This window comes from Pantoea sp. SGAir0180 (genome assembly GCF_043546245.1).
On the sequence record NZ_CP028071.1, the window covers coordinates 2472778 to 2530448 of the forward strand.

Consider the following 57671-nt stretch of genomic DNA (forward strand, 5'->3'; position numbering starts at 1 on the left):
CTGTTTTTCGCATTGAAGCCGGTGCCGCCATTAATAATGACCACCTGGACATCTTCACTGGCGATCCAGCGCGACACAATCGCGCGAATACGGTAAACATTGTCGGGAACAATGGCGTGATCGATCACGCTGTGGCCCGCCTCGGCTGCCGCTTCACGCAGATAATCGCCGGAGGTATCGCTGCTGGCATCACGGCTGTCAGAGACCGTCAGCATAGCGAGCTGTAACGGTTGAAACGTGCTGGCTGATTTGCCCATGTCTGCTCCTGCAGTTAACCGCCAATATAAGAAAGATTTTGTGTAATACCGGTATTTCCCTGTAACAGGAAATGCGTCTGCTTCTTCTGGCCCAGGCTGCTGGCAATGCGTGCCTGAAGTTCATCTTGCTGGTCGTCAGAGGCCAGCAGATCGCGTAAAGGAATCCCGCCATCGCCAAACAGGCAGAGATGCAAATTTCCCTGTGCGGAAACCCGCAGACGGTTGCAGCTGGCGCAGAAATCTTTGGAATACGGCATGATCAGCCCGATTTCACCGACGTAATCCGGATGATAAAACACCTGGGCCGGGCCATCACTGCGGCCGCTGATACGACGCTGCCAGCCCTGAGCAATCAGCTGATCGCGGATAACTTCGCCCGAGACATGCTGCTGGCGAAACAGCGCACCGCCCTCGCCGGTTTCCATAAGTTCGATAAAACGCAGCTGGATGGGACGCGTACGGATCCAGTCAAGAAAGGTCGCCAGATGGTGGCTGTTGACATCGCGCATCAGCACGCTGTTGACTTTGACCTGGCTAAAACCCGCCTCAAAAGCCGCGTCAATCCCGGCCATCACCTGGTGGAACTTGTCCTGACCGGTAATCGCATGAAACTGACGTGCATCAAGGCTGTCCACGCTGACGTTCAACGCGGTCAGTCCCGCGTCGCGCCACTGCTTAACATCGCGCGCCAGTCGATAGCCGTTGGTGGTGACCGCAATCTGGCGAATCGCAGCATTTTCGTTAACCGCGGCGATAATGTCGGTGAAATCACGACGTAAAGAGGGCTCACCGCCGGTCAGACGCACTTTTTCAGTGCCCGCCGCCGCAAAGGCGCGCGTGACACGGCGAATTTCATCCAGTGAGAGAAAGCTTTTATTGCGGATACCGTTTGGCTGATAACCCTCCGGCAGGCAATAGGTACAACGGAAATTACAGACATCCGTGACCGAGAGGCGCAAGTAATAAAACTTACGCGCAAATGCATCAGTAAATTGTGACACCAGAGAACACCTTTCCAGTTCGGGAGATGCAGTCATTTCTTCCTGCACCCTGGCAGCGCGTAGGCTACGGCCTGAATCCCCTATCCGCAGACGTAGGCATTCAGGCTTGAGTGTACGTTAACCGGCTGATTAACGCGGTATACAGATGGTAGCGCGATTAGGGTAAATGCGCCATCCACGGCTTTTACTCTGTGTGCGCAGTAACGTTAACTTTCACCGTATTTCGCGCCCGGGATACGGTAAACTGCCGGTCATAAACTGACACACATCATCCTCGTCTGCACCCTGCGCGTTTCACGCCTCTGCAGACGCGAAAAAGGAGAAATATGAATCGAACACTGGCGGACCTGGATCGCGTCGTGGCACTGGGCGGCGGACATGGATTAGGTCGCGTGATGTCGGCCTTGTCACCACTGGGTTCGCGCCTGACCGGCATCGTTACCACCACTGATAACGGTGGCTCCACCGGTCGCATCCGTCGGGCTGAAGGCGGTATCGCCTGGGGCGATTTGCGCAACTGCATTAACCAGTTGATTACCGAGCCCAGCGTCGCGTCCGCGATGTTCGAATACCGCTTTACCGGCAATGGCGAACTGGCCGGGCACAATCTGGGCAATTTAATACTGAAAGCGCTGGATCATCTGAGCGTGCGTCCGCTGGAAGTGGTCAATATCATCCGAAATCTGCTAAAAGTTGACGCGTTTTTAATCCCGATGTCTGAACATCCGGTGGATTTGATGGCAACAGATGACGAAGGCAATGCCGTTTATGGTGAAACCGCCATTGATGAGATGCGCGCACCACCACAGGCGTTAATGCTGCATCCTGTGGTGCAACCGACGCGCGAAGCGCTCGATGCCGTTGCAGAAGCCGATTTGATTCTGATTGGGCCAGGCAGCTTCTACACCAGCCTGATGCCCATTCTGTTAATGAAAGAGATGGCGCAGGCGCTGCGCCGCACGCCCGCGAACATGGTGTTTATCGGCAACCTGGGCCGTGAACTCAGTCCGGCGGCGGCGGCGCTGACCGTGGCGGATAAGCTGCGAATAATGGAAGAGGCGATTGGTAAACGGGTCATCGACGCCGTGGTTGTCGGACCGGCCACGGACGTCAGTCTGATCGACAACCGCCTGATCATCCAGGAGCCGCTGGAGGCCGCAGATATTAAATATCGTCACGACCGCCAGCTGCTGCGCGGCGCGCTGGAGCACGCCATCCAGCGGTTTAACTGACTCAGGACACCGCGATAAACAAGGTGCGCAGTTCCTGGAGCTGATCGCGCAGGCCAGCAGCCTGTTCGAACTCCAGGTTTTGCGCATGCTGCTGCATCTGCCCTTCCAGTTCGTGAATCTTTTTCTGCAACGCCTGTGGTGACAACGCCAGGTAATCCGTCTCTGTCTCAGCGGCGTTGCGCTTGCCGGGTTTGGCTTTACCCCGCGTTTTCACCACGTTATTGCCCAGTTCCAGAATATCGGTGATTTTCTTATTCAGGCCCTGCGGTACGATGCCATTCTCTTCGTTGTAGCGCTGCTGCTTCTCACGACGGCGCTCAGTTTCTTCAATGGCGCGCGCCATGGAAGGCGTGATCTTATCGCCGTAGAGGATCGCTTTACCATTGATGTTACGTGCAGCGCGCCCGATGGTCTGGATCAGGGAGCGCTCGGAACGCAGGAACCCCTCTTTATCGGCATCCAGAATGGCCACCAGCGAGACTTCCGGCATATCCAGCCCTTCTCGCAGCAGGTTGATGCCCACCAGCACATCAAATTTGCCCAGGCGCAGGTCGCGAATAATTTCCATGCGCTCGACGGTATCGATGTCAGAGTGCAGATAGCGCACCTTTTCACCGTGTTCTTCCAGGTACTCCGTCAGGTCTTCGGCCATACGTTTGGTGAGCACCGTGACCAGTACGCGTTCATTGACGTTAACGCGCTGGCGGATCTCTGACAGCAAATCGTCCACCTGAGTCGCCACGGGCCGCACCTCAAGGATCGGATCCAGCAGCCCCGTCGGACGCACCACCTGATCGATCACCTCATCGCCCGATTTTTCCAGCTCGTATTTGCCTGGCGTGGCGGAGACATAAATGGTCTGAGGGGCCAGCGCCTCGAACTCTTCAAACTTCATGGGGCGGTTGTCCAGCGCCGAAGGCAGGCGGAAGCCATATTCGACTAACGTCTCTTTACGCGCCCTGTCCCCGCGGTACATGCCGCCAATCTGCGGAATGGTTACGTGCGACTCATCGACGACCAGCAGGCCATCCGCCGGCAGATAGTCAAATAAGGTCGGCGGCGCTTCCCCCGGTCCGCGGCCAGACAGATAGCGGGAGTAGTTTTCGATACCAGAGCAGTATCCCAGCTCCCCCATCATTTCAAGGTCAAACTGCGTCCGTTGGGTAATACGCTGCTCTTCCAGCAGTTTGTTGTTTTCCAGCAGGATCTTGCGCCGTTCGGCCAGTTCAACCTTGATGTCTTCCATGGCCTGCAGGATACGCTCACGTGGCGTAACGTAGTGCGTTTTAGGGTAAATGGTAAAGCGCGGCACCACCGATTCGACCTGACCGGTAAGCGGGTCAAACAGGGACAGCCGCTCCACCTCTTCATCGAATAATTCAACCCGCAGGGCCATATCGTCAGATTCGGCCGGGAAGATATCAATGACTTCGCCCCGGACCCGGAACGTCCCGCGCTGAAACGCCTGATCGTTACGCGTGTACTGTAACTCCGACAGGCGACGCAGGATGCTGCGCTGATCGATAATCATGCCGCGCGTTAGGTGCAGCATCATTTTCAGATACAGATCGGGATCGCCCAGGCCGTAGATGGCAGACACGGAGGCCACGACAATCACGTCGCGCCGTTCCAGCAACGCTTTCGTCGCGGAGAGGCGCATTTGCTCGATATGTTCGTTCACCGACGCATCCTTTTCGATAAAGGTATCCGAACTGGGCACGTAAGCTTCGGGCTGGTAGTAGTCATAGTACGAGACAAAAAACTCTACGGCGTTTTCGGGAAAGAACTCCTTCATCTCGCCATACAGTTGCGCCGCCAGCGTCTTATTAGGAGCCAGCACCATGGTAGGACGATTCAGGTCGGCAATAACGTTAGCAACGGTAAAGGTTTTACCCGATCCGGTTACGCCTAACAGCGTCTGATGCGCCAGGCCGTCTTCCAGTCCGGCTTCCAGACGGCGGATCGCTTCCGGCTGATCGCCAGAAGGCTTGAAAGCGGAGTTCAGTTTAAAATCTTTACTCATGAATGCGGTTCCTGCAGAAGAAAGACGGCGGGCAGCCCATTATTTTACTCTGCTATGGCAATTTTGCCAGAAAAAAATACTGGATATAATACCAGTGATGATGCACAGTATTGTCGTCAGGTTTTACTTGACTCTGGCACTTTTGCCCAGGCAAACACCCGTTTTTGTTGCGCAAGGTTATCCCCAAGCCACGTATTGATTTAACATTTGTCAAGCCTGTGTCATAAAATTGCAGTTTGATGAATCGCGTCCAATCCGGCAGGCTTGTTTTTTACTAACACACTGATTTTTAATAGTAAGTAAAAAAAGCCCAGATTGTCATCATTACGTGACCAGGCCGCGTATTTCCTCGCTTCTAACCTGTTTTCATTATCTAATGCACAAGGTTATCCACAGGAATAGTGGATAACTGATGAGAGGCCTTGGAATATCGGCTGTGCATAATTTTTTCTGCCGCCGCGTTTTGATGAAAAAAAATTTTTTTTAGCGAAATTTTTAACGCCAATAGCGTTGTTTTAGCGCAATGCATGGCGCGCATTCAACGTTGATCGTCTGGCTTTTCAGGTTGCTGTTTTTTACAGCAGACTGCCTGCGCCATTTATGGGCAACTGCACCTGACGCTCATTTTTCCTGCACCCTCATCGCGCTACGCAGTCGTCCCGCCCGTCAATTGTTCACTTTTGCTTATATTTAAACCGTCAAAATTCCGCATGTTAAGCGCGCAAACTTCGTTCACTCCGACTCTGGCCCGGTAATTGCATGCTCTGTGATCAGGATGTCATGCGCCACAGCAGCAGTCATAGCCCTGCTATTCTGGTAGTGCGATTTACCCGTTATGAGCAGCAAAACATTCAGGTTAATTATCTGGAAGGAGCGCGTCAGATGCTAAGTTTACGGTCGGTGAATCAGTTTTACGGAAAAAATCATATTCTCTGGAATGTGGACCTTGACCTGCCCCCCGGCACCTGTACCGGCATACTGGGACGTCCCGGCATGGGAAAAACCACGCTGGTGAACTGCATCATGGGTAAGCTTCCCATCAACAGCGGCACGATTAGCTGGCAGCAGGATGGCTCGCCGCCAGAGGATTTGCTGTCGCAGCCTGCCGATCAACGTGCACGCCAGGGCATTGGTTATGTGCCACAGGGACGACATATTTTCACGCAGATGAGCGTAGAAGATAACTTACTGATTGCCCTGCTGGCAGGCGCTGAATCGCGCGAAAATCACCGGCCTATTCCGGAAATGATTTTTGATCTTCTGCCGGCTCTCTATTCGCTGCGTCAACAGCGCAGCGGGGATTTGCCGGTTTACCAGCAGCAGCAACTGGCCCTTGCCCGCGCGCTGGTATTACAGCCACGCCTGCTGATTCTGGATGAGCCCGCCGATGGCATGGCGCCCTGGCTGGAAGAAGAGATGGGTAACCTGATTCGGCGTCTTAACCGGGAGTACGGCCTGACGATTCTGCTGCTGGAGCAGCGGGTTTCCCTGATTCGGCGCGTCGCTGACAGCTTTTTGCTGTTGCATCGCGGGCGTAATGTGGCGCAGGGTAACGTCACCCTGCTGGATGACGGTACGCTCGATAAATGGCTGACGATGGCGTGATTAATCCGGTAGCGTCAGATAGTGACCACAGTCCGCCTGCTGGCTGTCATCCGCTAACCAGGGAATGACACCCAGACAAGGCGCGGGCAGGCGCTCCTTCAGGGCCGTAAGGTATGCCTGATAACGCTGGCCGGGCGGCTGAACCGTGTTGGCAATCCAGCCAGCCAGTCGCAGTCCACGCGCCCTTACCGCCTCGGCGGTCAGCATGGCATGATTAAGACAGCCCAGTTTTACACCCACCACCAAAATCACCGGTAGCCGTTCAGTCTCAACCCAGTCGGCATAGGTTTGCGTTTCAGACAGCGGCGTATACCAGCCGCCCGCGCCTTCAATCAGAATCCAGTCAGCCAGCGGCTCCAGCTCGCGAAGCCCCGCCGATAGCGTTGAAAAGGTAATTGGCCTGCCTTCCTCTGCGCTGACGATATGCGGCGATGTCGGCTCCATAAAGGCCAGCGGATTCACCTGCTCATAGCAGAGCGGCACACTGCTGTAACGTTGCAGCGCCAGCGCATCGCTGTTACGGATGCCTTCTGCGGTTAACGTACAGCCCGAGGCCACCGGTTTGTAGCCCGCACAGCGGTAGCCTGCTGCGCTCGCCGCCTGCAGCAGGGCGCTACTGGCAACGGTTTTACCGACTTCAGTATCGGTACCGGTGATAAACCAGCGTGTCATGATTCACTTACTCCATACATCAAATGATAACTGAGGCGGAAACCCTGTTCGTCCCGTGGCCAGTGGGCTTCAAGCTGTGCCAGACGGCGACGCGTCAGCACATAATCGGCCCGTCCGGCATGCAGATGCGTTGCGCCAATGCCCTTCAGAGAGCGCATGGCGCTGAGCGCATCGGGAAAATGCAGGGTGACGGTTTGCGCGTGACAGCGCAGCCGTTGTGCGGCACAGGCTGCGGCGATCGCCTGCGCCGACAGAAAGCGATTGGCGTGCACATGCGCGTCAAGATGCGACCAGGCCTCGTGAACCTCATGCAGCGATCCCGCGCTCAGCGTTGAAAACAGCATACAGCCGCCGGGTTTCAGCACCCGCGTAAACTGCCTGAGCGCGGCCGGTAAATCATCGCTCCATTGCACCACCAGATTACTCCATAACAGATCAATGCTCTGATCGGCTAACGGCAGTGCGTCGATGTCGCCCGCCAGATAATGATGCGCCACCGCGTTTTGCCGGGCCTGATGCAACATCTGCGGCGACAGATCCAGCGCCATGACCTGTTTCCCCCGGTCGCGCCATAGCCGGCTGTACCAGCCGGTGCCACAGCCCGCATCCAGCACCTGTGGACCGGTTTGAGCAGGCACCCATGCCAGCAGCGCATCCCCGCTGATCCGTTGCAGTTCGGCATGCCTGTCGTAACACGACGCCGCGCGCCCAAAGGCTCTGGCTACGGCACGTTTATCAATGTGCAGCGTCATGAAGTGCCTCCAGCAGGACATCAATATCGTCTGGCTGATGCGCGGCGGTCAGCGTGATGCGCAAACGTGCCGTGCCCGGCGGTACGGTAGGCGGACGAATCGCGCTGACCCAGCAACCGGCTTCGGCTAAACGGGCCGACAAGGCCATCGCCTGGGCGTTATCGCCAACAAGTAACGGTTGGATGGCACTGGATGACGGCATAAGCGACCAGGGCAAGGAAGAGGCACCCCGGCGGAAATGGGCAATGTTGCAGCTCAGGCGCTGGCGCAGTCCATCGCCTGCCTGCACCTGTTTCAGGGCGGCCAGTAACGCGCTGGCCTGTGCTGGCGGCATGGCGGTTGAGTAGATGAGGTGGCGCGAAAACTGCACAAAATAGTCGGCCGTCGCGTCATCACACAGCAATGCCGCGCCGCTGACGCCAAAGGCTTTACCGAAGGTGACCACCAGCAGTTCGGGCTTAATGCCCTGTTGCCAACAGCTGCCGCGCCCCTGCTCACCTGTGACGCCAATGCCGTGCGCATCGTCAACCAGTAACCAGGCCCCTGCCTCACGCGACTGCGCCGCCAGCGTCTGTAACGGCGCGCTGTCACCATCCATGCTGAAGATCCCTTCCGTGACCACCAGCGTTTGCCCTTCACAGGGCGCACTCAGTCGCACAGCCAGACTGTCCGGATCGTTATGGGCGAAACGACGCAGTTGCGCAGGGCTGTGACTTGCAGCATCCAGCAACGAGGCATGGCTCAGCTTGTCAGCAAGAATGCGATCGTTTTTCCCGGCGAGCAGGTGAATGACCGCCTGGTTGGCGGCAAAGCCGGAAATAAACAGTAATGCCCGGGGATAACCCAGCCACCCGGCCAGTTGCGCTTCCAGGGTGGCATGAAGAGCCTGGAAACCGGTGACATGGCTGGATGCGCCTGCCCCCGCCCCGGCCAGTGCCGCGCCCTGTTGCCATCCGGCAATCACCGCCGGATGCTGGCTTAACCCAAGATAATCATTACTGGAAAAGTGACGATAATCCCGGCCTGCATAGCGGATCAGGCGCGTCTGACTGGCGTCAACTACGCGCCGTTCGCGCCAGCCCTCTTCAGCACGGCGCTGCGCGAGCGCCTTCTGTATGCGTTGCGGCCAGCCCATTACAGCGCCGCGTTATAGAATTTTTCTGTGTCGGCATTGAGCAGTTGCTCACTGAGCTGCTGCTGTTGCGCATTATCGCCATGGGCGGTCTGGGTATGTTCCGGATTCAGTCCGAGCTTGCGGAACAGCAGCATATCTTTGTCTTCTTCCGGGTTTGGCGTGGTCAGCAGCTTGCAGCCGTAAAAAATCGAGTTAGCCCCGGCCATAAAACACATTGCCTGGGTTTGTTCATTCATCTGTTCGCGGCCCGCCGACAGACGCACGTGCGAGGCAGGCATCATGATGCGGGCGACGGCGATGGTGCGGATAAAATCGAAAGGTTCGACATCGTCATTGTCTTCCAGCGGGGTGCCTTTCACCTTGACCAGCATGTTGATCGGCACGCTTTCCGGCGGCGTCGGTAAGTTGGCCAGCTGCACCAGCAACCCGGCGCGATCATTAACCGTTTCGCCCAGGCCAACAATCCCGCCCGAGCAGACCTTGATACCAGCCTCGCGCACCTTGCCCAACGTATCCAGTCGTTCCTGATAGCTGCGCGTGGTAATGATGTTGCCGTAAAACTCGGGCGAGGTATCCAGATTGTGGTTATAAAAGTCCAGCCCGGCGCGACCTAAACGCTGGGCCTGGCTGTCGCTCAGCGTTCCCAGCGTCATGCAGGTTTCCATGCCCATTGCTTTCACGCCTTCAACCATTTTTTCCAGATAAGGCATATCGCGATCGCTGGGGTTTTTCCACGCCGCGCCCATGCAGAAGCGGCTGGATCCGGCCGCTTTCGCTTTTTGCGCCGAACGCAGGACCTCATCCACTTCCATCAGGCGCTCTGATTCCAGCCCGGTCTTGTAGCGGGCACTTTGCGGACAGTATTTGCAGTCTTCCGGGCAGGCACCCGTTTTAATCGACAGCAGTGTGCTGACCTGAACCTGACGCGGATCGAAATGCTGGCGATGTACCTGCTGTGCTTCAAACATCAGTTCAAGAAACGGGCTTTCAAACAGGGCCTGTGCCTGGGCTAGCGTCCAACGTTGTGACATTACGTACTCCAAAAAAGGTGTCATCCCGACAGTTAACGTGGGTATACTTGTAAACTAAATCTTTTTATTTTGGTTTACAACTACGATGTTTACGCTTCAGGACGCCGAATTCGATCGCCAGCATATCTGGCATCCTTACACCTCCATGCAGCAACCGTTGCCCTGTTACCCGGTCGTGGCGGCACAGGGTTACACGCTGCAGCTGGCGGATGGGCGCACACTGGTAGACGGGATGTCCTCCTGGTGGGCGGCGATTCATGGTTACAACCATCCACGCCTGAACCAGGCCCTGCAGCAGCAGATGGCCCAGATGTCCCACGTGATGTTCGGCGGGATTACGCATCCCGCCGCGGTGGCGCTGTGTCGTCAGTTAGTGGCGATGACACCTGACGCGCTGGCGTGCGTATTCCTTGCAGACTCCGGCTCCGTTGCCGTCGAAGTGGCAATGAAGATGGCGTTGCAGTACTGGCTGGGTCGGGGAGAAACGCGTCAGCAGTTTTTAACCCTCAAGCGTGGCTATCACGGTGATACATTTGCGGCGATGTCGGTGTGCGATCCGGATAATTCCATGCACAGCCTGTGGCGCGGCTATCTGCCCGAGCACCACTTTGCCGAGGCGCCGCAATGTGGTTTTGACGCGGCCTGGAATGAAGAAGATTTTCAGGATTTCGCCCGGCTGATCGAACAGCATCAGCATCAGTTGGCCGCGGTGATTCTGGAGCCCATCGTACAGGGCGCGGGCGGCATGCGTTTTTACCATCCGCGCTACCTGCAGAAGGTACGCGAGTGGTGTGATCGTTACGGCATCCTGCTGATCGCTGATGAAATCGCCACGGGCTTTGGCCGCACCGGCACGCTGTTTGCCTGCGAACATGCGGCGATCACACCGGACATCCTGTGCGTCGGCAAAGCCCTGACCGGCGGCACGATGAGCCTGGCCGCCACGCTGACCACGCGTGATGTCGCCGATACCATCAGCCGCAGCCCGGCGGGCTGCTTTATGCATGGCCCAACCTTTATGGGCAATCCGCTGGCGTGCGCCGTCGCGACGGAGAGCCTGAAAATGGTACAGGAAGGCCACTGGCGCGGGCAGGTCAGCGCTATCGAGCGTCAGCTTCAGGCGGGACTGACGCCACTGCGCCAGTCGCCAGCGGTAGCCGATGTCCGTGTGCTGGGCGCGATTGGCGTGGTAGAAACTCACCGTCCAGTGAATATGGCCGCACTGCAGCAGTTTTTCGTCAGTCAGGGCGTCTGGATTCGGCCCTTTGGTCGTCTGATCTACCTGATGCCGCCCTATATCATCGCGCCTGAAGCACTGGATACGCTGATCCAGGCCATGGCCGCAGCCCTGGCGAACCCCGGCCATTTTCTGCGTTGAGCCCTGAAGGCTGGACGTCCAGGCGGTTTTGGTTAAGATGAAGACGCAGTCACCATAAACCCAAGGAGATGTGATGCGAGTTTATAGTCAGGATTTACACGACGGCGACAAAATGCCGGAAAAGCATGTTTTCAACGGGATGGGCTATCAGGGCGAAAATGTGTCACCGCATCTTGCCTGGGAAGACGCGCCGGAAGGCACAAAAAGTTTTGTCGTGACCTGTTTCGATCCTGATGCCCCGACCGGCTCAGGCTGGTGGCACTGGGTGGTCGCCAATCTTCCGGCCGATACCACATCGCTGCCGCAGGGTGCGGGTTCCGGTAAAGCCGCCTTACCTGCAGGTGCCGTGCAAACCCGCACAGATTTCGGCCAGGCCGGGTACGGCGGGGCCGCGCCACCGGCGGGTGAAACGCACCGCTACATTTTTAGCGTCCATGCGCTGGATGTGGAGAGCATTGAGGTCGATGCAGGCGCCAGCGGCGCGATGGTGGGCTTCAACGTGCATTTTCACGTATTAGCCAGCGCGTCATTGACCGTTCATTACGTCTGATTGCGCGTGCTCTTCTGCCGCTCCCGCCCGGGAGCGGCAACGCTGAACGTTAAGCCAGCTGATGTACCACAACCCACATTGGGCCCTGTCCAACGGCATAACGGCCGACAGGTTCAAGTTGCCCTTGCGGTTGAGTAATGCGGTATACCTCAATGTGATGCGACTTCTGTCCTGCCGCCACCAGATACTGGCCCGTGTGGTCGATATTGAAGCCCCGCGGCTGCGTTTCGGTCGGCTGGAAGCCCTCCACCGTCAGTAGCGCGCCATCTTCACTCACGCTGAACACCGTGATGGTGCTGCTGGTGCGATCGCAGGCGTACAGGAAACGTCCGTCCGGCGTCAGGTGAATATCGGCGGCCCAGCGCGTGCCGGTAAAATCAGGCGGCATCATATCGAGCGTTTGCACCGATTCCATTTTGCCGTGTGCATTCTTCAGTGACCAGACTTCGGCCGTGCTGTTAAGTTCATTAACGCTGTAGGCGTACTGGCCGTTGGCATGAAACGCCATATGACGCGGGCCCGCGCCCTCTGCCGTAGTGACCTGTTGCTGGGAATGCGGCGTTAACTGACCGTCCGCCCCGAGGTTAAACAGGCAGATGCGATCCTGTTTGAGCGCGGGCACATATAACGTGCTGTCGGCATTATCGATGTTCGCAGAGTGACAACCTGCCAGACCGTCGATCACCTGGCTCGGAGCCTGGGGCACACCGTCAGCGCCGATGGGGCTGATGCTGACGCAGGCATCATTGTAGGAGCCACAAAACAGGAAACGGCCAGCGTGATCGGTGGAGATGTGGGTGGGGCTGCCCGGCAACGGTGCCTGCCCCGCTTCCGTTAAGGTGCCATCCTGCGCAATACGAAAGGCCAGCACGCGGAAATCCGGACGCACGCCCACATACAAGAAATCTTTTTTCGGACTGACCACCATAGGCTGAACCTGACCGGCGATATCCGTTACCTGCAGTAGCGTCAAGGTGCCCTCATCGTTCAACTGCCAGACATGGATTTGTTGACTCTCGGGACTGGCGGTGTAGACAACCTGCTTCATGTATTCTCCTTTTTCGCTGACTCATGTTGTTCTGCAGGTCACTGTAGCGCGTTTTTTTCTGTCTCGCTGGAATGATTTGTGCCCTGATTTTTGTTTCCGGGCCACAGTCAGGTGTAGACTTGCTGTTTCGCTAACCTATCCAGATGAGAGGATTAATGAGCTATCGTGTAATCGCCCTCGACCTTGACGGCACGCTGTTGACCCCGACGAAAACCATTCTGCCCCAATCCACAGAAGCGATTACCCAGGCGCGCAAAGCGGGCATCAAGGTGATTATCGTGACCGGACGCCATCACTGTGCCATTCATCCTTTCTACCAGACGCTCAATCTGGATACGCCCGCCATCTGCTGTAACGGGACCTACCTGTACGATTATCCGGCGAAAAAAGTCCTGGCTGCCGATCCGCTGGATACCGACGTTGCGGTACGTGTGATCGAGATGCTGGATGAACATCATATTCATGGTCTGCTGTATGTGGACGATGCGATGCTCTATCAAACGCCGACCGGCCATGTGATTCGTACGCTGAAATGGAGTGAGTCATTACCTCCACATCAGCGTCCGGTGTTCAAACAGGTGGACAGCCTGGCGCAGGCCGCCAGAGAGGCGCAGTCGATCTGGAAGTTTGCCCTGTCTCACGACAACACAGCAGCGTTGCAGCAGTTTGCGCAGCGTGCGCAAGACGAGCTGGGTCTGGCCTGCGAATGGTCCTGGCACGATCAGGTCGACGTTGCCCGCGGCGGTAACAGTAAAGGCAAGCGCCTGGCGCAGTGGGTAGAATCCATCGGGCTGACAATGCAGGACGTCATTGCCTTTGGCGACAACTACAACGATCTGAGCATGCTGGAAACGGTGGGGCTGGGCGTGGCCATGGGCAATGCGGATGACGCCATTAAAGCCCGGGCGAAGAGGGTCATCGGTACGAATCTGGAAACCGGCATTGCCGAGACGCTTTATCAGCTCGTTCTGTAAGTTTCACTGACCCGATGAGCACGGTTTCAGCGGGTCATTCCGGTGTGACAGAGACGCTTTTAATCTGCGCGTACAGCCACTGCTCCGGGCGAATGTTAAGTTCGTCCCGGGCCCAGGGAGAGATGCGCGCCCAGAGTTCGCTGATACCGATGCGCAGCTTAACCTCCACCTGATCGCCCACCTCAATTAACTCCACCACCTGTGCCGGCAGCACATTGCGAACAGAGCTGTGTTTTGCCGGTTGCAGCGTCAGCGAAACATCGGCCGACGCAATCCGTATCCGTAATGGCGTTTTGACCGGCTGATTTACCCGACTGACCCAGATATGCTGATCGCCCAACGATAACGCCGTCATCGGGTAATCTGGATGATGCTCTAGCACCTGAACGCGCAGTACGCTGGTCAGGTCGCTGACCGGCAGCCAGGGGCGCATCGCACTGCTGCTCCAGACCCGCTCCAGCGGGCCAAAGGCCTTCACCTTGCCGTGATCCAGAACCAGCACCGTCTCGGCCAGTTGCAGAATTTCGTCGAGGCTGTGAGAAACGTACAGCACCGGGATATCCACCTGCTTTGCCAGTTTTTGCAGATATGGCATCAGCTCACGCTTGCGCGGCAAATCCAGCGAGGCCAGGGGTTCATCCATTAACAGGATATCAGGGGCGCTGAGCAACGCCCGCCCGATGGCCACCCGCTGCTTTTCGCCGCCCGAGAGCGAGAGCGGAAAACGGTCCAGTAAGGGTTCGAGTCCCAGTAAGTCCACCAGCGTGTCAAACTGCCCTTTCATACTGGCTGCCAGGCCATAGCGTAAGTTACCCCGGACACGATAGTGCGGAAACAGTCGCGCCTCCTGGAAAACGTAACCCACGTTGCGCTTTTCAGGCGGCAAGGCAATCTGCTGTTCGGCGTCAAACAGCACACGGTCATGCAGCTGAATGCGCCCGCGCTGCGGCCGGGTCAGCCCCCCAATCGCGTTGATTAACGAGGTTTTACCCGCACCCGACACGCCAAATATTGCCGTGATGCCGTTGGCGGGAACCGTCACGTTGATCTCCAGCTCATGTTCGCCCAGCCGTTGTGTGAAATCGAGCGTCAGCATCCGGCCCCCATCCGTTTCCGGCCCCATTGCGCCAGCCATTCAGACACCAGCAAGGAGGCCAGTGCCAGCACCACCGCGATAACGCACAGACGCGCAGCGGCCCCTTCTGCCCCGGGCGTTTCAATCAGCGTATACATCGCGAGCGGCAGCGTGCGCGTTTCGCCAGGAATGTTGGAAACAAATGTAATAGTGGCACCGAATTCCCCCAGCGAGCGGGCAAAGGCCAGCACCGTACCGACGATAATACCGGGCAGCGTTAACGGCAGCGTAATGGTAAAAAAGACCCGCCAGCGGCCCGCGCCCAGCGTCCGGGCCGCCTGTTCCAGCCGGATATCCACGGCGTCCAGCGCCAGGCGAATGGCCCGCACCATGAGCGGAAAGGCAATCACCGCCGACGCCAGTGCCGCACCGCGCCAGCTAAACGCGAAGCTAAAGCCGAACCATTCATACAGCTTTTCACCAATAAAGCCGCGTCGGCCCAAGCCAATCAGTAACAGATAACCGACCACCACCGGCGGCAGCACCAGCGGCAGGTGAATCACACCGTCCAGAAGCGCTTTACCCGGAAACTGGCAGCGGACCAGAACCCATGCCATAAGGATGCCGAAGGGCAGACTGCACAGGACGGCAATGCCGGAGACCTGCAGGCTGAGCATCACGGCCTGCCATTCAACATCACTGAGTATCATTTTTTAGGCGTGAATCCGTATTGGGTAAACACTGCGGCCGCTTCCGGCCCTTTCAGGTAGTTATAAAAAGCCTTAACGGCCGCGTTGTCGCGATCTTTAACAATCGCGACAGGATATTCGACCGGTTTATGGCTGTCTTCCGGAAAGGTGCCGACCACCTGGACTTTTTGGCTGGCGACCGCATCAGAGCCGTACACAATGCCGTAAGGCGTTTCATTACGTTCCACCAGGGCCAGGGCGGCACGCACATTGTTGGCGCGCGCCAGCACAGGTGACAGTGAAGACCAGGCACCCAGCTTCTCAAGTGCCTCTTTGGCATAGATGCCCGCCGGCACATGATCGGGATCGCCGACCGCCAGACGTTCGCCTTTCAACAGACGTTTCCAGTCGGTTTTATCGTTAATCGTTACCGGCCTGGCGTTCTCACTGCGTGGCGCTATCAGAACCAGATCGTTGCCCAACAGGGTATAGCGGGTTGTGTCGATCATGCTTTTTTTCGCGACCGCATCATCCATCCACTGCTGATCGGCTGAGATAAACAGATCGGCGGGCGCGCCCTGCTCAATCTGACGGGCCAGGACTGACGACGAGGCAAATGACGACACCACCTCTGTCCCATGTGTTTTCTTATAGTGTGCCGCAATCTCGTTAAGCGCATTGGTCAGTGAGGCCGCCGCAAAGACGGTGATTTTATCGGCTGCCAGCGCCGGAACGGCCAGTGACAGGGCAATTACGGCGGCAGTTGCGGAACGTAGTAAGGTTAAACTCATGATTTTTCTCCAGTGATCGTTATATATAAAATAATACAGCGAACGGCCTGACAGCCAGACAAAATGATTAAAAGAGGAAGAAAAGCGTGGACGTAAAACAGCAACGTCCGTGCTGAGACGGACGTTGCAGGAGGATTAATGCTGAGAGCGAGCGTTAGTGTTGTCGCGGCGACCCGTTTTAGAGATGAGGTTAAACACTTCACCCAGACCGTAAATCAGGCCTAACATAATCGCCATAACCACAGGTACCATAATCACTGCCACGGCGAGGCTTTTAATGAGTTCCAGCATGGAAAGTCCCACTTTGCGGATAAAAAAGAGATTGTAACGGCTCAGTAAAAATTTGCGCAGACCTTTTCGTGCTTTTACTTTGAGGCGCAAAGCTCGTTATCATCAGCCCGATCACGCGACTTACCTTTTGCAGGAGCCACCATGCAAGCCGACCTCACCCTTCATATTCGCCTGCAGCAGAAACTGTTTGCCGATCCCCGCCGCATTGCCTTGCTGCAACGCGTGCAGCAAACCGGCTCCATCAGTCAGGGCGCTAAACTGGCGGGCATCAGTTACAAAAGCGCCTGGGATGCCATCAGCGACATGAACCACCTGGCCGGGCAGGAAGTCGTGGCACGCGCGACCGGGGGCAAAGGCGGTGGCGGCGCGCAGTTAACCCGCTACGGTGAACGACTGGTACAGCTGTTTGGCCTGATGGAAAAGATTCAGCAACATGCCTTCGATGCGCTGCAGCAGGATACCCTGCCGCTCGACAGCTTACTCGCGGCTATCGCCCGCTCCTCCCTGCAAACCAGTGCACGTAATCAACTGTTTGGTACCGTCGTGCACAATGATGCTCAGCAGGTGATACAGCATCTGACGATTCTGCTTGCCGATGGCGTGACGCGGCTCAACATTGCCCTGACCGAGCGCAGCGCAGAACGGCTGAATTTGCACGCCGGAAAAGAGGTGCTGGTATTAATCAAGGCCCCGTGGGTCAGTGTGCATACCGCGCCCACTGATGCCGAGAATCAGCTTGCCGCAACGCTGACGGCTATCGAAAAAGGCCAGCAGGTGAGTGAAGTGCTGATGACCTTACCCAGTGGCGAAACGTTGTGTGCCACGCTGGATAACCGTGAAACGGAACAGCATCAGCTTCACATCGGCATGAATGTTATCGCCAGCTTCAGCGCCAGTCATGCGATTGTTGCCTCACTGCGGTGATTTTCACCGGCCGGTTTGACATCCCTGTTTGCAGTCGCTAAAACGTCAGTTAACGCTGCATAAAATGGAACAAATCATGGCTTCATTGCAAATTTCGCAAGGCATATTTCACCTTAATGATACCCGGGTGCTGTCCCTGGCCGATGTGCATCTTCGCCGGGGTGAGCGCTGGGCGTTTGTTGGCGCAAACGGCAGCGGCAAGTCCTCGCTGGCACGCGCGCTTTCTGGCGAGCTTCCCCCGTTATCGGGTAAGGTGACGCACGATTTTCAGCGCCCGTGGCGCCTGTCGCTGGAGCAGCTACAGAAGCTGGTCGCCGAGGAATGGCAACGCAACAATACCGATTTACTCAGCGAAGGTGAGGACGACAGCGGCCGCACCACGGCGGAAATTATTCAGGATGCGGTGAAAGATGCCGCACGCTGTGAACGTCTGGCGGCGCAGTTTGGCATCAGTAGTCTGCTCAGTCGCCGCTTTAAATACCTGTCCACAGGCGAGACGCGAAAAACGCTGCTGTGCCAGGCGCTGATGGCACAGCCTGATCTGCTGATTCTGGATGAACCTTTTGACGGCCTGGATGTGGATTCCCGCGCGAATCTGACGGCCACCTTAGCAACGCTGCATGAGGCTGACGTCACGCTGGTGCTGGTGCTGAACCGCTTTGACGATATTCCGGATTATGTCGATCAGGTGGGCGTTCTGGCCGAATGCAGCCTGACGCAGGTCGGGCCACGCGAGACCATTCTGGCCCAGACGCTGGTCGCCCAGTTGGCTCGCAGTGAAAAGCTGGACGGTATGGCGTTGCCGGAGGCCGATGTGCCCGATCAGTTGCCCGCGTTGGCGGATGATGCGCCGCGCGTGATTCTGCGCAACGCGGTGGTGTCTTATAACGATCAGCCCGTGATCAACGGCCTGAACTGGCAGGTGAATCCCGGTGAGCACTGGCACATCATTGGCCCCAATGGCGCGGGTAAATCCACCTTACTGAGCCTGGTGACGGGCGATCATCCGCAGGGTTACAGCAATGATTTGACCCTGTTCGGCATTCGCCGTGGCAGCGGCGAGACCATCTGGGACATCAAGCAGCATATCGGCTATGTCAGCAGCAGCCTGCATCTGGACTACCGGGTCAGCGTGAATGTGCGCACCGTGATTTTATCGGGCTTTTTCGATTCGATTGGTCTCTATCAGGCTGTATCTGACCGCCAGATGGCGCTGGCGCAACAGTGGCTGGCGCTGACAGGGATGGATAATGCGATGGCGAATGCGCCGTTCCACAGTTTGTCCTGGGGGCAACAACGGCTGGTCTTAATCGCCCGCGCGCTGGTTAAGCATCCCACGTTATTGATCCTTGACGAGCCCTTGCAGGGGCTGGATCCGCTTAACCGGCAACTGGTGCGCCGCTTTGTGGATATTCTGATTGGGGAAGGCCGGACCCAGCTGCTGTTTGTTTCGCATCATGCCGAAGATGCCCCGCACTGTATTACGCATCGCCTGCATTTTCTCCCTGATGGCACAGGCGGCTACCGTTATCAGCAAGATGTGATCTGACACAACCCTGCCGTGCAAACGGCGGGGATATCACCTGCAATGTAAACGTTACCATTTAAAACCCCATTCCATGACCATAATGTGCCTTTTCGCCTTTAAATAAGAATAGTCATCTTGTGTAAACGATACCATTTATTCAGACTCGATCACGCTTTCATGCCGTTTGATGTGCTATTTTTTAGCGATGATTTTTTTATTTTGACGCTGACCAGGATGCGACATGCAAAAATTTAACCCGGCCGATCATCCCCATCGCCGTTACAATCCCTTGACCGACCAATGGATTCTGGTTTCACCTCACCGGGCCAAACGTCCCTGGCAGGGTGCGCAGGAAACGCCCGCGGTAAATGCCCTGCCGTCACACGATCCAGACTGTTTTCTGTGTGCAGGAAATACGCGCATTACCGGCGATGTGAACCCGGATTACAAAGGTACGTACGTTTTCACCAATGACTTTGCTGCGCTGATGACGGATACGCCGGATGCGCCCGAAAGCGATGATCTCCTGATGCGTTGCGAAAGCGCGCGCGGCACCAGCCGCGTGATTTGCTTTTCGCCCGATCACAGTAAAACGTTGCCTGAAATGTCCCTGAGCGCGCTGGAAGAGGTCGTGCGCACCTGGCAGGAACAGACCGCAGAGCTGGGCCAGCATTATCCGTGGGTGCAGGTGTTTGAGAACAAAGGCGCTGCCATGGGCTGTTCGAATCCGCATCCGCATGGCCAGGTCTGGGCCAACAGCTTCCTGCCTAACGAGGCCCAGCGCGAAGATGACCATCAACGTCAGTACTTTGCAAAAACCGGCTCGCCAATGCTGGTGGATTACTGTGCGCGTGAACAACAAGACGGCAGCCGCACCGTAGTGGAAACCGAGCACTGGATCGCCGTGGTGCCGTGGTGGGCCGCCTGGCCCTTTGAAACCCTGTTACTGCCCAAAGCGCACGTGAAACGCATGACCGATTTGAGCGAGGCGCAACGCAACGATCTGGCGAAAGCCCTTAGGCTGCTGACCAGCCGCTATGACAACCTGTTCCAGTGCGCCTTCCCCTACTCCATGGGCTGGCACGGTGCGCCGTTTAACGGCGAGGAAAACGCCCACTGGCAACTTCATGCCCATTTTTATCCGCCGCTGCTGCGTTCAGCCACGGTGCGCAAATTTATGGTCGGCTACGAGATGCTGGCTGAAACCCAACGCGATTTAACCGCGGAGCAGGCAGCAGAACGTCTGCGCGCCGTGAGTGACATTCATTTCCGTGAGGCACAACAATGAGCTTAAAAACCATCACGCAGCAGGTCTTTACCGACACCTTTGGCTATGCGCCCACTCACACGATTCAGGCACCCGGCCGCGTCAACCTGATTGGCGAGCATACGGATTATAACGATGGTTTCGTTTTGCCTTGTGCCATTGACTACCAAACCGTTATCGCCTGTGCCAGACGCGACGATCGTCAGGTACGCGTTGTGGCCGTGGATTACGATCAGGCGCAGGACAGCTTCTCACTGGACGATCCCATTACCAGCGTGAGCGAGCCGATGTGGGCAAACTATGTGCGTGGCGTGGTGAAGCATTTACAGAAGCGCGCGCCTGATTTTAACGGCGTGGATATGGTGATTAGCGGTAACGTGCCTCAGGGCGCGGGCCTCAGCTCCTCTGCCTCGCTGGAAGTGGCCGTCGGGACCGTTTTTCAGCAGTTGTTCAACCTGCCGCTGGATGGCGCCGCCATTGCGGTAAACGGTCAGGAGGCGGAGAACCAGTTCGTGGGCTGTAACTGCGGCATTATGGATCAGCTGATTTCCGCGCTGGGGCAAAAAGATCATGCCATGCTGTTGGATTGCCGCTCACTCGGCACCAAACCGGTTTCCCTGCCGGAAGACGTGGCCGTGGTGATCATTAACTCTAACTTCCGCCGAAGCCTGGTGGGCAGCGAATACAATACCCGCCGCCAGCAGTGTGAAACCGGTGCGCGCTTCTTTAATAAGAAAGCACTACGCGATGTCGGCCTGGCGGAATTTGAGGCGGCGGTCGCGCAGTTAGATCCTGACGTCGCGAAGCGCGTGCGCCATGTCATTACCGAAAATGCCCGTACGCTGGAAGCCGCAGAGGCGCTTTCGCGTGGCGATTTAACGCGCATGGGGGAACTGATGGCGGAATCGCATGCCTCAATGCGTGATGACTTTGAAATCACCGTGCCGCCTGTCGACACGCTGGTTGAAATTGTTAAAGCCGAGATCGGCAATCGTGGTGGTGTCCGTATGACCGGTGGCGGCTTCGGGGGCTGTATCGTTGCGCTGATGCCGCTTGAGCTGGTTGAGCAGGTGCAGGCCGCCGTCGCCAGCCAGTACGAAGCTAAAACGGGCATCAAGGAGACCTTCTACGTGTGTAAAGCTTCAGAAGGAGCAGGTCAATGTTAAGCGATGTCAATTCCCATGCGCCGGATGGTCAACCATGGCGCATCACCGTGCTGCGTAATGCGCACGGAATGGTAGCCACCTTTATGGACTGGGGAGCAACCTGGCTGTCGGCGCGCGTGCCACTTCAGGACGGCAGCGTGCGCGAGGCCCTCTTAGGCTGTGCCACGCCGTCCGATTATCTGCATCAGGATGCCTATCTGGGGGCGACCGTTGGCCGTTACGCTAACCGTATCGCCGGGGCAAAACTCAATACCCTCAACCGACAACTGCTCGCCAACCAGGGTGAGCATCAGTTACACGGTGGTCCGGACGGGTTCGATAAACGCCGCTGGCAGATTATCAGCCAGTCAGAAAGCGAAGTGCATTATCGTCTGGATTCGCCTGACGGCGATCAGGGCTATCCGGGAAATCTGATCGCGGATTTGCGCTATGTGCTGGATGACGATAACTGCCTGTCCATCCACTATGAAGCCCGGTGCGATCAACCCTGTCCGGTGAATCTCACTAACCATGCTTACTTTAATCTTGATGCGCATCATGGCGATGCGCGCCAGCATCGCTTACAACTGCACGCCGATCGTTATCTGCCCGTCGATAGCGAGGGTATTCCCAACGGCCCGCTGAAAGCCGTGGACGGCACCAGCTTTGACTTCCGTCAGGCCAAAAGCCTGGCACAGGATTTCCTTGCCGATGCCGATCAACAGGCGGTTAAAGGCTACGATCATGCCTTTCTACTTAACAGCGCGGGCGATGCAAGCCAGCCCGCAGCAGCGTTATGGTCGCAGGACGGCAAGCTGCAGTTAAGTGTAACGACGTCGGCCCCTGCCCTGCAGCTGTACAGCGGCAACTATCTGGCTGGCACGCGCGCCCGGGAGCAGGAAAGCTATACTGCTTACCAGGGGATTGCGCTGGAGAGTGAGTTTTTACCGGATTCGCCCAATCATCCCGAGTGGCCACAGGATGATTGCTGGCTGCAGCCGGGGGATCGTTGGGAATCCGTTACGCGCTATCGTTTTACCTCACACTGAGCCGCCGGGTGAAAAACGCGCAGTGCGTCACAGACAGACTTACGCAGTGCGCTGTTTTCCGCTATGGTAGAGCGCAATGGTCGGCCAGCGGGCTGGCGACAACAGGTTTCCATTATCTCAGAAACATCAAGTATTAAGGAGTTAAGCTATGGCTGTAACTAAGCTGGTTCTGGTGCGACACGGCGAAAGCCAGTGGAACAACGAAAACCGCTTCACCGGATGGTATGATGTAGACCTTTCTGACAAAGGCCGTACCGAAGCTAAAGCAGCCGGACAGCTGCTGAAGAAAGAAGGTTTCGTGTTCGATTTCGCCTACACCTCCGTGCTGAAACGCGCCATCCATACCCTGTGGAATATTCTGGATGAGCTGGATCAGGCCTGGCTGCCCGTTGAAAAATCCTGGCGTCTGAACGAGCGTCACTATGGTGCGTTACAGGGGCTGGATAAAGCCGAAACCGCCGCTAAATATGGTGACGAGCAGGTCAAACAGTGGCGTCGTGGCTTCGCCGTGACCCCGCCGGAGCTGGATCGCAGTGATGAGCGTTTCCCAGGACACGATCCGCGTTATGCGTCATTGTCCCCTGAGCAACTGCCCACCACGGAAAGTCTGGCACTGACCATCGATCGCGTTATTCCTTACTGGAACGAAAGCATCCTGCCACGTATTAAAAGTGGTCAGAAAGTGATTATCGCCGCACACGGCAACTCATTGCGCGCGCTGGTGAAATACCTGGATAACATGAGCGAAGACGAGATTCTTGAGCTGAATATCCCTACCGGCGTTCCGCTTGTTTACGAATTCGACGAGAACTTCAAGCCCGTCAAACACTACTACCTGGGTGACGCCGATGAGATCGCAGCGAAAGCGGCGGCCGTGGCAAATCAGGGTAAAGCGAAGTAATGTACTGACCTGTAAAAAGGGCCAGACTGCGATGTCTGGCCCTTTTTTATGGCCTCACGGTTAACCGCGACGCTGTTTGACCGCATCGGCCAGCTGACGTAATACCTTTTCGGTATCTTCCCAGCCGATACAGGCATCGGTCACGCTCTTACCGTAAACCAGCGGTTCACCGCTTTCCAGGCTCTGATTGCCTTCCACCAGATGGCTTTCAATCATCACGCCAATGATGCCGCGCTCGCCATTGATCATCTGCTGTGCCACATCATCAGCCACCTGCATCTGCTTCTGGAACTGCTTGCTGCTGTTTGCGTGACTGAAATCTATCATCACCTGCTGCGGTAAGCCAGCCTTCTCCAGTCCGGCCTTCACGGCACTGACGTGGCTGGCGCTGTAGTTAGGTTCTTTTCCGCCGCGCAGGATGATATGACAGTCGCTGTTGCCGCGCGTTTCCACAATTGCAGAGTGACCATATTTGGTCACGGACAAGAAACAGTGCGGTGAACCGGCTGCGTTGATCGCATCAATCGCCACTTTAATGGTGCCATCGGTCCCGTTTTTAAAACCGACCGGGCAGGAAAGACCGGAAGCCAGTTCACGGTGCACCTGCGACTCTGTCGTCCTGGCACCAATAGCGCCCCAGCTCATCAGGTCAGCGACATACTGCGGCGTAATCATGTCCAGAAACTCACCCGCCGCAGGCAGGCCAGAATCGTTAATCTCCAGCAGCAGCTTACGCGCCAGGCGCAGGCCATCATTTAGCTGGAAGGTGCCATCCATATAGGGATCGTTGATCAGCCCTTTCCAGCCAACAGTGGTACGCGGTTTTTCAAAGTAAACGCGCATTACCACTTCCAGCTCGCCCTTCAGCTGCTCACGCAGGTTTAACAGACGTGCGGCATACTCTTTTGCGGCCTCGGTATCGTGGATAGAGCAGGGTCCGATTACCACCAGCAGCCGATCATCGGCCCCGTTCAGGATCTGGTGAATGGCCTGACGCGCCTGAGAAACGGTTTGCGCGGCACGTTCGGTTGCAGGAAATTTTTCCAGCAGGGCAACGGGGGGCAACAGCTCTTTTATCTCTTTAATGCGTAAATCATCATTCTGGTAATTCATACTGATTCCATATAATTTCTGGCCCGGCGCGCGCCGGGCTCAACCCAGCCAATGTAGCCGGAAGCGCACAGGGTGTAAATTCTGAATCCATGTAAAATGCATGTGTAAAATTTGCATAAATGGGTTATGCGTCTAGACTTTTAAGGGTAACTACTGAGGATCGGTGGCTTACGTTTATTAATACCTGTCTTTAAGCTAACCAGCGAAATTTTATTTCGCTCAGGTCGCTTTTTGTCTGAAACCTGACAGCGGGTTAGAGACAGCAAATATCATTGATTAACGGGAGCATAATGATGAATAAGTTTGCACTAATTTTTCTGACGGCAGCGATGACTCTGGGCAGCGGCGCAGCAATGGCTGCCAACGGAAACTCTAACCAGGCTGCAGCAGCAGGTGCCGTTGCGGGCGGGGCGAATGAGAACCTGCCACCGAATAAAGTCGATAACAGCAAAATTAACAATACCGGTACTGAGATGTCGTCTCCAACCCGAGACAGCACCTCCAGCAGCAAGCATATGACCGCGAACGAAATTGATCAGAACAGCCAGTGTAAAGATGGCAAATGTCCTGATATCAACAAAAAAGTGCACACCAAAAAAGGTGGCGGCCACGTCAATACCAAAACTGACGGCACGACGCAGTAAAGTATACTGTGTGCATTATGAGGAGAGCCGCGGCTCTCCTTTATTTTATCCCGCTGCGACTTCCGCTATGCTGAGCCTGTGAAATTTACAGGGAAATGTTCATGGCCTCACTGCTTCTGATTGACGATCATCCACTGGTTGAAGTGGCGCTGGACGCGGCACTCTCGCAATCGCCTGTCCCCATTCAGCTTATTTCGGCCAGCAGCGAGCACGCCGCTCGCCCTTATCTCCAGCTTCCTCCGGATATCATTGTGCTGGATATCGGCCTGCCCGATGGCGACGGACTGGAGATTCTGCGCCGCCTGAAAGTGCACTTACCCTATTGTCCTGTACTGATCTATTCTGCCCAGCAAAGCAGCCACTACATCCGGCGTGCGCAGGCGCTGGGGGCGGCGGGTTATGTGGTGAAAAGCCAGCGGATGGCGCATTTACTCAGTGCCATTCTTGCTGTACTGGGCGGCCAGTCAGCCTTTCCTGAAGGCCACAGCACCGAACCCGAATTACCGTTAACCAGTAAAGAGCGCCAGGTGCTGGCGTTGCTGGCCAGCGGCCTGTCCAACCTGCAAATTGCCGAACAGTTGCATATCAGTAATAAAACCGTCAGTACGCATAAAAAGAATATTCTGGAAAAAACCGGCGCGCGTTCTGTTGTCGAGCTGGCCGATCTGTGGAAAGCACAGCAGTGATACGCTGGTTACTTCTCCTGCTCCTGCTGGCGCCGCTGGCCCAGGCCGACGTGCGTCCGGTCAGCAGTATCAATCTGCCTATGATGATGCCGGTAAAAGGCGCAGAGCTGATGCAGGGCAAAGTGGTGCGTGTGGGCCTGCTGGATGAGAATACGGCGCCCTGGGCCATGCATGTGGGCAACGATCTGTACGGGATTGACGCCGATTATCTGGCGGCGCTGCACCAGTTAACCGGGGCGCAGTTCTCCCTTCACCTCTATGCCACCCAGCCGGCTCTGCTGAGCGCCCTGCAGGTGGGGCAGATTGATTTTGCGTTAGGCATGCTGGCCCCGCCCTTTCCTGCGGGCGCCGTTGCCAGCGACAGCTGGTTTAGCAGCCCGTTACGTATTTACCGTAATCAGCAGAACCAGCGTGCCGTCATGTTTAACAGTGATAATGCACAACTGGCGATCAGCGAGCAAACCCTGGCACAGCTTCCGCCTGCGCTGGCTGCCCGCCATCACTGGCGCACCTACGGCAGCGATCTTCAGGCGCTCTATACGCTGCTCAATCAGCAAAACGACTATGTGGTCGCCGATGAAACCAGCGCGGGATTTTTGCTGAGTCAGCTACAGCAGGGACAAATTTACCAAATCGCGTCGGGGATTGATGCCGGGCAACTGACTCTGCGCGCGGTTTCCCGCGATCCCGCGCTGATTGCGTGGCTGAATCAGAGCCTGCGCCAGTTACCCGCAGAGTTGATGAGCACGTTACAGGCGCGCTGGAGCAGCAGCCTGCCGCGGTATCAGGACACACAAACGCTGATGCTGAGCGCCAGCGAGCGGCAATGGATAGCAGCCCATCCCCAGGTTACCTACGCCGCTGAAGCCGATAACTATCCCTGGAGCTATCGCGACAGCAACGGCACGCCCCGCGGTTACGGTATCGATCTGCTCAATGCGGTCGCACAGAGCACCGGTTTACGTTTTACGCCGCACTGGGTCAGTAATCCGCAACAGGCGGCCACGCTGCTGGCACAGCATCAGGTGATGTTACAGCTGATGCAACCGCTCAACGGTGAAACTCAAAGCACCAGCCTGCCCGTCTGGCGGGCACTCTGGGGTATTTACAGCCGCCAGCCCGCAGCCGGCTCTCACTGGAGCGATCTGGCAGGCAAACGTATTGGTATCCTGCAGGATGATCTGGCCCAGCGCCTCGTCCCTGACACCATCCCGGTTCAGCGCTTTGCGGATCGCAACAGCCTGTACGACGCGCTGGCTACCGGTCAGATTGACGCGCTGGTCGATAACGTCCTGTCTGCGCGCTGGCGCATTGCCAGCCGTAACGATCCTCTCATTCATCTGGCTTTCGCGGCCAGCGATATCGCCTGGCCTGTGGCCATCGGAGTGGCACCTGATGAGCCTGTTCTGCGTGGGCTGCTGGATCGCGCGTTACAGCAGATTCCCGTCGATACGCAAAACCAGATGCGCGATCGCTGGTCAATGCCGCCCCAGCCCGGCAGCGTGGGCGCGATGCGCGTGCTGCCCGTCGCGGTGTTGGCGGCGGCAGGTGTTGCCATTGTCGTGTTACTGCTGTTACTGGCCCGGCGTTACTGGCAGCAACGGCGGGATCGCCAACAGCGCGAACAGGCGGAACACGCGAATGCCATGAAGAGCCAGTTTTTAGCGACGGTCAGCCATGAGCTGCGAACGCCGATGCAGGCGATCCTGGGGCTACTGGAGCTGGAAAAACAGCAAAGCAGCCGTGAAAACCTGCAGCTTCTGTACCAGAGCGCGCAGTCCCTGATGACGTTGCTGAATGATTTGCAGGATCACGCGCGCATTGAAAACAACAGTTTCACCCTGTCGCCCCGCCCGCTGGCACTGGCACCCTGGCTGGCGCAGCAGCGCCATTTCTATCATCCGCTGATGCGGCCGGATGGCCCGCATTTACAGGTAGAGGCCCTGACGCCGCTGCCTGACGCGGTGATGCTGGATGCGGACCGCCTGCAGCAGATCGTCAACAACTTAGTGACCAATGCCTTTAAATTCACCCGGCACGGCCTGATCCGCCTGACGCTGTCGGCTACAGACAAATTGCAGTTAACCGTCAGCGACAACGGCAGCGGGATTCCCCCTGAAGAACAGCTCAGACTGTTCGATCCCTGGTACCAGGCCCCGTCGGGCAAAGCGCTTTCCGTTCAGGGCAGTGGCCTGGGGCTGTTTATTTGTCGGGAAATGGTGCAGCGCATGGGCGGTGAGATTCACCTGCATTCTCAGCCCGGCAAAGGTACCGAGGTCACACTTATCCTGCCGCTGATTCCCTGCGATAGCGTCCCTGAGGGCGATCCGGCCACGCTGCCAGGTTTTCCGCAACTGCGCGTGGCCGTAGTGGATGATCATCCGACAAACCTGATCGTGATGCAGCAGCAGCTGGCGCGCTTTGCGATTCAGGCGGACTGTTTTGAGCAGGGCCGCGACCTGTTGCTGGCCGATGCCCGGCGCCCTTACGACCTGCTGTTTATCGATCAGATGATGCCGCGCCCGGACGGTATGCTCCTGCTGCGCGTGTTGCGTCGTCGCCAGCGTCAGCGAGGCGGAAGGCCGTTGCGGGTGCTGTGCTCTGCTGATGCGCAGTTACTGAATGTACAGACTGAGCCGCATGAACGGGTGCTGATTAAACCGGTACAGCTACAGGATATCAGCGACCTGCTGACCGCCTTCCATGACGATCCGCTGGCCGCGCTGGATAACAACCTGTGGACACTGGCGCAGCAAAACGAGAACTATCTTAGCCGACTGGGCAAAACCTTACGTGATACCGTGGAGAAAGACATGGCACAACTGCGCGCGGCCATTGCCAGCGGTGACGAAAGACAGTTAGCCGAGTCCGCGCATCGCCTGAAAGGAAGCTGGCTGCTGATTGGCATTGATGAGGGCGTAGCGCTTTGTCAGAAGTTGACCGATCGCGCCAGACAGCATCACAACATCTCAGCAGAGTGGCAATTGCTGATATCATTGACCGAAAGATTACTACATAAACTGGACACGTATGGCACACACCCACTCTCATAGCGGTCAGGACACTAACCGTACGCGGCTGATGGCCGCGTTTGCCGTGACGGCACTCTTTATGGTGGCAGAAGTGATTGGCGGCTGGCTGTCGGGCTCGCTGGCGCTGCTGGCCGATGCCGGTCACATGCTGACCGATACCGCCGCCCTGTTAATGGCCTTACTGGCGGTTCAGTTTGCCAAACGCAAACCCAATGAACGTCATACCTTTGGCCTGCTACGTCTGACCACGCTGGCCGCGTTTGTAAACGCCCTCGCCTTAATCGGCATCACCATTTTGATTGTCTGGGAAGCGGTGGAACGGTTTACCCATCCGCAACCCGTCACAGGCGGCCTGATGCTCGGCATTGCGATTGCCGGCTTGCTGGCGAATATTCTGTCTTTCTGGTTGCTGCATCACGGCAGTGAAGAAAAGAACCTGAATGTGCGGGCGGCTGCGCTGCACGTCATGGGGGATTTGCTTGGTTCGGTGGGCGCGATTGTCGCCGCGGTGATTATTCTGTTTACCAACTGGACGCCCATTGACCCCATCTTATCCATCGTCGTGTCGATGCTGGTGCTGCGTAGCGCCTGGTCGCTGCTGCGGGAAAGTTTACATGAGTTGCTGGAAGGCGCGCCTGCGTCGCTGGATGTGAAGAAACTGCGGCGCGATCTGAAGCGGAACATTCCCGAGGTGCGCGATGTCCATCATGTACATGTCTGGCAGGTGGGCGAGCAACCGATCTTAACGCTGCACGTCCAGGTCATTCCACCGCGCGATCATGATGGCCTGCTGCGCCGCATCCACACGTACCTGCATGACCATTATCAGATTGAGCATGCTACGGTACAGATGGAGTTTCAGCCCTGCGTGGGCCCTGACTGTGAGCTGAACGGACAGGTCATTGAAGAGGGCCATCATCATGGCGGGCATTCGGATCATGCTGCTGAAACGTCCCATCAGCACAGTGATCATTCACCTCACCACAGTGACCACGTTCATCATCACAGCCATCATCACTGAGCTGAGAGCGCACGCGAACCCTGTTTGCGTGCGCTGATGATCCACATGCGTGAGCCGTTCAGCGCAATTAACGTCAGAATGGCGTACTCCAGCGACATCGCATACACCCCCTGACGGGCAAACACCATCACACTGATCACGTTGATGACCACCCACAAAAGCCAGTTTTCAACATACTTCCGCGTCATCAGCACCATTGCCACAATCGACAGCACCATCAGGCAGGCATCCCAGAAAGGGAAGGCGTCCGGCTGCAACGTCGGCATCGCCACCGTAAAACCCAGTGCATTCATCAGGGCCACCGCGGTACGGGTGAGAAAGGCAAACACCGGATCGATGTAGATCGTCATCAGCCCCACCGCTATAACGCAAACCGCCGCCCAGCCAATGGCCTTGGGCAGCGGAAGCCAGCGAATCGTTAACGCCGCCTGGTTATCAATGGTTTGTCGGCTCCAGGCGTACCAGCCATAAACGTTGGCCGCAAAAAAGAACAGCTGTAACAGCAGGCTGGCATAGAGCTGAATCTGAAAAAATATCACCGCAAACAGCGTCACGTTTATCAGGCCGAACGCGTAGTTAGCGATTTTCTCCAGGCTGGCCAGCCAGATACATAACAGGCCCGCCAGGGTGCCAACGGCTTCAATCCAGGACAGATCGTACCCGGTCGCGCCCAACGGGATGTGAACTAAAATGTTTTGCGTGCTAAAAAAATCCATATCAGGCACCTGTCAACGACGCGGATTACGCGTTTCCTTTCACGTTATGTTTGAGGTCTGCTGCAAAGGATAGCATACGGTTTAGCGGCACCAGCGCGGCCTCGCGCAGCGCCGCGTCTACGTGGATCTCATGAGCCCGCCCACCCGACGTCAGCGCCTCGGCAATGGCCTGCAGTCCGTTCATCGCCATCCAGGGACAGTGCGCACAGCTTCGGCAGGTTGCGCCCTCACCGGCGGTGGGCGCTTCCAGCAATATTTTGTCAGGAACCGCCTGCTGCATCTTGTAAAAGATGCCGCGATCGGTGGCGACGATCATCTGCGGATGTGGCAAGGTTTTTGCCGCCTGAATCAGCTGGCTGGTTGAACCTACCGCATCGGCCAGATCCACAATCGCCTGCGGCGACTCGGGATGAACCAGCACTGCCGCATCCGGATACAGCGCTTTCATCCGCTGCAGCGCCTGAGTTTTGAATTCGTCGTGGACGATGCAGGCGCCTTGCCAGCATAACACGTCGGCCCCGCTTTTTTGCGTAACATAGCGCCCGAGATGCCGATCCGGTGCCCAGATGATTTTTTCCCCCAGGCTGTCCAGATGTTCAATCAGTTCGACGGCAATGCTGGAGGTGACAACCCAGTCGGCGCGCGCTTTTACCGCTGCAGAAGTATTGGCGTATACCACCACCGTCCGGTCAGGATGCGCATCACAGAAGGCCGTAAACGCCTCAATCGGGCAGCCCAGATCCAGCGAGCATTCAGCCTCCAGCGTCGGCATCAACACGGTTTTCTCCGGGCTGAGAATTTTGGCGGTTTCGCCCATAAAGCGCACGCCGGCCACCAGCAGCGTAGTGGCGGGATGCTGGCTGCCAAAACGCGCCATTTCGAGCGAATCAGAGACGCAACCGCCGGTTTCTTCGGCTAAGGCCTGGATGTCAGGATCCGTGTAATAGTGCGCCACCATCACGGCGTTACGGGCTTTCAGCAGGGCTTTAATTTTTTCCCGGTAAAGCGTTTTTTGCTCGTCACTCAGCCGGGCGGGCTTAGGAGGAAAAGGATACACCGCATGTTCAGGATCAAAGATTGCGCTCATGACACCGCTCTCGTTCTGTAAAATTAACGAAAATAGCCGTTTCTGGCTTAACAGGACGTAAATACCGCCATCGTGTTTTATATGCTAAACACGATAGCGAAAAAGCAGCAGCCTGTCGCGTTTTATTTGGTCATGACGATGCAGAAAGCCCCACCAGGCCGGGCTGAGGGGCTTCCAGTTGAAGCAGAAAGGCTTTGACCGTCAGGCCACCGGCAAATCCCGTCAGTTTTCCATTGGCCCCGATGACCCGATGACACGGTGCCACAATGGACAACGGATTTCTGCCGTTAGCAGCACCGACGGCACGTACCGCTGCCGGATGCCCAATCTGCTCGGCGATCTGGCGGTAACTGCGGGTTTCGCCAAACGGAATAGAAAGTAGCGCCTGCCAGACTTTTTTCTGAAATGCTGTGCCGTCCATATCCAGCGGTAAGTCAAAAACGCGCCGAGTGCCGGCAAAGTACTCACGTAACTGCGTTTCGGTTTCGCGTAAAACAGGATGATTATCGTCGCGCTCACGCGGCGACAACCGGGGATGTCTGCGCACTTCGTCCTGCCATAAAATGGCCGCCAGACCGCGATCGCTGGCGATCAGGGTCAGTTCGCCCACCGGCGTTATTACAGGTTTGCAGTAATACATGCTGTTCCCTCCATCACATTGCTGTCTGGCATTATCGCATTTTCGCCACGCGAAACTGGCTGTTTTCGGTCATTACAATAAACTGTTGTGCTGTCCGAAAACAGCCAGTCAATATCCAATGCCCGCGCTACGCTGTCGCTCTTTGCCGGAGAAAAACCATGTTTGATTCAGATACCGCTTACCAGGCACTGACCTCGCGTGATACGCGCTTCGATGGTGTGTTTTTTGTCGGCGTGACCTCAACCGGCATTTACTGTCGCCCGATTTGCCCGGTGAAAGCGCCAATGCAGAAAAACTGTCTGTTCTTCAACAGCGCTGAGGCGGCAGAGAAAGCGCATTTTCGCCCTTGTCTGCGCTGTCGTCCGGAGCTGGCACCCGGCAACGCCCCCGTGGACAACGCCCACCGCGTGGCCGACCGACTGGTGCAGCGCATTGAAGAGGGCTTGCTGGAAGCCCACAGCGGCCTGGATGCGATTGCTGCAGAGTTTGGCATCAGCGCCCGTCAGCTGCGGCGCATTGTGCAGCAGGAGCTGGGCGTCACGCCACTGGAGCTTAAACAGACACGTCGTATGCTGCTGGCTAAGCAGCTTCTGACCGAAACCACGCTGCCGGTAACCGAGATCGCCTACGCCAGTGGATTTGGCAGCTTACGGCGCTTCAATGACGTGTTTCAGGCGCGCTATCGCATGACGCCGGGCGCACTGCGCAAAAGCGGCAACCTGTCGCCGCAACCTGCAACGGACACAATGCGGTTACGCCTTAGCTATCGTCCGCCTTACGACTGGCAGGCGATGCTGGACTTTTTACGCCTGCGGTTAATGAACGACATTGAAGCCGTTGATGGTGAAACCTACCGCCGGACGGTGGCGCTGGGCGAATACCGGGGTTGGGTCAGCATTTCGCATCTCCCGGCAAAGCAGGCGCTTCAGGTGGAATTCACCCGCTCTCTCACGCCTGTGCTGCCTGCCCTGCTGCGTCGGCTGCGCGACCTGTTTGACCTGAATGCTCAGCCGCAGCGCATTGCCGAACACCTGCAACAGGATCCCCTGCTGGCGCAAAGTATTCAGGATTACCCCGGCCTGCGTGTCCCCGGCGCATTTGACAGTGTCGAAATGGGCGTACGCGCCATTCTGGGCCAGCAGGTCACCGTTAAAGCCGCCACGACGCTCAGCAGCCGCTTTGCTCAGGCATTTGGTGAACCCTGCACCACGCCGTTCCCTGATCTGTCGCGCTATTCTGCGCAACCCCAGCGCATTGCCCAGGCTACGGTCGATGAGATTGCCCGCCTGGGCATTGTCAGTGCGCGCGCCAGAGCGATTCTGGCCTTTGCGGCCGCCTGTAACGAGGGCAGCCTGCGTTTCAATGCGACGCTTTCGCCTGACGACATCATGGCGCGCCTGGTGGCCTTACCGGGCATTGGCCCCTGGACCGCCCACTACATTGCCATGCGAGCGCTGCGCTGGCCGGACGCCTTCCCGAAAGAGGATATCGCCGTGCGCAATAATCTGGGGGGATTAACACCCAAAGCGGCAGACGCGCGCTCACAGGTATGGCGTCCCTGGCGCAGCTACGCCGTGATGCATATCTGGAAAAGCCTGTCACCGGCCAGTGCGAAGTAAGCAGCCCGTTGTCCTGAAAAGAAATATCACGCCTCGCCTCTAAACTCCTGGCCTGCTCAACCGATAACCAATTTGGCTTAACATCGTTGACATGGGCAGGAGGCAGAGGTCATGGGGTTGCGGTTAGAAAATACAAAAATTTCGCACAAACTCAGTTTAGGATTTGGACTCGTTTTGCTGTTGGTGGTGGGATCGGGCGCGGTAAGCATCGCGCGTTTTAAAACTATCCATGACGTTTATGAACAGAGCAACCTGATTTACGACATTAATATTGACGTGTTTCAGGCTAAGGTTAACCGGCTGAAACTGCTGTATGGCGATGAGAAAGCGGGGAAAGTGATGGCGGATTATATCGCCCATGCCGCTCAGCTGACACATGATGCCCAACAGTACCGATGGCTGCCCGAGGAGGAAACACAGCTCCAGGATATCGCCAGCCAGCTCAGCCACTTTCAGGCCAGCATCAGCGCAATGACCCAGGCCATGCAGTCTCTGGCAGAAACGGGTAAGCAGCTCGATCAGCGCAACATGCAGAGCCAGTCAACGCTGTACGAAGCGTTGATTAAAACCCAGATGACCGATGCCAGTGCACTGTTTCAGCAACTGCTTGCAATCAGCCAGTTGCGCGATCAGCTTCAGTTACTCCGTTATGATCCCGCTCATGCCAGCGCGATTCAGTCTCAGCTCACCCCGCAGGTCAACGCCATCCAGACCGACCTCACCACCCTGCTACCGCAATTACCTCCCGATGCTCAGACGCAGCTCAACGCGCTGTGGAATGCAACCCTTGAGGTTAAGCAACTCAGTGAACGTTACGCGGCAGGCTTTCTGGCCCTCAGTCAGGCGGAGAACGCGGTGAAGGTCGATGGCGATAAGAGCAGTGCTATCCTCAAAACGCTTCTGCAGCAGATGAAGGTAGAAAACAGCGACCTGACCAGGAGTTCTGTTAACCTGACGCTGTTGACGGTTGGCCTTGCTGTGCTGCTGGGCATGTTGATTGCCTGGCTGATTGGCCGACAGATTACTCATCCCGTCAGAAAGAATTTATGGCTGGCGGAGCGCATTGCTAAGGGCGATTTAAGCGCCGATATCAAACCGGCGGGCCGTGATGAGCTGGGCAAACTGGCTGGCGCGATGGGCGCGATGAATCAGCGTCTGCGGACAATGATTCTGGAGGTCCGCGACAGCGTGCTCACGCTGTCGCAGGCGGCGAGCAGTATTAACAGCGACAACCACACGCTCTCGTCACGCACAGAACAGCAGTCCGCCGCCGTGGTGCAGACGGCTGCCAGCATGGAACAGTTAACCGTTACGGTGAAGCACAACGCAGATAACGCCCGCCACGCCAGCCAGATTGCTGCTGAAGCGTCTAAAACGGCGGAGCAAGGCGGCGCCGCCGTCACGGAAGTCGTGCAAACCATGGGCGATATTTCTGCCAGCTCGAAGAAAATTGCCGAGATCACGGCCGTTATCGACAGTATTGCTTTCCAGACCAATATCCTGGCTCTGAATGCCGCCGTGGAAGCGGCACGCGCTGGCGAGCATGGCCGGGGGTTTGCGGTCGTCGCCAGCGAAGTACGTAACCTTTCGCAGCGCAGTGCGCAGGCAGCGAAGGATATCGATCAGCTGATCAGCGCATCGGTCAGTCAAATCGCGGAAGGCAATAACCGCGTTGCGCGCGCGGGCGAGAGAATGGGACAGGTAGTTCAGGCGATTTCCCGTGTGAATGACATCGTGGGTGAGATCTCTTCCGCCTCGGATGAGCAAAGCCGTGGCATTGAGCAGATTGCGCGTGCGGTCTCAGAACTGGACAGCACCACCCAGCAAAACGCCTCGCTGGTCTCTGCCTCTGCCCTTTCAGCCACCGCGCTGGAAGATCAGGCGCACCGACTTGAAACGCTGGTCAAACAGTTTAGCCTGGAACCCGGTCAGACAGCCGTACGCTAATCCGGCTGACGTATTACGCCCTATAAGCGCCTGTGGGGCGCTTTTTTTATAGCAGATGATTAGATCCGCCTGCGTGACGCCCGTTCGGCGGCACGCTGCCGGACAGGGACAGTGCGGACGGGAGTGTTGTGCCCTGACGGGAGTACGACAGATTTTGCTGGCCCGTGGGCCTCGCCCTGAGGGTGATGCTGACGCATCAGCCTGAATCGCACCGCGATTCAGTCGAACCTGCTGCAGGTTCTCATCATGCACGCTTGACTGTACTGCCCCATAAACGAAAAGCGCGCCCGTGGGCGCGCTTTTCTGTATTGGTGGGTCGTGCAGGATGGCCTTCGGCCCCGTGGGCCTCGCCCTGCGGGTGGATGCTGACGCATCAGCCTGAATCGCACCGCGATTCAGTCGAACCTGCTGCAGGTTCTCATCATGCACGTTTGACTGTACTGCTCCATAAACGAAAAACGCGCCCGTGGGCGCGCTTTTCTGTATTGGTGGGTCGTGCAGGATTCGAACCTGCGACCAATTGATTAAAAGTCAACTGCTCTACCAACTGAGCTAACGACCCGCTCGGGGCTTACAACCGCTCAAACACATGCCTGCATGCTGCCTGAGAATAAGATGGTGGGTCGTGCAGGATTCGAACCTGCGACCAATTGATTAAAAGTCAACTGCTCTACCAACTGAGCTAACGACCCATCTTAATGGTTGTGAAGCAATACTGAAGGTTCTCTTGGGGAACAGCGTCCTGCGGGAGATGGTGGGTCGTGCAGGATTCGAACCTGCGACCAATTGATTAAAAGTCAACTGCTCTACCAACTGAGCTAACGACCCATCTTCAGGCTTGCCAGACACATTTGCAATGTGTCCCGGCAACGGCGGCATATATTACTGATTTACCGAGGTAGCGCAACCCTTATTTTCTGTTAAGGGGTTCAATTGCCTACCTTTCATGCGGCAAGACCAGAAATCCATCGATATCCGGTCAAACCTGCACAAATTACATACCAGACAAGCGTTTTTGTGCCTGCTTAGCTGATTCGGTGTTCGGGTAAAGTTTGATCACCTGCTGATAAACGGCTTTGGCTTTTGCCGTGTCGTTTTTCTCTTGCATGATCACGCCAACCTTAAACAACGCTTCAGCCGCCTTGGGGGATTTTGGATACTGCTTCACCACCGTGGCGTAATAATACGCTGCGTCGTCTTTTTTACCTTTGTTATAAAACAGCTGCCCCAGCCAGTAATTGGCATTCGGCTGATACGTCGAGTCCGGGTAACGCTTCACCCACGCCTGCAGCGCAGTGATGGCCTGATCGTACTGTTTTTTCTCCAGAATGAGCGCAACAGCAGCATTGTAATCGCTGTTAGCATCGCCACTCTGAACAGGCGCACTGCTGCCGGCCGCGGCCGCACCTGCATCGTTGCCCGCTGTCGCAGCGCCCGCAGCCGCATTGTCACCGGCACCCGCGGCAGGCTGACTGGCATTGCTGCTGTTATTGCTGCTCAGACTGTCGATCTGTTGATAGATCTGCTTCTGGCGCTCAATAACCTGATTCAGCTGATAGGTATTTTGCTGGATTTCCCCACGCAATGAGTCGATATCCCGCTGGTTATCACTCATCTGCTGCTGCAGTTGCTGCATCAGCTGTGCCTGGGCATTGGAGATTCTTTCGAGACTGGTGACACGGTCTTCGACCGAGCCGGAGCCAACGCTACTGATTGACGCTTGGGCATGAGCGGCCCAGGGGGCCGCTACGCCAATCAGTAACGACAGACTCAACAGGTGATGTCTGAAGTTACTAACCATGTGATTCTCTTAGTAGACCAGTACGGCACGACGGTTTTTAGCGTAAGCCGCTTCGTCGTGGCCCAGAACAGCTGGTTTCTCTTTACCGTAAGATACGATAGACATCTGATCCGCAGACACGCCTTTACCTTGCAGGTACATCTTAACGGCGTTAGCACGACGCTCGCCCAGGGCGATGTTGTACTCTGGCGTACCGCGCTCATCCGCATGACCTTCAATGGTCACTTTGTAAGACGGGTTGCTACGCAGGAAGTTAGCGTGCTGATCCAGCATCTGAGCGTAGTCAGGCTGAACATCGTATTTGTCCAGACCGAAGTAAACGATGTTGTTCTGTTGCAGCTGTTGCATCTGCAGACGCGCCTGCTCATCAGAAGACATGTTGCCGTTGTTCATACCAGAGTTAGCACCGTAAGCGCCGTCAGCACCTGCGCCAGACTGGTCGTTGTTGTTATTTTTGTGTGAGCTACACGCCGCAACTGCCATGATTGGCAGAGCCAGCATTAAACCCTTCAGTACTTTGTTCAGTTGCATTTGAAAATTCCCATTATTGTTTATTTTTTTGTAATGTCAGAAAGCTCAGACATTACAGGTACGGCGACCAGGCAGGAAATTTGACCTGTCCATCAGTTGCCGGAAGACGCGCTTTGAAACGACCGTCGGTTGAAACCAACTGCAACACAGAACCCATGCCCTGAGTCGAGCTGTAGATTACCATGGTGCCGTTTGGAGCCAGGCTCGGCGTTTCATCCAGGAACGTGTCCGTTAACGTTTGAACGGCTCCCGTTACCAGATCCTGTTTGGCGACGTGTTGAGCACCGCCACTGGTGCTAATCATCACCATTGATTTTCCATCACTGGCTACATCCGCATCCTGGTTCTGAGCGCCTTCCCAGGTAATGCGCTGTGATGCACCACCATTGATGCTGATTTTGTAGATCTGCGGCGCACCGGCCTGGTCAGAGGTATACGCCAGCGTCTGGCTGTCCGGGAACCAGGTTGGTTCAGTGCTGTTATAGCGACCATCTGTAATCTGACGAATCTGCCCGGAGGCCAGGTCCATAACATAGAGATTCAGACTACCGGTTTTAGACAGGGCGAAGGCCAGCTTGGTGCCGTCCGGTGAGAAGGCTGGCGCACCATTGTGACGCGGGAATGAAGCGACCTGACGGACAGAGCCGTTAGACAAGGTCTGAATCACCAGCGCTGACTTGCCGCTTTCAAAGGTTACATATGCCAGTTTGCTGCCATCGGGCGACCAGGCAGGCGACATCAGCGGTTGCGGTGAACGGTGCACGACAAACTGGTTGTAACCGTCGTAATCGGCAACGCGCAGTTCATACGGGAACTGACCGCCGTTGGTTTGTACCACATAGGCGATACGGGTGCGGAACGCCCCTTTAATGCCGGTCAGTTTCTGGAACGCCTCATCACTGACGGTGTGCGCCGCATAGCGCAGCCACTGTTTCGTAATTTTATAGGAGTTTTGCGCCAGCACGGTACCTGGCGCACCTGCGGTATCCACCAGCTGGTAGGACACCTGATAGCTGCCATCAGCATTCGGCTGAATCTGTCCAACAACCACGGCATCAATACCCAGTGCGCTCCATGCAGCAGGCTGCACTTCCTGAGCACTGGTCGGCTGCTGCGGCAGACGTGAACGATCAAGCGGGTTAAATTTACCGCTGTTACGCAGGTCAGCTGCGACGATACCACCGATATCTTCCGGTGCCGCGCCTGGGCCAGACCATTTAAACGGAACCACACCGATAGGGCGCGCGCTGTTGACGCCCTGGGTGATTTCAATGCGAACCTCTGCATGCAGCACCGCTGCCCACAGCAGGATAAAAAAGCCTAACGTTACGCGAAGAGCTTGCTTCATTTTATCTCCCTTATCTGAACCTGAGTCCGCGATAATTGGCACTGTTCCTGAAAACCACGAGTACAACTAGAGTACGGCAAGCTAACCATAGATCAACCTGCCGCAGGTTACTGCATTATTGCGGTCTGAAACGCATCGGGGCGTTTTTAAACACTTCGTACACCGCTTGTGAAGGCGGTTTCGGAATATGTGCCTGCTTCGCCGCCGCAATGGCGGCCTGGCACAGCGCTGGATCGCCGCCTTCTGATTTAACATCAATCAGCATGCCATCAGGAGCAAGTTTAATACGTAAGTCACAGCTTTTGCCGCTATACAGGTCCGCATCGTAGAAACGGCTCTGAATTGCGCTGGTGATCTGCCCAAGATACGCATTCACATCTGCGCCAGAAGCACCCGCCTTCTTCTGATTACCCTGCCCTGCTGCTCCACCCGACGCGCCGCTTTTCGGTGCATTCTTACCGGACGCTAAGCCGCCCAGCAGGTCATCGACGTCGCTGTCATTGGCGGCATCAGCGGCCGCTTTCGCTTTCGCCTCGGCTTTTGCCTTCGCATCCGCTTTTGCTTTGGCAGCAGCCTCCGCTTTCGCTTTGGCGGCGGCATCCGCTTTTTCTTTGGCGGCCTTTTCTTTCGCTGCGGCGGCCGCTTTCTCTTTCGCTTCCTGGGCGGCTGCGGCTTTCGCTTCCGCTGCGGCTTTGGCTTCAGCCGCTTTCGCTTCTTTCGCGGCTTCCGCTTTAGCCTGTTTCGCCGCTTCGGCCTTAGCTTGTTTTGCGGCTTCGGCAGCCTCAGCTTTCGCCTGCTGCTCGGCCTGCTTCTTCGCTTCTGCGGCTGCGGCTTTCGCCTCTTGCTCAGCCTGCTTCTTCGCCTCTGCTGCGGCCTTCTTTGCCTCTTCCTGCGCCTTCATCTTTGCGTCTGCCGCGGCTTTCGCCTGTGCATCCGCTTCCGCTTTCGCATCGGCTTTGGCTTTCGCCGCGGCCGCTTCGGCGGCTTTCTGTTGCGCCTCGGCCTGTTTCGCTGCGGCTTCGGCGGCCTTCTGCTGTTCAGCCTGCGCTTTCGCCTGCTGTTTCGCGTCTTCCTGTGCCTGCAGTCGCTCTTTTTCCAGCTCTTTCAGCCGCTGCTGTTCAGCCGCTTGTTTCTGCTGAAGCTCTTCGGCCTGCTGCTGGGCCTGTTTCTGGCGCTGCTGCTCCGCACGCTGACTGTCGCTTTGCTGATTCTGCTGACGGTTATACTGTTCAACCACCGCACCGGGATCGACCATGACCGCTTCTATATCGCTACCGCCACCGCCGCCGCTGGCCTCAATGTGCTCATTAAACGAGCTCCATATCAGCAGGGCGATCAGCACGATATGCAGAATCACCGAAATGATTATCGCGCGCTTTAACTTTTCGTTTTGCTCGGTTGCCTTCGACACACTCGGTTCCCAAAAACGGTTCGACTTTAAATCGGCTGCGTCATCAAACCGACAGATTTAACCCCTGCCTGATGCAGCAGGTTCAGCGCCTTGATGATTTCATCATAAGGTACCTCTTTGGCACCACCGATCAAAAAGACGGTTTTCGGATTGGCTTCCAGACGACGTTGCGCTTCGCTAATCACCTGTTCTGGCGGCAACTGCGGCAAACGATCGTGATCGACGACCATGCTGTATTGTCCCACGCCGGACACTTCAACAATCACGGGTGGGTTATCATCACTGGAAACCGTCTTAGAATCTGTTGCATCGGGCAAATCCACTTCCACGCTTTGCGTGATGATGGGGGCCGTTGCCATAAAGATCAGCAGCAGCACCAGCAAAACGTCCAGCAGTGGAACGATGTTAATTTCCGACTTTAGCTCGCGGCGACCGCGACCACGCACTCGGGCCATCATTTACCTCTGTTTACTTAGCGCTGTCGCTGGAGAAAGCCTGACGATGCAGGATAGCCGTAAACTCTTCCATAAAGTTGTCGTAGCCCTGCTCCAGTTTATTGACGCGCTGGTTCAGTCGGTTGTACGCCATTACGGCAGGAATCGCAGCAAACAGACCGATCGCGGTGGCGATCAATGCTTCTGCAATCCCCGGTGCCACCATCTGCAGGGTGGCCTGTTTGACCGCCCCCAGGGCAATAAACGCATGCATAATCCCCCAGACCGTACCAAACAGACCGATATAAGGACTGATTGAGCCCACCGTGCCCAGGAAAGGAATGTGGGTTTCCAGCGCTTCGAGTTCGCGATTCATGGAAATGCGCATGGCCCTGCTCGCGCCTTCAACAGCCGCTTCAGGCGCATGATTATTCGCGCGATGTAAACGGGCAAACTCTTTGAAGCCGGCGTAGAAGATTTGCTCGGCACCCGCCAGCTCTTCACGACGTCCCTGACTTTCCTGATAGAGGCGAGACAGTTCAACGCCGGACCAGAATTTGTCTTCAAAGGCTTCAGCTTCCCTTCCCGCCGCATTCAGAATTCGCGTGCGCTGGATGATGATTGCCCAGGAGGCAATCGAAAAGCCGATCAAAATCAACATGATAAGTTTGACCAGAAGGCTCGCCTTCAGGAACAAATCAAGAACGTTCATGTCAGTCACTGCTTGAACTCCGCGACAATAGACTTGGGAAGCGCAATCGGCTTCATTAGGTGTGGGTTGATGCAGGCAATCAGGACCTCTGCCTCATTGAGCACTTTGCCTTCTGCGTTCACGATACGCTGGGAGAATGTCATCGTCGCCCGCGTCATTGATGTCACTTCGCTCTGGATCTCCAGAAGGTCATCAAGACGTGCCGCCGAAAGATAGTCCACCGTCATGCGCCGTACCACAAAAGCAACCTGCTGTTCTAACAGCGCCTGCTGATTGAAATGGTGCTGACGCAGCATTTCGGTACGTGCTCGTTCATAAAAAGCGATATAGCTGGCGTGATAAACCACACCACCGGCATCGGTATCTTCATAGTAGACCCGAACCGGCCAGCGAAACAGCGTTGTACTCACTCTACATCCCGGCCTCGTTTTAAACGTTGCTACTATACGCAAGACAATTAGGGTTGGGAATGGGCTGTCAGAGCCAGGAGAAAATAATTATCAGTTGGTTACAACCGGACGTCATTAATGGAGGTTTCTTGACCAGACGCTGAAGTAAACTCACGCGCCTGGGGTGAAGGGTGACAGGTCGTCAGCGATAAAAATGACTCAGCGCCCAGAAGAGTACCAGTAAGGCGGGCAATGGCGCAAAGAACGCACGCCAGCGTAAACGGCGCGGACGGAATCCGCTGCCGTGAATAACCCCCGTGCAGACCGCCCAAATCAGTACGATGCCCTGCCATAGCAGGATGCCTTCCGGGCGGGTTGCATAGCGCGCGGGGTCCCATAACAGGCAGCCGGCCAGCCATAAGGCGAGTATCAGAGAAAGGGCCCGCGGGCCCTTATCCATCAGGCGATAACCTGTCTGAATGCCTGTGCGCATTACGACTGGCGTTCCGCGTCGGCGCTGTCTTCGATATGTTCTATCGCCAGCGCGGTGATGATGCCAAAGGCACAGGCCAGCAGGGTGCCGAGAATCCAGGCAAAATACCACATATGTCGTCTCCTTTATTAATAGAGTGCGTTACTGTTGCGCTCAACATGTTCTTTAGTGATACGACCAAACATCTTCCAGTAACACCAACTGGTATAGAGCAGAATAACCGGCACAAAAATTATCGCCGCGAAGGTCATAATTTCCAGCGTCAGCAAACTGGAGGTGGCATCCCACATGGTCAGGCTGGTGCCGGGAACGGTACTGGACGGCATAATGAACGGAAACATCGCGATGCCGGCGGTCATGATGACGCAGGCCAGCGTCAGCGATGAGCAGAGAAACGCCCAGCCGCCCTTCTCTCCGCGCGAACACATTACGGTCAGTAAGGGTAACACCACGCCCAGAAGCGGGAATAACCACAACACAGGATGCTGCTGGAAATTCACCATCCAGGCCCCCGCTTCGCGCATCACGGTTTTCCCCAGGGGATTAGAAGCAGCGAAGTGATCAAGCGTGCTGGTCACCACATAGCCGTCAATACCGTACCTTACCCAGACGCCAGCCAGCGCGAAACACGCCATCATCACCAGCGCGGCAATCTGCGCCGTGATGCGTGAACGCAGGTGCAGTTCGCCCGTGGTGCGCATTTGCAGATAGGTCGCACCCTGCGTCAGTATCATGGCAACGCTCACCACACCGGCCAGCAGTGCAAAGGGGTTCAGCAGCTGGAAAAAGTTTCCGGTGTAATACAGCCGCATGTACTCGTCGGCATGAAAAGGCACGCCCTGCAGCAGATTGCCAAAGGCGACGCCGATCACCAGCGGCGGGACAAAGCTGCCGATAAAAATGCCCCAGTCCCAGGCACAGCGCCAGCGTGCATCTTCGATTTTTGAGCGATAGTCAAAGCCTACCGGACGGAAGTACAACGAGGCCAGCACCAGAATCATCGCCACGTAGAAGCCGGAAAACGCGGCGGCGTACACCATCGGCCAGGCGGCAAACAGTGCGCCACCGGCGGTGATCAACCAGACCTGATTGCCGTCCCAGTGCGGCGCGATAGAATTGATCATCACACGACGCTCGGTATCGGTCCGGCCTAATACGCGCGTCAGCATCCCGACGCCCATATCGAAACCATCGGTGACGGCAAAGCCCACCAGCAGAATGCCGATTAGCAGCCACCAGACAAAGCGCAGAACTTCATAATCAAACATGGGGCTTCTCCTTATCCACGCACCGGCTGAGCGTTTTTAACGATCTGTTCATGGTGATAGCGCCCTGTTTTCAGGCTGCTGGGCCCCAGACGCGCGAACTTAAACATCAGGTACATCTCGGCCACCAGAAACAGGGTATACAGTCCGCAAATCAGTATCATTGAGAACAGGACATCGCCCACGGTCAGCGTGGAGTTCGCAATCGCGGTGGGCAGGACTTCCCCAATCGCCCAGGGCTGACGACCGTACTCCGCCACAAACCAGCCCGCTTCTACCGCAATCCACGGCAGCGGAATGCCGTACAGTGCGGCTTTGAGTAACCAGCGCTGTTGACCAATGCGATTTCGAATCACACTCCAGAATGACAGTGCAATGACGCCGAGCAGCAGCACGCCGCAAAGCACCATGATACGGAACGCAAAGTAGAGCGGTGCGACGCGAGGAATCGAATCCTGCGTGGCCTGTTTAATCTGCGCTTCACTGGCATCCGACACGTTCGCGGTATAGCGTTTTAACAGCAGACCATAACCCAGGTCTTTTTTGCTGTGGTTAAAGGCATCGCGGACGGCCGGATCGGTATTGCCCTGTCGCAGTTCATCCAGCAGCGCGTAAGCCTTCATACCGTTACGAATTCGCACTTCGTGTTGCGCCAGCAGTTCTTTTAGTCCGGTCACCGGCGTATCGGTCGACCGCGTGGCGATGAGCCCTAGGAGATAAGGGATCTGGATCGCATACTTGTTGTGCTGCGCTGACTGATCGGGCACGCCAAAGAGCGTAAAGGCGGCCGGTGCCGGTTGGGTTTCCCATTCCGCTTCAATAGCGGCCAGCTTGGTTTTCTGTACGTCGCCCATCTCGTAACCGGATTCGTCACCCAGCACAATCACCGACAGCACCGCCGCCATGCCGAAACTGGCCGCGATGGCAAAAGAGCGTTTTGCAAACGCCATGTCACGGCCTTTTAGTAAATACCAGGCGCTGATGCCTAAAATAAACATGGCTCCTGTGGTATAGCCTGCCGCCACGGTATGCACGAATTTCACCTGCGCAACCGGGTTTAATACCAGCTCAGAGAAGCTCACCATCTCCATGCGCATGGTTTCAAAGTTAAACTCAGAGGCGATGGGGTTTTGCATCCAGCCATTCGCTACCAGAATCCACAGTGCCGACATATTCGAACCGATTGCGACCAGCCAGGTCACCGCCAGATGCTGCACTTTACCCAGGCGATCCCAGCCGAAAAAGAACAGGCCCACAAAGGTGGATTCCAGGAAGAAAGCCATTAAGCCTTCAATCGCGAGCGGCGCACCAAAAATATCGCCAACATAATGAGAATAATAAGACCAGTTGGTGCCGAACTGAAATTCCATTGTCAGTCCGGTGGCCACGCCCAGGGCAAAGTTAATACCAAACAACTTGCCCCAGAACTTGGTCATATCTTTATAGATTTGTTTACCACTCAGGACGTATACCGTTTCCATGATGGCCAGTAAAAACGCCATACCGAGCGTTAATGGCACAAACAGAAAATGGTACATCGCCGTCAAGGCAAACTGTAAACGCGACAGTTCGACGATATCTAGCATAAAAACTCCTTGCTCCTCGCATGAACGCCTGAGCCGTGTGGGCCGAATAAGCGTCAGGAACGACTGATTATTGATTCCAGTTTTATCATCGGCAGGTCATAACGCTGTGCGGCCTGAGATGAGGGAGTAGCGGTTAATCTAACCTGGTTAAACATCAACGCAGCGGCGTGGTTCAAACGTTTAACGGGGGATAAATAAAAATTGATGCTTTCCCGTATTTGAACAAACGTTTGTTTATTTTTTTAAAAGGCTGGATTGATGCAGCGCAATTTAAGCGCTTAACGGTAGGCTTTGCTAGCGGTAAAGTTTGTTATATATAAGGGGAAGTTGATCTGGAATAATGAAGCAAAGATAGAAATATGTTCTTAAGCGTTCTTTGTTAAAAAATTGTCTCTTATTAATTTTTAATTATAAAGAAATTTAACTTTTATCCCTTTTTAATAACTTAACGATCCGCGACGACGATGCGGTGGGCTGAATTCATCATAGCAAATAAACGGGGCAATACTTAAATTAATTTAATGGTTATTTCACGTTCTTATTCAATATCTAAAAACGGGCCTGAGGGCAGCGTATTTTTTAAGTGAGTGACAGGCAATCATCCTGCCCGTCCGGCCAGCGCCCTTTTTTCACTACCCACGTTCGTGACCGGCCTTGTGGCTGTGTGGCAATGTTTTGCCAGCCATAAAAAAAGCCACCCGAAGGTGGCTTTTTCAGTGGATGCGATTACTTCGCTGGCAGAACGGCTTTAACAGCATCACCGATGTCAGCCAGGCTGCGTACGGTTTTCACGCCCGCCGCTTCCAGTGCAGCAAACTTCTCGTCTGCCGTACCTTTACCGCCGGCGATGATGGCGCCTGCATGGCCCATACGTTTGCCTTTCGGCGCGGTCACGCCTGCGATGTAGCCCACAACCGGCTTGGTCACGTGATCTTTGATAAAGGCAGCCGCTTCTTCTTCCGCGCTGCCCCCGATTTCACCGATCATGACGATCGCTTCAGTCTGTGGATCGTCCTGGAACATTTTCAGGATGTCGATGAAGTTAGAACCCGGGATCGGGTCACCACCAATACCAACACAGGTAGACTGGCCGTAACCGATATCGGTAGTCTGCTTAACGGCTTCATACGTCAGCGTACCTGAACGCGATACGATACCGACGCGGCCTGGCTGATGAATGTGGCCCGGCATGATACCGATCTTACATTCGCCTGGGGTGATCACACCCGGGCAGTTTGGCCCGATCATGCGAACGCCCGCTTCATCCAGCTTCATTTTCACGGTCAGCATATCCAGCGTCGGGATGCCTTCGGTGATGGTGATGATCAGCTTGATGCCGGCATCGATCGCTTCCAGGATACCGTCTTTACAGAACGGAGCCGGAACGTAGATGACGGTAGCCGTTGCGCCAGTGGCTTCAACCGCTTCACGCACGGTGTTAAACACCGGCAGGCCCAGATGAGTGGTGCCGCCTTTGCCTGGCGTCACACCGCCGACCAGCTGCGTGCCGTAAGCCAGCGCCTGCTCAGAGTGGAACGTCCCTTGTCCGCCGGTGAAACCCTGGCAAATGACTTTGGTGTTTTTGTCGATCAAAATGGACATTATTTACCCTCCGCAGCAGCAACAACACGCTGTGCCGCGTCTGTCAGACTGGTTGCTGCAATGATGTTCAGACCACTGTCCGCCAGTTTCTTAGCGCCCAGCTCAGCGTTGTTACCTTCCAGACGTACCACAACCGGTACGTTCACACCCACTTCTGCCACTGCACCGATGATGCCGTCTGCGATCAGGTCGCAACGCACGATGCCGCCGAAGATGTTAACGAAAACCGCTTTCACGGCATCGTCAGACAGGATGATTTTGAAGGCTTCCGTTACGCGCTCTTTGGTCGCGCCGCCGCCGACATCCAGGAAGTTTGCTGGCTGACCGCCGTGGTGCTTAACGATGTCCATGGTGCCCATCGCCAGGCCTGCGCCGTTAACCATACAACCGATGTTGCCTTCCAGCGCAACATAGTTCAGTTCCCACTGCGTTGCGTGTGCTTCACGTGGGTCTTCCTGGCTTGGATCGCGCATTTCACGCAGCTCTGGCTGACGGAACAGGGCATTGCCATCGGCACCCAGTTTGCCATCCAGACAGATCAGGTCGCCCTGTTTGGTGATGACCAGCGGGTTGATCTCAACCATCGCCAGGTCACGTTCCAGGAACATGGTCGCCAGGCCCATGAAAATTTTGGTGAACTGGCTGACTTGCTTGCCGGTCAGGCCCAGTTTGAACGCCAACTCACGGCCCTGATAAGGCTGAGGACCGGTCAGCGGATCAAGCGCCATTTTGTGGATCAGGTGCGGGGTTTCTTCCGCCACTTTCTCGATTTCCACGCCGCCTTCGGTTGACGCCATGAAGATCACGCGACGCGTTGCACGGTCGACCACGGCACCCAGATACAGCTCCTGATCGATGTCGGTCGCCGCTTCAACCAGAATCTGGTTTACCGGCTGGCCATTGGCGTCAGTTTGGTAGGTCACCAGACGTTTACCCAGCCAGTTTTCAGCGAAAGCACGGATGTCTTCTTTACTGTTAACCACCTTCACACCGCCCGCTTTACCGCGGCCACCGGCATGAACCTGACATTTAACTACCCACGGGCCTGCACCGATTTTCGATGCCGCTTCTTCTGCTTCACGTGGTGTAGTACAGGCGTAGCCGGTCGGTGCTGGCATGCCATACCGTGCAAACAGCTGTTTAGCCTGGTATTCGTGTAAGTTCATGATGTTCTATCCATTCAGATCTGAAAAGAGTATTGAGGTTGGGCACGCAACGCGTGCCCAGTGATGAATCAGACATCCAGCAGCAGACGCGCCGGATCTTCCAGCATCTCTTTCACTGCGACCAGATAGCCGACAGATTCACGACCATCGATCAAACGGTGATCATAAGAGAGCGCCAGGTACATCATTGGCAGGATCACAACCTGACCATTCACCGCCATAGGACGATCTTTAATGGCGTGCATGCCCAGGATTGCGCTCTGTGGCGGGTTGATGATTGGCGTTGACATCAGTGAACCAAACACACCACCGTTGGTGATGGTGAAGTTACCGCCCGTCAGATCGTCAACCGTCAGCTTGCCGTCACGGCCTTTTACTGCCAGTTCTTTAATTTTCTTCTCGATGTCAGCCATGCTCAGCGCATCCACATCACGCAGAACAGGGGTCACCAGGCCGCGTGGGGTAGAAACGGCGATGCTGACATCAAAGTAGTTGTGGTAAACCACGTCTTCGCCATCAATTGAGGCGTTGACTTCAGGATAACGCTTCAGCGCTTCCACCACGGCTTTAATGTAGAACGACATAAAGCCCAGACGCACACCGTGACGCTTCTCGAACGCTTCGCCGTACTGCTTACGCAGACCCATAATCGGCTTCATGTTGATTTCGTTGAAGGTTGTCAACATGGCGGTGCTGTTCTTGGCTTCCAGCAGACGTTCCGCGACGCGCTTACGCAGGCGCGTCATTGGCACACGCTTTTCGCTGCGGTTAGCCACAGGCTGCTGGGCAGGCTGCGCGTCAGATGCCGGTGCCGCGGCTTTGTCTGCCTGCGGTTTGTTCGCCAGATGTTTTTCAACATCTTCGCGCGTTAAACGTCCACCCACGCCGGTGCCTTTGATCTGTGAGGCATCAAGGTTGTGTTCGGCAATCAGACGACGAATCGCCGGGCTCAGCGCATCGTTGCTCTCTTCTTCCAGAGAAGCGGTCTGACGCTGGGCTGGTGTGGATTCGTTGCTGTCGACTTTCGCACTGCTTTCTTTGCCAGCGCTGTTGCCTTCTTTCAGGCGGCCGAGAATCTGACGAGAGGTAACGGTTGCCCCTTCCTCTTCCAGTACGGCTTCCAGCACGCCGTCCGCAGACGCCGGCACTTCCAGAACCACTTTGTCGGTTTCAATTTCGACGATGACTTCATCGCGACTGACTGCATCGCCTGGTTTCTTGTGCCAGGTTGCTACTGTGGCATCTGCAACCGATTCAGGCAGGTCGGGAACGAGAATATCTACGCTACTCATTATCTTTCCTTTTAATTAATTGACGTTCAGTGCGTCATTAACCAGGTCTTGCTGCTGTTGTTGATGTACGGACATATAACCCACGGCCGGTGAAGCCGATGCCGGGCGACCTGCATAACGCAGCGTTGCACCAAACGGTACCACATCACGGAAATGGTGCTGGCTACAGTACCAGGCACCCTGGTTCAGTGGCTCTTCCTGACACCAGACAAAATCCTGTACGTGGGAATACGCTTTTAACGCTTCCTGTACTGCCTGATGCGGGAACGGGTAAAGTTGTTCGATACGCACGATAGCGACATCGGTTTTTTCGTCTTTACGACGCTGTTCCAGCAGATCGTAGTAGACCTTACCGGAGCACAGCACGACGCGCTTGATGCCTTGCGGATCCAGATCGTCAATTTCGCCAATCGCTGGCTGGAAGCTGCCGTTTGCCAGTTCATCCAGCGAGGAAATCGCCAGAGGATGACGCAACAGCGACTTCGGTGACATCACCACCAGCGGACGGCGCATACCGCGCAGCGCCTGACGACGCAGCATGTGGTAAACCTGAGCCGGTGTTGAGGGTACGCAGACCTGCATGTTCTGCTCAGCGCAGAGCTGCAGATAACGTTCCAGACGGGCGGAGGAGTGCTCAGGACCCTGACCTTCATAGCCGTGTGGCAGCAGCATCACCAGGCCACACATACGGCCCCATTTTTGCTCGCCGGAGCTGATGAACTGATCAATCACCACCTGCGCACCGTTAGCAAAATCGCCGAACTGCGCTTCCCAAATGGTCAGCACGCGCGGCTCTGCGGTGGCATAACCGTATTCAAAGGCCAGCACGGCTTCTTCAGACAGGACGGAGTCCCAGACTTTGAATTCACCCTGACTGTTATGAATATGGTGTAGTGGCGTGTAGGTTGAACCGTTGGTCTGATTGTGGATCACGGCATGACGGTGGAAGAAGGTGCCACGGCCGGAGTCTTCACCCGACAAACGTACCGGAATGCCTTCATCGACCAGCGTGGCGTACGCCAGGTTTTCAGCGCCGCCCCAGTCAAACGCTTTCTCGCCTTCGGCCATCAGCTTACGATCGTTATAGATCTTGGCGACGCGAGACTGGACTTCAATCTCTTCAGGGATCTGGCTGATACGCAGCGCCAGCTCCTTCAGACGCTTCATGTCCACCTGAGCCGGATAGGGTTCATCCCACTCGTGATTCAGATACGGTGACCACGTGAAGGAGTGCAGGCTCATCGGACGCCATTCTGGCACCACGCATTCGCCGGCATCCAGCGCATCACGGTACAGATTGACCATCTCGGTGGCATCTTCCTGCGACGCGACACCTTCGCTTTCCAGACGATCGGCGTAGATTTTACGCGGTGTGGGATGCTTTTTGATTTTCTGGTACATCAACGGCTGCGTGGCGCTTGGCTCATCCGCTTCGTTGTGACCATGGCGGCGATAGCACACCAAATCGATAAACACATCGCGTTTAAAAGTGTTGCGATAGTCCAGCGCCAGTCGGGTTACAAAGGCCACCGCTTCCGGATCGTCCGCATTGACGTGGAAAATCGGTGCCAGCACCATTTTACCAATGTCAGTACAGTACGGTGTAGAACGCGCGTCTTTCGGATTCGAGGTGGTGAAACCCACCTGGTTGTTGATCACGATACGCACGGTGCCACCGACTTCATAGCCGCGGGCCTGAGACATGTTCAGGGTTTCCTGCACCACGCCCTGACCAATGACCGCCGCATCACCGTGAATAGTGATGGGCAGCACTTTGTTGCTGACCGGCTCAGCCAGACGATCCAGACGGGCACGCACCGACCCCATGACCACCGGGCTGACAATTTCCAGGTGAGACGGGTTAAAGGCCAGCGCCAGGTGTACCAGACCGCCTTCGGTTTCGATATCCGATGAGAAGCCCATGTGATATTTCACATCACCGGTGCCCAGGTGTTCTTTATGTTTGCCTGAGAACTCGTCGAACAGATCCTGTGGCTTTTTACCCAGCACGTTAATCAGGACGTTGAGACGGCCACGGTGCGCCATCCCCAGCACCACTTCGCGGGTGCCGCTTTTACCTGCATGACGAATCATCTCACGCAGCATAGGCACCAGTGCATCACCGCCTTCCAGCGAGAAGCGTTTGGCACCCGGGAATTTTGCGCCCAGATATTTTTCAAGGCCTTCTGCCGCAGTCAGCTCTTTCAGGAAACCTTTTTTCTCTTCACCGCTGAACGAACAGTGGCCAGCACCGGATTCGAGACGCTGCTGAATCCAGCGTTTCTCTTCGGTGTTGTTGATGTGCATGTACTCTGCACCAATCGAACCACAGTAAGTCTGCTTCAGCGCCTCGAACAGATCGGCCAGCTTCATGGTTTCTTTGCCAATAGCAAAAGAACCTACGTTAAAGCTTTCCTGAAAATCGGCGTCGGTCAGATCGTGAAAAGCAGGGTCGAGATCGGCAACACGGTCCTGTTTCCACAGGCCAAGCGGATCCAGGTTTGCTTCCTGATGGCCGCGAAAACGAAACGCGTTGATCAGTTGCAGCACTTTCACTTGCTTGGAGTTGGTTGCCGGATCGGTGACTGAGGAGGTGTAACGAGATGCGTCTTTCGCCAGGCGACGGAAATATTCGCGGGTCGCGGAGTGGAACTGCTCGGGTTTCACTCCCGTGCCTGGTAACTGTTGGAACATCGAGCGCCACACTGCATCCACAGAGTCAGGATCGGTCAGGAAATCCTCATAGAGTTGCTCTATGTAAGACTGATTCGCGCCGGCCAGCCAGGAGGAGTCCAGCCAGGGCTTCATCGCGCTGTTCTGCATTGTGATCCCTTAAGCAATGTTATGCTTTATTGAGGTTTCATTTGTTGCCGCTTTCGCGGTTTGCCGTAGTGAGTTCAGCGATACGAGCACTGTGCGCAGCGCGCGCCCGGCCCGTAAGGGAACCTTTGTAAACGTGGTCGGGACCGCGTTTAAAGAGGCTTCCGTAAAACACCGGGAACCTGAGGTTCCCGGCTGTATCACTATGCCCCGCGTTGCAGCAGCATCGACTTGATATGGCCGATGGCGCGCGTGGGGTTAAGACCTTTAGGACACACGCTGACACAGTTCATAATGCTGTGGCAGCGGAACACGCTGAATGCATCGCTCAGATTATCCAGACGCGCATCGGTTTCGGTGTCGCGACTGTCAATAATGAAGCGGTATGCCGCCAGCAGACCCGCAGGCCCGATGAACTTATCGGGATTCCACCAGAACGACGGGCATGAGGTTGAGCAACAGGCGCAGAGAATACACTCATACAGGCCGTCCAGATGCTCACGCTCGCCCGGCGTCTGCAGATGCTCACGCGCAGGTGGGTTTTCACCGTTGTTTAACAAGAAAGGCTTAATTTTCTCATACTGAGTATAAAACTGGCTCATGTCTACCACGAGGTCGCGCACCACAGGCAGGCCAGGCAGAGGACGAATCACAATCTTCTGCTTACCGTTGCCTAAAGCGGAAACCGGCGTAATGCAGGCCAGGCCGTTTTTACCGTTCATGTTCAGGCCATCTGATCCGCACACGCCTTCACGGCACGAGCGACGGAAAGCCAGCGTAGGATCCTTTTCTTTTAAACGGATCAGCGCGTCCAGCAGCATCATGTCACGGCCATCTTCCGCTTCCAGGCTGTAATCCTGCATGCGCGGTTTATCATCGACGTCCGGGTTATAACGATAGATCGAAAATTCTAGTCTCATGATGATCTCCGCAATTAGTAGGTACGCGCTTTTGGCGGGAAGGCCGCACGCAGTTTCGGTTGCATGTTCACCTCACGGCGCGTCATGCTTTCCGTTTGCGGAACATAGAGGCTATGGCACAGCCAGTTCGCATCATCACGTTCCGGATAGTCGAAGCGGCTGTGTGCACCACGGCTTTCTGTACGGAAGTTAGCCGCAACCGCTGTGGCATAGGCGGTTTCCATCAGGTTATCCAGCTCAAGGCACTCGATACGCTGTGTATTGAAGTCGGGTGAACGGTCATCCAGACGCGCAGACTTCAGGCGCTCACGAATCACTTTCAGCTCTTCAAGACCTTCACGCATGGCATCACCTTCGCGGAAGACCGAGAAGTTGTTCTGCATGCAGCGTTGCAACGCTTTACGGATTTCAACCGGATCTTCACCCGTGGTGTTGTTCTCCCAGCGATTGAAGCGCGCCATGGCAGCATCGATGTTTTCCTGACTGGCTTCGCGCAGTTCGCCCTGCTCTTCCAGACATTCAAGCAGATGAACACCCGCCGCGCGACCAAAGACCACCAGGTCCAGCAGTGAGTTTCCGCCCAGACGGTTCGCGCCGTGAACAGATACGCAGGCGATTTCACCCACAGCGAACAGGCCCGGAATCACTTCATCCTCGCCCTGCGCATTGACGCGCAGCGCCTGGCCGGTCACTTTGGTCGGTACGCCGCCCATCATGTAGTGACAGGTTGGGATAACAGGAATCGGCTCTTTAATCGGGTCAACGTGCGCAAAGGTACGGGACAGTTCCAGGATTCCCGGCAGACGTGACTCCAGCACTTCGGCACCCAGATGGTCAAGTTTCAACTTGATGTGCGGGCCCCATGGACCATCACAGCCCCGGCCTTCACGAATTTCCACCATCATAGAACGGGCCACCACGTCACGACCTGCCAAGTCTTTGGCGTTTGGCGCATAGCGCTCCATGAAGCGCTCACCGTGTTTGTTCAGCAGATAGCCGCCTTCACCGCGGCAGCCCTCGGTGACCAGCACACCCGCACCTGCGATACCGGTTGGGTGGAACTGCCACATTTCCATGTCCTGCACCGGTACACCTGCGCGCAGCGCCATGCCAACACCGTCGCCAGTGTTAATGTGGGCATTGGTCGTCGACTGATAGATACGTCCTGCACCACCGGTCGCCAGAATGGTCGCCTTGGCTTTGAAGTAGACGGTTTCACCGGTTTCCATGCAGATAGCAGTACAACCCACAATCGCATCGTCGTCATTCTTGACCAGATCCAGTGCATACCATTCGGAGAAGATGGTGGTTTTGTTTTTCAGGTTCTGCTGATACAGCGTATGCAGCAGGGCGTGGCCAGTACGGTCAGCTGCCGCGGCAGTACGCGCCGCCTGCTCACCACCGAAGTTTTTTGACTGACCACCAAACGGACGCTGATAAACGCGGCCATCATCAAGACGGGAGAAAGGTAAGCCCATGTGTTCCAGTTCCAGAATCGCTTCCGGACCGACGTGGCACATGTATTCAATCGCGTCCTGGTCGCCGATATAGTCGGAGCCTTTGACGGTGTCATACATATGCCATTCCCAGTTATCGTCATGGGTATTGCCCAGCGCAACGGTAATACCGCCCTGCGCGGATACCGTATGAGAACGGGTTGGGAACACTTTGGACAGCAGGGCGCACGTCTGGCCCGACTGGGAGATTTGCAGTGCCGCGCGCATACCCGCGCCACCTGCGCCGATCACCACGGCATCAAATTCTCTGACTGGTAACTTCATTTACACACCCCACACCACAACAAACCCATAAATTGCATATGACAACAGTGCCACCACGATAACCAGCTGTAACAGCAGACGCGCCGCCAGCGATTTCACGTAGTCCGTTAAGACCTGCCACATACCAATCCAGCCGTGGATCAGGATGGAAAACAGCGTCAGGAGCGTGAACACTTTTGTAAATGCTGAGGCAAAGAAGCCACGCCAGATGTCATACGTCAGCGTGTCTGTCATCACCACGAAACCGAGCATGTAGATGATGTAAAGCGTAATAAGGATTGCCGACGCGCGCAGCAACAGCCAGTCCTGAATGCCATTGCGACCCAACGCGGATGCATTGCTTACCATACGAGGACTCCTGCTAAGATTGAAAGCACGACAGTAATACCAAATGTCACCTGCGCAGAACGCTTACCTGCTTCGAGCGTTTCCGCCAGATAACCAAAATCCATTAACATATGACGTATCCCGCCCACCGTATGATAGGCCAACGCGGTCAGAATGCCCCACATGATAAACTTCACAAAGAAGCCGCTCATGATAGATGCCGCGTGCTGAAAACCTTCAGGAGAGGAGAGAGAAAGACCGAGAAGCCACAACAGGATGCCGAGAGCAACCAGAGTGATGACGCCGGAGACACGGTGGAGAATGGACGATATTGCAGTAACGGGAAACCGGATCGTCGAGAGATCCAAGTTGACAGGTCTTTGTTTTTTCACGGTTTTGCCCACACAGCTCTTTTTTATTTTGCTTCCTCCGGAAGACAGGCCCAAACCCGAAAAAAAGGTTCAGTCTTAATCCGTCACCAAAATAGCAACATCCAGTGTTAAATGACGTGGTACAAACGCTGGGTGGCTCCTGGTGTCAGGGTGTTCCGGAGACCTGGCCGGAAGTATAGGACGATCACATTCTGATTACAATTCCCCTACAAACTCTTTGGAGAATTTTCGATGGAACAGTGATCCCACTCACGTTTTTCACAATTCATACAAATTTAATTATCTGATTTGACAATAGTTCAACAATTCAGTTACAAACTAGTCCGATAAAATCCTATGATGCACAAAAGTTATGGGGATACACTTTCTCCTAAGCTGAAGTTATGTAACATTGTCGGTAACCGCTTTAAATACCATCAGGTTATTGGTTACAAAGAAGTTATGTCCTGACCGGATCTTTAACAACCGCGATATGCACATGTCACGGCTTTACATTTCCAGTGGAACGCGCCTCTCACTCTGTACCCTTCACTGCTTATAATGCAGAGTGACACCGTGAAGTACTGCCAAATTGCAACATGCACGCGTTTCAGGTGTCGAAAGATCCTTACCTGCCTAAGGCGCTATGGAGACGAAAATGACAGATAAAAAAGTGACGCTAACCCTATCAGATGAAACGTCCATTGAACTGGGTGTACTGCAAGGCACGCTGGGCCAGGATGTCGTCGATGTCCGTCAACTGGGTTCCAACGGCCTGTTTACCTTCGATCCTGGTTTCACGTCTACAGCGTCCTGCGAATCAAAAATCACCTTTATCGATGGTGATGAAGGCATTCTGCTTCACCGCGGCTTCCCTATTGACCAACTGGCTACCCACTCTAACTACCTGGAAGTGTGCTACATCCTGTTAAATGGTGAAGCCCCCACGAAAGCCCAGTTTGAAGAGTTTAAACAAACGGTTACGCGCCACACGATGATTCATGAGCAGATTACCCGTCTGTTCCACGGTTTCCGTCGTGATTCACACCCGATGGCGGTGATGTGCGGCGTGACCGGCGCACTGGCTGCGTTTTATCACGATTCGCTGGATGTAAACATCGAGCGCCACCGTGAAATCGCCGCTTTCCGTCTGCTGTCGAAAATGCCTACCATGGCAGCGATGTGTTACAAGTATTCAATCGGTCAGCCGTTCGTCTATCCCCGTAACGACCTCTCCTATGCCGGTAACTTCCTGCACATGATGTTTGCAACACCGTGTGAAGAATACAAGGTTAACCCTGTGCTTGAACGCGCCATGGATCGCATTCTGATTCTGCACGCCGATCATGAACAGAACGCCTCGACCTCTACCGTACGTACCGCTGGCTCGTCAGGCGCTAACCCGTTTGCCTGTATCGCGGCCGGTATTGCCTCCCTGTGGGGACCCGCACACGGCGGCGCGAACGAAGCCTGTCTGCGTATGCTGGAAGAGATTAGCACCGTCGAGCACATTCCTGAGTTTGTGCGCCGTGCCAAAGACAAAAATGACTCTTTCCGCCTGATGGGCTTTGGTCACCGTGTTTATAAAAATTATGACCC

At 55.8% G+C, this 57671-nt stretch carries 53 protein-coding genes, 3 tRNA genes, 1 other RNA gene and 1 riboswitch (2 of these 58 only partly in view); of the genes, 18 read left to right on the forward strand and 39 right to left on the reverse strand.

The genetic code is table 11. The features are described 5' to 3' along the window. Both moaB and moaA read right to left on the reverse strand, forming a co-directional pair. Window positions 1-257: the beginning of a molybdenum cofactor biosynthesis protein B gene (moaB, locus tag C1N58_RS11525; protein ID WP_006118510.1), read on the reverse strand. It extends 259 nt beyond the left edge of the window; 257 of the gene's 516 nt are visible here — the first part of the coding sequence; it begins with the start codon at window positions 255-257; its stop codon lies beyond the left edge, outside the window. A gap of 14 nt (window positions 258-271) precedes the next feature. Then, window positions 272-1261, reverse strand: a complete 990-nt coding sequence (gene moaA, locus C1N58_RS11530) for a GTP 3',8-cyclase MoaA (RefSeq protein WP_172912616.1) — start codon at window positions 1259-1261, stop codon at window positions 272-274. Next, window positions 1250-1383, reverse strand: a riboswitch (molybdenum cofactor riboswitch). (Overlaps the previous gene by 12 nt.) 201 nt (window positions 1384-1584) lie before the next feature. Between moaA and yvcK the strand changes: the two genes are divergently transcribed. After that, complete coding sequence (gene yvcK, locus C1N58_RS11535) at window positions 1585-2490, forward strand: gluconeogenesis factor YvcK family protein (RefSeq protein ID WP_006118508.1); 906 nt, start codon at window positions 1585-1587, stop codon at window positions 2488-2490. Window position 2491: 1 nt separating this feature from the next. Here the strand turns inward: yvcK and uvrB are convergent, their stop codons facing one another. Continuing rightward, window positions 2492-4513, reverse strand: a complete 2022-nt coding sequence (uvrB, locus tag C1N58_RS11540; RefSeq protein WP_033737734.1) for an excinuclease ABC subunit UvrB — start codon at window positions 4511-4513, stop codon at window positions 2492-2494. An 882-nt stretch (window positions 4514-5395) separates the two neighbouring features. On the opposite strand from uvrB, the gene C1N58_RS11545 reads away from it, so the two are divergent. After that, window positions 5396-6118 (forward strand): ABC transporter ATP-binding protein, encoded by a 723-nt coding sequence (locus C1N58_RS11545; RefSeq protein ID WP_054634368.1) that lies wholly within the window; start codon window positions 5396-5398, stop codon window positions 6116-6118. Here C1N58_RS11545 and bioD read toward each other — a convergent pair whose 3' ends face one another. From bioD to bioB, 4 genes are read right to left on the reverse strand one after another with little or no spacing between them, the layout of a single operon-like run. Further along, window positions 6119-6790 carry a dethiobiotin synthase gene (bioD, locus tag C1N58_RS11550; protein ID WP_394549786.1) on the reverse strand — a complete coding sequence of 224 codons (672 nt, stop codon included), beginning with the start codon at window positions 6788-6790 and terminating at the stop codon, window positions 6119-6121. Then, the gene (bioC, locus tag C1N58_RS11555) at window positions 6787-7542 is read right to left on the reverse strand and encodes a malonyl-ACP O-methyltransferase BioC (protein WP_394564192.1); all 756 of its coding nucleotides are present in this window, start codon (window positions 7540-7542) and stop codon (window positions 6787-6789) included. The genes bioD and bioC overlap by 4 nt, the downstream gene beginning before the upstream one ends. Continuing rightward, a complete protein-coding gene (gene bioF / locus C1N58_RS11560; RefSeq protein ID WP_394564193.1) occupies window positions 7526-8677 on the reverse strand; it encodes an 8-amino-7-oxononanoate synthase in 1152 nt (383 codons plus the stop codon). The genes bioC and bioF overlap by 17 nt, the downstream gene beginning before the upstream one ends. Then, window positions 8677-9708 carry a biotin synthase BioB gene (gene bioB / locus C1N58_RS11565; protein ID WP_394564194.1) on the reverse strand — a complete coding sequence of 344 codons (1032 nt, stop codon included), beginning with the start codon at window positions 9706-9708 and terminating at the stop codon, window positions 8677-8679. Before bioB ends, bioF begins: the two co-directional genes overlap by 1 nt. An 85-nt stretch (window positions 9709-9793) precedes the next feature. Here bioB and bioA point away from each other — a divergent pair, with 85 nt between their 5' ends. After that, window positions 9794-11086 carry an adenosylmethionine--8-amino-7-oxononanoate transaminase gene (gene bioA, locus C1N58_RS11570; RefSeq protein ID WP_185199715.1) on the forward strand — a complete coding sequence of 431 codons (1293 nt, stop codon included), beginning with the start codon at window positions 9794-9796 and terminating at the stop codon, window positions 11084-11086. Window positions 11087-11159: 73 nt separating this feature from the next. Further along, window positions 11160-11636 carry a kinase inhibitor gene (locus tag C1N58_RS11575; RefSeq protein WP_033737738.1) on the forward strand — a complete coding sequence of 159 codons (477 nt, stop codon included), beginning with the start codon at window positions 11160-11162 and terminating at the stop codon, window positions 11634-11636. A gap of 49 nt (window positions 11637-11685) precedes the next feature. On the opposite strand, the gene pgl is transcribed toward C1N58_RS11575, so the two are convergent. Then, complete coding sequence (gene pgl, locus C1N58_RS11580) at window positions 11686-12684, reverse strand: 6-phosphogluconolactonase (protein WP_394564195.1); 999 nt, start codon at window positions 12682-12684, stop codon at window positions 11686-11688. Window positions 12685-12839: 155 nt separating this feature from the next. Here pgl and C1N58_RS11585 point away from each other — a divergent pair, with 155 nt between their 5' ends. Next, window positions 12840-13658: a pyridoxal phosphatase gene (locus C1N58_RS11585; protein WP_054687981.1), complete on the forward strand. Its 819-nt coding sequence runs from the start codon at window positions 12840-12842 to the stop codon at window positions 13656-13658. A gap of 34 nt (window positions 13659-13692) precedes the next feature. Here C1N58_RS11585 and modC read toward each other — a convergent pair whose 3' ends face one another. The 4 genes from modC to C1N58_RS11605 form a co-directional block, all read right to left on the reverse strand. Continuing rightward, window positions 13693-14754: a molybdenum ABC transporter ATP-binding protein ModC gene (modC, locus tag C1N58_RS11590; protein ID WP_006118497.1), complete on the reverse strand. Its 1062-nt coding sequence runs from the start codon at window positions 14752-14754 to the stop codon at window positions 13693-13695. Beyond that, the gene (gene modB / locus C1N58_RS11595; RefSeq protein WP_006118496.1) at window positions 14748-15443 is read right to left on the reverse strand and encodes a molybdate ABC transporter permease subunit; all 696 of its coding nucleotides are present in this window, start codon (window positions 15441-15443) and stop codon (window positions 14748-14750) included. The genes modC and modB overlap by 7 nt, the downstream gene beginning before the upstream one ends. Next, a complete protein-coding gene (modA, locus tag C1N58_RS11600) occupies window positions 15440-16213 on the reverse strand; it encodes a molybdate ABC transporter substrate-binding protein (RefSeq protein WP_054687982.1) in 774 nt (257 codons plus the stop codon). Before modA ends, modB begins: the two co-directional genes overlap by 4 nt. A 135-nt stretch (window positions 16214-16348) precedes the next feature. After that, entirely contained in the window at window positions 16349-16504 is a 156-nt protein-coding gene (locus C1N58_RS11605; RefSeq protein WP_006118494.1) for an AcrZ family multidrug efflux pump-associated protein, read from the reverse strand. A 141-nt stretch (window positions 16505-16645) separates the two neighbouring features. Between C1N58_RS11605 and modE the strand changes: the two genes are divergently transcribed. From modE to gpmA, 6 genes are all read left to right on the forward strand, one after another. Further along, on the forward strand, window positions 16646-17428 hold the full coding sequence (modE, locus tag C1N58_RS11610) for a molybdenum-dependent transcriptional regulator (protein ID WP_205952813.1): 783 nt from the start codon (window positions 16646-16648) through the stop codon (window positions 17426-17428). 76 nt (window positions 17429-17504) lie between these two features. After that, the gene (modF, locus tag C1N58_RS11615) at window positions 17505-18977 is read left to right on the forward strand and encodes a molybdate ABC transporter ATP-binding protein ModF (RefSeq protein WP_394564196.1); all 1473 of its coding nucleotides are present in this window, start codon (window positions 17505-17507) and stop codon (window positions 18975-18977) included. Between the two features lie 220 nt (window positions 18978-19197). Beyond that, window positions 19198-20244 carry a galactose-1-phosphate uridylyltransferase gene (gene galT, locus C1N58_RS11620; RefSeq protein WP_394564197.1) on the forward strand — a complete coding sequence of 349 codons (1047 nt, stop codon included), beginning with the start codon at window positions 19198-19200 and terminating at the stop codon, window positions 20242-20244. Continuing rightward, window positions 20241-21389, forward strand: a complete 1149-nt coding sequence (gene galK / locus C1N58_RS11625; protein WP_054687985.1) for a galactokinase — start codon at window positions 20241-20243, stop codon at window positions 21387-21389. The genes galT and galK overlap by 4 nt, the downstream gene beginning before the upstream one ends. Next, complete coding sequence (galM, locus tag C1N58_RS11630) at window positions 21383-22417, forward strand: galactose-1-epimerase (RefSeq protein WP_054687986.1); 1035 nt, start codon at window positions 21383-21385, stop codon at window positions 22415-22417. Before galK ends, galM begins: the two co-directional genes overlap by 7 nt. A 148-nt stretch (window positions 22418-22565) precedes the next feature. Beyond that, on the forward strand, window positions 22566-23318 hold the full coding sequence (gene gpmA, locus C1N58_RS11635) for a 2,3-diphosphoglycerate-dependent phosphoglycerate mutase (RefSeq protein WP_054687987.1): 753 nt from the start codon (window positions 22566-22568) through the stop codon (window positions 23316-23318). Between the two features lie 60 nt (window positions 23319-23378). Here the strand turns inward: gpmA and aroG are convergent, their stop codons facing one another. After that, window positions 23379-24431, reverse strand: coding sequence for a 3-deoxy-7-phosphoheptulonate synthase AroG (aroG, locus tag C1N58_RS11640; RefSeq protein WP_006118487.1), 1053 nt, complete (start codon window positions 24429-24431; stop codon window positions 23379-23381). A 290-nt stretch (window positions 24432-24721) separates the two neighbouring features. Between aroG and C1N58_RS11645 the strand changes: the two genes are divergently transcribed. The 4 genes from C1N58_RS11645 (at window position 24722) to zitB (ending at window position 29814) form a co-directional block, all read left to right on the forward strand. Continuing rightward, window positions 24722-25075, forward strand: coding sequence for a YbgS-like family protein (locus C1N58_RS11645; protein ID WP_006118479.1), 354 nt, complete (start codon window positions 24722-24724; stop codon window positions 25073-25075). 101 nt (window positions 25076-25176) lie between these two features. After that, on the forward strand, window positions 25177-25761 hold the full coding sequence (locus C1N58_RS11650) for a LuxR C-terminal-related transcriptional regulator (protein ID WP_394564198.1): 585 nt from the start codon (window positions 25177-25179) through the stop codon (window positions 25759-25761). Then, window positions 25743-28814 (forward strand): hybrid sensor histidine kinase/response regulator, encoded by a 3072-nt coding sequence (locus C1N58_RS11655; protein ID WP_394549794.1) that lies wholly within the window; start codon window positions 25743-25745, stop codon window positions 28812-28814. The genes C1N58_RS11650 and C1N58_RS11655 overlap by 19 nt, the downstream gene beginning before the upstream one ends. Continuing rightward, entirely contained in the window at window positions 28792-29814 is a 1023-nt protein-coding gene (zitB, locus tag C1N58_RS11660) for a CDF family zinc transporter ZitB (RefSeq protein WP_033737748.1), read from the forward strand. The genes C1N58_RS11655 and zitB overlap by 23 nt, the downstream gene beginning before the upstream one ends. On the opposite strand, the gene pnuC is transcribed toward zitB, so the two are convergent. From pnuC to C1N58_RS11675, 3 genes are all read right to left on the reverse strand, one after another. Next, window positions 29808-30530, reverse strand: coding sequence for a nicotinamide riboside transporter PnuC (pnuC, locus tag C1N58_RS11665; RefSeq protein ID WP_205957371.1), 723 nt, complete (start codon window positions 30528-30530; stop codon window positions 29808-29810). The genes zitB and pnuC overlap by 7 nt on opposite strands. Window positions 30531-30555: 25 nt before the next feature. Beyond that, on the reverse strand, window positions 30556-31617 hold the full coding sequence (gene nadA / locus C1N58_RS11670; protein WP_006118473.1) for a quinolinate synthase NadA: 1062 nt from the start codon (window positions 31615-31617) through the stop codon (window positions 30556-30558). Window positions 31618-31747: 130 nt separating this feature from the next. After that, window positions 31748-32257, reverse strand: a complete 510-nt coding sequence (locus C1N58_RS11675; RefSeq protein WP_006118472.1) for a methylated-DNA--[protein]-cysteine S-methyltransferase — start codon at window positions 32255-32257, stop codon at window positions 31748-31750. Between the two features lie 158 nt (window positions 32258-32415). Here C1N58_RS11675 and C1N58_RS11680 point away from each other — a divergent pair, with 158 nt between their 5' ends. Further along, complete coding sequence (locus tag C1N58_RS11680; RefSeq protein ID WP_033737750.1) at window positions 32416-33876, forward strand: AlkA N-terminal domain-containing protein; 1461 nt, start codon at window positions 32416-32418, stop codon at window positions 33874-33876. A 111-nt stretch (window positions 33877-33987) separates the two neighbouring features. Beyond that, window positions 33988-35823, forward strand: a complete 1836-nt coding sequence (locus C1N58_RS11685) for a methyl-accepting chemotaxis protein (protein ID WP_394564199.1) — start codon at window positions 33988-33990, stop codon at window positions 35821-35823. 309 nt (window positions 35824-36132) lie between these two features. Here the strand turns inward: C1N58_RS11685 and C1N58_RS11690 are convergent. From C1N58_RS11690 to sdhC, 23 genes are all read right to left on the reverse strand, one after another. Then, a non-coding RNA gene (locus C1N58_RS11690) (RtT sRNA) lies at window positions 36133-36266 on the reverse strand. A gap of 43 nt (window positions 36267-36309) precedes the next feature. Beyond that, a tRNA-Lys gene (locus C1N58_RS11695) sits at window positions 36310-36385 on the reverse strand. 54 nt (window positions 36386-36439) lie between these two features. Then, a tRNA-Lys gene (locus C1N58_RS11700) sits at window positions 36440-36515 on the reverse strand. A gap of 60 nt (window positions 36516-36575) precedes the next feature. After that, window positions 36576-36651, reverse strand: a tRNA-Lys gene (locus C1N58_RS11705). Between the two features lie 166 nt (window positions 36652-36817). After that, the gene (cpoB, locus tag C1N58_RS11710) at window positions 36818-37624 is read right to left on the reverse strand and encodes a cell division protein CpoB (protein WP_033739354.1); all 807 of its coding nucleotides are present in this window, start codon (window positions 37622-37624) and stop codon (window positions 36818-36820) included. Between the two features lie 9 nt (window positions 37625-37633). After that, entirely contained in the window at window positions 37634-38155 is a 522-nt protein-coding gene (pal, locus tag C1N58_RS11715) for a peptidoglycan-associated lipoprotein Pal (protein WP_006118469.1), read from the reverse strand. Window positions 38156-38207: 52 nt separating this feature from the next. Then, complete coding sequence (gene tolB / locus C1N58_RS11720) at window positions 38208-39503, reverse strand: Tol-Pal system beta propeller repeat protein TolB (RefSeq protein WP_033739351.1); 1296 nt, start codon at window positions 39501-39503, stop codon at window positions 38208-38210. A gap of 115 nt (window positions 39504-39618) precedes the next feature. Next, a complete protein-coding gene (tolA, locus tag C1N58_RS11725) occupies window positions 39619-40914 on the reverse strand; it encodes a cell envelope integrity protein TolA (protein WP_006118467.1) in 1296 nt (431 codons plus the stop codon). Window positions 40915-40940: 26 nt separating this feature from the next. Beyond that, complete coding sequence (gene tolR / locus C1N58_RS11730; RefSeq protein ID WP_006118466.1) at window positions 40941-41369, reverse strand: colicin uptake protein TolR; 429 nt, start codon at window positions 41367-41369, stop codon at window positions 40941-40943. Window positions 41370-41382: 13 nt separating this feature from the next. After that, window positions 41383-42069: a Tol-Pal system protein TolQ gene (tolQ, locus tag C1N58_RS11735; RefSeq protein WP_033739349.1), complete on the reverse strand. Its 687-nt coding sequence runs from the start codon at window positions 42067-42069 to the stop codon at window positions 41383-41385. Then, window positions 42066-42470, reverse strand: coding sequence for a tol-pal system-associated acyl-CoA thioesterase (gene ybgC, locus C1N58_RS11740; RefSeq protein WP_006118464.1), 405 nt, complete (start codon window positions 42468-42470; stop codon window positions 42066-42068). The genes tolQ and ybgC overlap by 4 nt, the downstream gene beginning before the upstream one ends. Before the next feature lie 181 nt (window positions 42471-42651). After that, window positions 42652-42942 carry a cyd operon protein YbgE gene (gene ybgE / locus C1N58_RS11745; RefSeq protein WP_394549797.1) on the reverse strand — a complete coding sequence of 97 codons (291 nt, stop codon included), beginning with the start codon at window positions 42940-42942 and terminating at the stop codon, window positions 42652-42654. After that, a complete protein-coding gene (gene cydX, locus C1N58_RS11750) occupies window positions 42942-43055 on the reverse strand; it encodes a cytochrome bd-I oxidase subunit CydX (RefSeq protein WP_006118462.1) in 114 nt (37 codons plus the stop codon). Before cydX ends, ybgE begins: the two co-directional genes overlap by 1 nt. Before the next feature lie 15 nt (window positions 43056-43070). Next, on the reverse strand, window positions 43071-44210 hold the full coding sequence (gene cydB / locus C1N58_RS11755) for a cytochrome d ubiquinol oxidase subunit II (protein ID WP_394564200.1): 1140 nt from the start codon (window positions 44208-44210) through the stop codon (window positions 43071-43073). 11 nt (window positions 44211-44221) lie between these two features. Next, complete coding sequence (cydA, locus tag C1N58_RS11760; protein ID WP_006118460.1) at window positions 44222-45793, reverse strand: cytochrome ubiquinol oxidase subunit I; 1572 nt, start codon at window positions 45791-45793, stop codon at window positions 44222-44224. Window positions 45794-46519: 726 nt separating this feature from the next. Further along, the gene (sucD, locus tag C1N58_RS11765) at window positions 46520-47395 is read right to left on the reverse strand and encodes a succinate--CoA ligase subunit alpha (RefSeq protein WP_006118459.1); all 876 of its coding nucleotides are present in this window, start codon (window positions 47393-47395) and stop codon (window positions 46520-46522) included. After that, window positions 47395-48561, reverse strand: a complete 1167-nt coding sequence (sucC, locus tag C1N58_RS11770) for an ADP-forming succinate--CoA ligase subunit beta (RefSeq protein ID WP_006118458.1) — start codon at window positions 48559-48561, stop codon at window positions 47395-47397. Before sucC ends, sucD begins: the two co-directional genes overlap by 1 nt. Window positions 48562-48629: 68 nt before the next feature. Continuing rightward, entirely contained in the window at window positions 48630-49853 is a 1224-nt protein-coding gene (gene odhB, locus C1N58_RS11775; protein ID WP_394564201.1) for a 2-oxoglutarate dehydrogenase complex dihydrolipoyllysine-residue succinyltransferase, read from the reverse strand. A 15-nt stretch (window positions 49854-49868) separates the two neighbouring features. Then, the gene (sucA, locus tag C1N58_RS11780; protein ID WP_006118456.1) at window positions 49869-52676 is read right to left on the reverse strand and encodes a 2-oxoglutarate dehydrogenase E1 component; all 2808 of its coding nucleotides are present in this window, start codon (window positions 52674-52676) and stop codon (window positions 49869-49871) included. A 200-nt stretch (window positions 52677-52876) separates the two neighbouring features. Continuing rightward, window positions 52877-53593, reverse strand: a complete 717-nt coding sequence (locus C1N58_RS11785) for a succinate dehydrogenase iron-sulfur subunit (RefSeq protein WP_006118455.1) — start codon at window positions 53591-53593, stop codon at window positions 52877-52879. 14 nt (window positions 53594-53607) lie between these two features. Then, window positions 53608-55374, reverse strand: a complete 1767-nt coding sequence (gene sdhA, locus C1N58_RS11790; RefSeq protein WP_006118454.1) for a succinate dehydrogenase flavoprotein subunit — start codon at window positions 55372-55374, stop codon at window positions 53608-53610. After that, window positions 55375-55722: a succinate dehydrogenase membrane anchor subunit gene (gene sdhD, locus C1N58_RS11795; protein WP_006118453.1), complete on the reverse strand. Its 348-nt coding sequence runs from the start codon at window positions 55720-55722 to the stop codon at window positions 55375-55377. It abuts the gene before it with no gap. Continuing rightward, window positions 55716-56105, reverse strand: coding sequence for a succinate dehydrogenase cytochrome b556 subunit (sdhC, locus tag C1N58_RS11800; RefSeq protein WP_033739345.1), 390 nt, complete (start codon window positions 56103-56105; stop codon window positions 55716-55718). The genes sdhD and sdhC overlap by 7 nt, the downstream gene beginning before the upstream one ends. A gap of 625 nt (window positions 56106-56730) precedes the next feature. On the opposite strand from sdhC, the gene C1N58_RS11805 reads away from it, so the two are divergent. Beyond that, window positions 56731-57671 carry the 5' portion of a citrate synthase gene (locus C1N58_RS11805; RefSeq protein WP_006118451.1) on the forward strand. 343 nt of this gene lie beyond the right edge of the window, so 941 of the gene's 1284 nt are visible here — the first part of the coding sequence; the start codon lies at window positions 56731-56733; its stop codon lies off the right edge, out of view.

Coding starts and splice junctions, on each gene's coding strand:
- yvcK (WP_006118508.1), top strand. CDS start 1,585: ATGAATCGAACACTGGCGGACCTGGATCGCGTCGTGGCACTGGGCGGC.
- uvrB (WP_033737734.1), bottom strand. CDS start 4,513: ATGAGTAAAGATTTTAAACTGAACTCCGCTTTCAAGCCTTCTGGCGAT.
- C1N58_RS11545 (WP_054634368.1), top strand. CDS start 5,396: ATGCTAAGTTTACGGTCGGTGAATCAGTTTTACGGAAAAAATCATATT.
- bioD (WP_394549786.1), bottom strand. CDS start 6,790: ATGACACGCTGGTTTATCACCGGTACCGATACTGAAGTCGGTAAAACC.
- bioC (WP_394564192.1), bottom strand. CDS start 7,542: ATGACGCTGCACATTGATAAACGTGCCGTAGCCAGAGCCTTTGGGCGC.
- bioF (WP_394564193.1), bottom strand. CDS start 8,677: ATGGGCTGGCCGCAACGCATACAGAAGGCGCTCGCGCAGCGCCGTGCT.
- bioB (WP_394564194.1), bottom strand. CDS start 9,708: ATGTCACAACGTTGGACGCTAGCCCAGGCACAGGCCCTGTTTGAAAGC.
- bioA (WP_185199715.1), top strand. CDS start 9,794: ATGTTTACGCTTCAGGACGCCGAATTCGATCGCCAGCATATCTGGCAT.
- C1N58_RS11575 (WP_033737738.1), top strand. CDS start 11,160: ATGCGAGTTTATAGTCAGGATTTACACGACGGCGACAAAATGCCGGAA.
- pgl (WP_394564195.1), bottom strand. CDS start 12,684: ATGAAGCAGGTTGTCTACACCGCCAGTCCCGAGAGTCAACAAATCCAT.
- C1N58_RS11585 (WP_054687981.1), top strand. CDS start 12,840: ATGAGCTATCGTGTAATCGCCCTCGACCTTGACGGCACGCTGTTGACC.
- modC (WP_006118497.1), bottom strand. CDS start 14,754: ATGCTGACGCTCGATTTCACACAACGGCTGGGCGAACATGAGCTGGAG.
- modB (WP_006118496.1), bottom strand. CDS start 15,443: ATGATACTCAGTGATGTTGAATGGCAGGCCGTGATGCTCAGCCTGCAG.
- modA (WP_054687982.1), bottom strand. CDS start 16,213: ATGAGTTTAACCTTACTACGTTCCGCAACTGCCGCCGTAATTGCCCTG.
- C1N58_RS11605 (WP_006118494.1), bottom strand. CDS start 16,504: ATGCTGGAACTCATTAAAAGCCTCGCCGTGGCAGTGATTATGGTACCT.
- modE (WP_205952813.1), top strand. CDS start 16,646: ATGCAAGCCGACCTCACCCTTCATATTCGCCTGCAGCAGAAACTGTTT.
- modF (WP_394564196.1), top strand. CDS start 17,505: ATGGCTTCATTGCAAATTTCGCAAGGCATATTTCACCTTAATGATACC.
- galT (WP_394564197.1), top strand. CDS start 19,198: ATGCAAAAATTTAACCCGGCCGATCATCCCCATCGCCGTTACAATCCC.
- galK (WP_054687985.1), top strand. CDS start 20,241: ATGAGCTTAAAAACCATCACGCAGCAGGTCTTTACCGACACCTTTGGC.
- galM (WP_054687986.1), top strand. CDS start 21,383: ATGTTAAGCGATGTCAATTCCCATGCGCCGGATGGTCAACCATGGCGC.
- gpmA (WP_054687987.1), top strand. CDS start 22,566: ATGGCTGTAACTAAGCTGGTTCTGGTGCGACACGGCGAAAGCCAGTGG.
- aroG (WP_006118487.1), bottom strand. CDS start 24,431: ATGAATTACCAGAATGATGATTTACGCATTAAAGAGATAAAAGAGCTG.
- C1N58_RS11645 (WP_006118479.1), top strand. CDS start 24,722: ATGATGAATAAGTTTGCACTAATTTTTCTGACGGCAGCGATGACTCTG.
- C1N58_RS11650 (WP_394564198.1), top strand. CDS start 25,177: ATGGCCTCACTGCTTCTGATTGACGATCATCCACTGGTTGAAGTGGCG.
- zitB (WP_033737748.1), top strand. CDS start 28,792: ATGGCACACACCCACTCTCATAGCGGTCAGGACACTAACCGTACGCGG.
- pnuC (WP_205957371.1), bottom strand. CDS start 30,530: ATGGATTTTTTTAGCACGCAAAACATTTTAGTTCACATCCCGTTGGGC.
- nadA (WP_006118473.1), bottom strand. CDS start 31,617: ATGAGCGCAATCTTTGATCCTGAACATGCGGTGTATCCTTTTCCTCCT.
- C1N58_RS11675 (WP_006118472.1), bottom strand. CDS start 32,257: ATGTATTACTGCAAACCTGTAATAACGCCGGTGGGCGAACTGACCCTG.
- C1N58_RS11680 (WP_033737750.1), top strand. CDS start 32,416: ATGTTTGATTCAGATACCGCTTACCAGGCACTGACCTCGCGTGATACG.
- C1N58_RS11685 (WP_394564199.1), top strand. CDS start 33,988: ATGGGGTTGCGGTTAGAAAATACAAAAATTTCGCACAAACTCAGTTTA.
- cpoB (WP_033739354.1), bottom strand. CDS start 37,624: ATGGTTAGTAACTTCAGACATCACCTGTTGAGTCTGTCGTTACTGATT.
- pal (WP_006118469.1), bottom strand. CDS start 38,155: ATGCAACTGAACAAAGTACTGAAGGGTTTAATGCTGGCTCTGCCAATC.
- tolB (WP_033739351.1), bottom strand. CDS start 39,503: ATGAAGCAAGCTCTTCGCGTAACGTTAGGCTTTTTTATCCTGCTGTGG.
- tolR (WP_006118466.1), bottom strand. CDS start 41,369: ATGGCCCGAGTGCGTGGTCGCGGTCGCCGCGAGCTAAAGTCGGAAATT.
- ybgE (WP_394549797.1), bottom strand. CDS start 42,942: ATGCGCACAGGCATTCAGACAGGTTATCGCCTGATGGATAAGGGCCCG.
- cydX (WP_006118462.1), bottom strand. CDS start 43,055: ATGTGGTATTTTGCCTGGATTCTCGGCACCCTGCTGGCCTGTGCCTTT.
- cydB (WP_394564200.1), bottom strand. CDS start 44,210: ATGTTTGATTATGAAGTTCTGCGCTTTGTCTGGTGGCTGCTAATCGGC.
- cydA (WP_006118460.1), bottom strand. CDS start 45,793: ATGCTAGATATCGTCGAACTGTCGCGTTTACAGTTTGCCTTGACGGCG.
- sucD (WP_006118459.1), bottom strand. CDS start 47,395: ATGTCCATTTTGATCGACAAAAACACCAAAGTCATTTGCCAGGGTTTC.
- sucC (WP_006118458.1), bottom strand. CDS start 48,561: ATGAACTTACACGAATACCAGGCTAAACAGCTGTTTGCACGGTATGGC.
- odhB (WP_394564201.1), bottom strand. CDS start 49,853: ATGAGTAGCGTAGATATTCTCGTTCCCGACCTGCCTGAATCGGTTGCA.
- sucA (WP_006118456.1), bottom strand. CDS start 52,676: ATGCAGAACAGCGCGATGAAGCCCTGGCTGGACTCCTCCTGGCTGGCC.
- C1N58_RS11785 (WP_006118455.1), bottom strand. CDS start 53,593: ATGAGACTAGAATTTTCGATCTATCGTTATAACCCGGACGTCGATGAT.
- sdhA (WP_006118454.1), bottom strand. CDS start 55,374: ATGAAGTTACCAGTCAGAGAATTTGATGCCGTGGTGATCGGCGCAGGT.
- sdhD (WP_006118453.1), bottom strand. CDS start 55,722: ATGGTAAGCAATGCATCCGCGTTGGGTCGCAATGGCATTCAGGACTGG.